Below are 46,079 nucleotides of genomic sequence, written 5' to 3' on the forward strand. Positions count from 1 at the left end.
AGCGGCAGTTGCGGTTGCAGGTGGCGAGCGCGCCGGTGACCGACGCGATCGCCGACGAATTCGCCGCGCGGCTGACCGGGATCGCGCTCGTCCATCGGCCTGAATTCTCCATCGTCGTGACGCTGACCGGTACGGCGGCGGAGCCCGAACGGATCATCGACCTGAACGGCACGCCGGTGCGGATCAGCTTCAGCACCGGCGCGGCGGCGACGCACACCGGGCTGGTCCAGGCAATCGGTGCCTATCAGGCAGCGATCCGCGCCAGCCTGCTGTCGCCGCCCGGCCTCGGCATCGACCAGCGCAGCGGCGAGCTGGTCGCGGTGGTTTCGACGCGCGACGTCGCGCGGGAGGGCGCCGAGCCGCTTGCCGCGCGGCTCGCGGCCTTGACGCAGGTGCCGGTGCGGCTGCGCGTCGTCGACCAGCCGGCGCTCGACATGGGCGGCATCCAGGGCGGGACGCGTGTCGTCGGGCAGGTGCCGGGGGACAGTCATCGCTATCTGTGCACCGCCGGCTTCGTCGTCACCGACGGCACGCGTACCGGCATCGCCACCGCGGCGCATTGCCCCGACGCGCTGCGCGCCCGCGATGCCGCCGGGATCGAACAGGACCTGCCCTTCGTCGGGCAATGGGGCTGGGGCCATCAGGACGTGCAGATCAACGCGAGCGCGGTGCCGCTCGCGCCTTTATTCTATGCCGACAGCGCGCGCACCGTCAGCCGGCCGGTCGGCGATGCGCGCAGCCGTGCCGGTACGCGCGCCGGCGACATCGTCTGCCACCGCGGCGAGCGCACCGGCTATAGCTGTTCGGAGGTCGAACTGACCGACTTCGCGCCGGCGGGCGATCTGTGCGGCGGCGCCTGCCTGCCGACCTGGACGACGGTGGCGGGGCCGGTGTGCAGGAGCGGCGACAGCGGCAGCCCGGTGTTCCTCGGCGATACCGCTTATGGAATTCTGAAGGGCGGCAGCTATCGCGCCGACGGCAGCTGCGCCTTCTATTTCTATATGTCGACCGACTTTCTGCCGACCGGATGGCGGCTGCTCACCGCTCCGATCGCCAGCCCCTGATCGCGCCTGTCCGGAACGCGCTCAGTGCGTGACGCGGTCGAGGCGCTCCAGCAACGTCTTGAGATCGTCGGGCATTGGCGTTTCACCGAAGACGCCGCGCAGAGCATGGCCGAGCGGATCGGCCGGGCGTGGCAAACGGACGACATAATCGCCGTTGCGCGCGCGTCCTGTTGTTTGCGTAGCCATGTGCATAGACCGGAGAACGATCCTGTGGCGGAAACGTTGCCGACTGCAATAAAGGATATCCGCGATGCCGACGCCCGTCTCCGCCGCGATCGATCGCGCCCGCGCGCATGCGCCGTTCCTCGCATTGCTGCTGGATCGCGAGCCGGTGCTCGCCGAGCGGCTCGCCGCCGGCATGTTCGACCTCGCCTACACCGCCGCGACTCCGGATATGCCGATCGCCCGCCAGTTGCGGCTCGACCGGCGCGCGCTGGCGCTGGCGATCGCGATCGGCGATCTCGCCGGCGTCTATGATCTGACCGCGGTGACGCAGGGCCTCAGCGACTTCGCCGATCGCGCGCTCGACCGGGCGATCACCGCGGCGATCGCCGAGCGCACGCCGGGGGAGGCACCGCGCGGCTTTGCGGCGATCGCGCTCGGCAAGCAGGGCAGCCGCGAGCTCAATTATTCGTCGGACATCGATCCCATCCTGATCTTCGACCCGCGCACGTTGCCGCGCCGCGCGCGCGAGGAGCCGGAGGAAGCGGCGGTGCGGATCGCCAAGCGCGTCGTCGAACTGCTCCAGGCACGCGACGGCGACGGCTATGTGCTGCGCGTCGACCTGCGGCTGCGCCCCTCGCCCGAGGCGACGCCGATCGCGCTGCCGGTCGACGGCGCGATCGGCTATTACGAATCGCAGGCGCTGACCTGGGAGCGGGCGGCGTTCATCCGCGCCCGCGCCGCGGCCGGCGATCGCGCCCTCGGCGGCTATTTCCTCGATGCGATCCGGCCGTTCGTGTGGCGGCGCGGGCTCGATTTCGGCGCGATCGGCGAGATCCGCGACCTCTCCCGCCGCATCCGCGATCATTATGCGAGCGGCCAGGCGTTCGGCGCGGGCTATGACCTCAAGCGCGGCCGCGGCGGCATCCGCGAGGCGGAATTCTTCGCGCAGATCCATCAGCTGATCCACGGCGGGCGCGATCCGGCCCTGCGCGCACCCGCGACGCGCGACGCGCTGGCGCGGCTGGCGGAGGCGGGGTGGATCGGTACGGACGAGGCGGCGGCGCTGAGCCGATCCTATACGCTGCTGCGGACGATCGAGCATCGTGTCCAGATGATCGACGATCGCCAGACGCATGTGCTGCCGGGCGGCGCGGCGCTCGACGGGGTGGCGCGCTTGCACGGCCTTGCGGACGGGGCGGCGCTGATCGCGCTGTTGCGGGAGCCGGTCGCGCGCGCCGGCCAGATCTACGACGCGCTCGACGACGGCCGCGGCGGCGACTTCCCGCACGAGCCGCAGGCGCTCGCCGCGCGGCTGGAGCAGGCGGGGTTTCCCGATGGCGCCGGTGCGGCGACGCTGATCGCGCGCTGGCGTGCCGGCCGCTATCCGGCGCTGCGCAGCCCGGCGGCGCGCGACGCGCTGGAGGCGGTGCTGCCGGCGCTGATGCCCGCCTTCGCCGACGCGCCCGATCCGAGTGCGGCGTTGCGGCGGCTCGACGGGCTGCTCGAACGCCTGACCAGCGCGATCAACATCCTGCGGCTGCTCGAGGCGCGTCCCGGGCTGGCGGTGCTGCTCGCGACGATCCTCAGCCATGCCGCGCCGCTCGCCGATGCCTTGGGCGTGCGCCCCGAGCTGATCGACTGGCTGATCGATCCCGGCGCCTTTGAGCCGCTCGGCCCGGTCGAGGCGCTGGCGGCGGAGATGCGGCGCGGCGAGGGCGGCGACTATCAGGCGCTGCTCGACCACGTCCGCCGCAGCGTCGGGGAGAAACGGTTCGCGCTCGGTGCGCAGGTGGTGGCAGGCGCAGCCGATCCGCTCGATGCGGCGGCGGGCTATGCGCGGCTCGCCGAGGCGGCGATCGCGGTCCTCGCCGAGGCGACGATCGCAGAATTCGCGCGCAGCCATGGCCGGGTGCCGGGCAGCGAGCTGCTGATCCTCGCCTTCGGACGGCTCGGCGGCGCGGCGCTGACCCACGCCAGCGACCTTGACCTCGTCTATCTGTTTACCGGGGACTTCCGTGCGGAATCGGACGGCGCCAAGCCGCTCGGCGCGACGCTCTATTACAATCGCCTCGCGCAGCGGATCACCGCGGCGCTGTCGGTGGCGACCGCGGCGGGGCCGCTCTACCCGGTCGACACGCGGCTGCGCCCGTCGGGGACGCAGGGGCCGCTGGTCGTCTCGCTCGAGTCCTTCGCCCGCTATCAGCGCGAGGATGCCTGGACCTGGGAGCATATGGCGCTGACGCGGGCGCGGCCGGTGTTCGGCTCGGCCGAGGCGCGGGCGGCCGCCGCCGCGGTGATCGACGCGGTGCTGGCGGGCGAGCGGCCGGCGCGGAACCTGACCGGCGAGGCGGTGGCGATGCGCGCCGAGATGGCCCGGCACAAGCCGCCGACCGGGCCGCTCGACGCCAAATTGCTGCCCGGCGGACTGGTCGATCTCGAATTCACCGTTCACCTGACGCAGTTGCGCCATCGTATAGGCTTCGATCCGCACCTCGGGCGGGCGATCGGCGCGCTGGTCGCATCGGGCCTGCTGCCCGCGGCGCTGGCGGTGGCGAACGATCAGCTGACGCGGCTGCTCGTGGTGCTGCGGCTGGTCGCGCCCGATGCCGCCGAGCCGTCGCCGGCGACGCAGGCGCTGATTGCGCGCGCCTTGCGACTCGCCGATTGGCCGGCGGTGCTTGAAGCGCTGGCGATGACGCGGCAGGACGTGGCGGCGGCCTGGACGCAGGCGACGGGAGGCTCGGATGGATGATGGCGCAACGATACCTGCGGTGACGGTGACCGCCGCCGACGGCAGCGCGATGCCGCTCGCCGCGATATCCGGCCCGGCGGTGTTCTATTTCTACCCCAAGGACGATACCAGCGGCTGTACCCGCGAGGCGCAGGATTTCTCCGCGCTTGCGGCGGATTTCGCCGCGGCGGGGGTGACGGTGATCGGGATCAGCAAGGACCCGCCCGCCAAACATGCCGCCTTTACCGCCAAGCACGGCCTCACCGTCACGCTGGCGAGCGACGAGGACGGCAGCGCCTGCGACGCCTTCGGCGTGTGGGGCGAGAAGCAGCTTTATGGCCGCACCTATATGGGGATCGAGCGCGCCACCTTCCTGTTCGGGCATGACGGTCGGCTGGTGCGGGCGTGGCGCAAGGTGCGCGTGCCCGGCCATGCGGCGGCGGTGCTCGCCGCCGCGCGCGAGGTCGCGGCGGGATAGGCGGGCGCGCGGAGCCTTATCCGCCGACGGTGATCGTGCCCTTGGCGTTGCTGCCGTCACCGGCGAGGTCGAGGTGGAAGGGCTGCTTTTCTTCGGTGGTGCCGGTCAGGCCCTGGCCGTCCGGATGGACGGTGAAGCCCGCCTTGGCGAGCCGCTCGGTGAACCAGCCGCGCACCTGATCGGGGCTGGCGGGGCTGGTGAAGCGGACGCGCAGGCCGCCATCGTCGTTCCTGCCGCCGGCGACGTCGACCGCGTCGATCGTGGAGCCCGGATAGAGGTGGACGCCGTTGAGATCGAAATTGTCGGCCTTGAGTTGCACCTTGGGCAGCTTGAGCTGGCCCGAGAAGCCCGGCACCGCGATCTTGACCTGCCCGGTCGCGCCATCGACCGCGCCGAGCACATTGCCGCCATCGGCGTTGATCGTCACCGACGTGCCCGGACCGCGATCGCAGGCGGCGAGCGACAAGGCGGACAGGGCACAGAGCGACAGGCGGATCATGGCAACCTCGTGTATTGCGTCGGCAATACGCTAGGCCGGTCGGCGCATGCGATCAAGGGTTCCGGAGCCGATCGCTTCCCGGTAGGAGGGCGCCCCGTGACCCGCTCCTCGCACACTCCCGCGCCGGCGACCGCCGGTGCCCCCGCCGCGGCGGTGGAGCCCGCCGGCGCGCCGATCGGTTTCGCCGAATTCGTCGCGCTGGTCGCGGCGCTGATGTCGCTCGCCGCGCTCGGCATCGATTCGATGCTGCCCGCGCTGCCGGCGATCGGCGTCACGCTCGACATCGCGACCGAGAACCAGCGCCAGTTCATCGTCACCGCCTTCGTCTTCGGTTTCGGCATCGCGCAGATCGCACATGGGCCGCTCGCCGACCGTTACGGGCGGCGGACGGTGCTGCTCGCCGCGATCGGCGGTTATGTCCTCGCCAATATCGCCTGCGCGATGGCGGCGAGCTTCCCGCTGCTGCTCGCCGCGCGCGTGTTCGGCGGCGCGATGGTCGCGGCGACGCGCGTCGCGACGGTGGCGATGGTGCGCGACTGCTATCACGGCCGGCCGATGGCGCGGGTGATGTCGATCGCGTTCATGGTCTTCATGATCGTTCCCGTGCTCGCCCCCGCCTTCGGCCAGACGGTGCTGCTGTTCGCCAATTGGCGCGGCATCTTCTGGACGGTGGCGGGGCTCAGCGCCCTGATCTGGACCTGGTTCTTCCTGCGCATGCCCGAGACGCTGCGGGTCGAGGCACAACTGCCGCTGTCGCTGGGCCGCGTCGCCGCGGGATGGCGGCAGACGCTCGGCGACCGGATGTCGCTCGGCTATGCGCTCGCCTCGACCGCGCTGCTCGGCGCGCTCTACGGCTATCTCAATTCCGTCCAGCAGATCATGTTCGACACCTTCCGGCAGCCGCGGCTGCTCGCGGTGATGTTCGCGGTGACGGCGACGCTGATGGCGGCGGCGAACCTGACCAACGCGCGGCTGGTGATGCGGCTCGGCACGCGGCTGATCAGCCACAGCGCGCTGGCGCTGCTGGTGGTGCTGAGCGCGATCCACCTCGCCCTCGCCGTGCTGGGCTATGAGACGCTGGTCGGTTTCGTCATCCTCCAGGCGCTGACGATGGGCTGTTTCGGCCTCGCCACCTCCAATTTCTCGTCGATGGCGATGGAGAATATGGGTGCGATCGCCGGCACCGCGTCCAGCGTGCAGGGCTTTGCCAGCATCACCCTCGGCGCGGTGATCGGCGTGGTGATCGGCCAGGCGTTCGACGGCACCACCGCGCCGCTCGCCGGGGGCTTCCTGATCTGCGGTCTCGTCTCGCTCGGCATCGTCGCGGCGACCGAGCGCGGGCGATTGTTCCGCCCCGTCTGATCCGCGCGTCCGGCGGTGTGGACGGAACCGGGCGCGCGCCCCGCCGTTCGCACCCGGTAACACGAGGAGGTTGTGATGGGCGGACATCAGGTCACGAGCCACGGGTCGGGCGACGACGGCTATGACGAGGAAGGCTATGACGAGAGCCAGCGCGCCGAGATCCTCGAGGCGACGCGCAACGGCCCCAGCGACGGGCTGGTGCTGACCGACCTCAACCCCGACATCGGCGACGACGACGAGGAAGAGGAATCGATCGACGAGCTCGACATGGATTCGCAGGAGGTCGGCGAGAGCGACCCGACTGTGACGATGGACGAGGCGGACATCGACGAGGACGACGCCCAGGACGATTTCGACAGCGATACGACGTCCGAGGACGTCAGCGACGCCGACGACGTCGCGCTGCGGCCCTGAGCCTGAGATGATCCACCCGGCCTTGCGCCGCCGCGGGTAGGCGGCGGTGCGGGGCCGGGCGGCAGACCATCGGACGAGTGATGCGTATCCTGCTCTTCCTTCCGGCGTGCGCGCTGCTCGCCGCCTGTTCCGACCGTGCCGCCCAGCGATCGACGCGTACGGTCGATGTCGCCGCCGCCGCCTCCCGCGGCCAGTCGGACATCGACAATTATGCCGCCGCGTCAGGCCATAGACCGCGCCTGCCCACCGCCGCCGGAGCGCCCTCCCGACCCGAGGTTCGTGCCGCGCAACGCTAGTGCAGCATCCTTGCCCTTTCCCCGGTGCGTCCCTGAGGCACGCCGCTGTGGCCGCTCGGCCGCAGTGTTTTGCCACGGTCACGCCACGATTTGGGCGGATTTCGTTCATCGCTTGGCAAGGAAGTGTGATCGGAAAGCCACATCGCGGAACGTTCCCGGTAAAAGCGACTTCGCATTGCAACAAAGGTCCGAAAGCGCGGTTTGAACGGACCTGGGCTGATCGACGCTGCGGTGTCGTCGCCCGAGTTGAGGCAATAAAGGTAATCACATATGCGTAAGCTCGCCCTCGCGGCCGCCGTTGCGGCAGCGTCCTTCGCCGTCCCCGCCTTCGCGCAGGACATGTCGACCACCGGCACGACCGACACCACCGTCGCCACCGACGCGCAGGTCGACACCGCGCCCAAGGCTCCGGACGGCACGCGCGCCTTCGGCATCGAGCCGTATGTCGCCGTGATGGGCGGCTGGGAGCAGTTCGACCGCCAGACCGTCGCCGGCATCCCCGCGCAGCCCAAGGGCTATAACCTCGACGGCGCGCTGATCGAAGGCATCGTCGGCTTCAACGTGCCGCTCGGCCCGGTGTTCGTCGGCGCCGAAGGTGCGGTCGCCAAGGGCGTGTCGGGTGACATCGACTGGCAGTATGGCGCCTATGGCCGCGCGGGCTTCCGCGCCGGTGACAGCGGCCTGTTCTACGGCAAGGTCGGCTATCGCTGGAACAACTTCCACAATTTCGCGCCGGGCGTCGTCGGCGACCTGAACCGCGACTATCACGCGACCGTCTATGGCATCGGCGCCGAGGTCGGCCCGAAGGACATCGGTCTCGGTGGCCTGACCGGCAATTCGGGCCTGCGCCTGCGTATGGAGGTTTCGACCTTCGACGACGCGCACAGCTTCCGCCCGATGGCGGGTGTCGTCGCGCACTTCTAAGCGCAACGCACACGAGTGAGACGGGGGCGGGTCTGCTACGGCAGGCCCGCCCTTTTCGTATCCGCCGCCTCGTCGTCGACGGTTCGGACCCTATATCAAGGCCATGGTCGGACGGGTGAAGCGCAAGGCGGGGCTGGCGGAGGCCGCGGCACGCGCCGCGCGCGAGACGCCGCCGGCGCCGTGCCCGATCTGCGGCCGGCCGCTCGGGGCCAAGGTGGAATGGCACCATCTCGTCCCCAAGTCCGAAGGCGGCCGCGTCACCGCCGCGGTCCATCCGATCTGCCACCGCACCGTGCATGCGCTGATCCCCAATGCCGAGCTGGCGCGGACCTATGCCGATCCCGCCGCGCTCGCCGCGCATCCGGGGATCGCGCGCTTCGCCCGCTGGATCGCCGACAAGCCCGCCGACTTCCACGCCCCGACGCGGCGCGGGCGCTGAGCGGGCCGAAATAGGCCTGTCGTGGCATGTCAGGCGGTTGGACGCCGAACATGGACAAGATGGACACCTTACCGGAAACGATCACCTGCCATCGTTTCGAATCCTGACCGATTGAGAAAGAGCCGCCGCCGGCAAGGGAGCCGGTGTGCGCAGGCTAGCGTAGGTTCGGGCGTGTAGGACAGAGGTTGTTGCTAGTGGTCGGAAGAGGGTGCCCGCTCCGTGACTTGGCGGCAGGGTCGGCGAGGCCGGCGCGACCGGGCGGGCGCGACTCACTCGCCGATCAGATTGGCGACCGCCTGGAGGTCGGCGGCATTGGCGGGATCGCCCGCCGCGTCGGTGACGGCGCTGTCGTTGCCCTGATGGTCCGGCGCCGAGCCGGCATAGTCAACCGCCGCCCAGATGATCCCGCCCGCCCAGAGCAGCGCCGCCCAGCGGCTGCGGAAGATGCGGGGGGAGGGGAGCATGAGCATCGCAATAGCGGCGCGGCCTTGCCGCCGGGTTGCGCAACAGGGTTAAGCGCGACGGGCTTGACGACCCTCCGCAATCGTGATGACATGATGTCACATCACCAGGAGACCATCGATGCCACGCAAGCGTGCCTTTGCTCCCGCCGCACCGGCTTTCGACCAGCCGTTGTCCGACCTCAACATCACGCCGCTGATCGACGTCATGCTGGTGCTGCTGGTGATGATGATCCTGACGCTGCCGACCGTGCTGCACAAAGTGCCGATCGACCTGCCGCAGGGCTATGCGCCGCCGAGCGAGACGGTGACGCATCCGCTGGTGCTGGCGCGCGACGGTACGGTGACGCTGGATGGTGCCGCGCTGAGCGATGCGGCGATGCCCGCGCGGTTCAAGGCGCTCGACGCGGATCGGGCGGCGCTGCTGGTGATGAGGACCGATCCGGACGCGCGCTACGACCGCTTCGATCAGGTGCTGGCCGAGGTGAAGCGGGCGGGGATCACGCGGCTGGGGTTTGCGGGGAATGAGGCGTTGGTGGAGTGAGGCGCGGTCTGTCGCGTGCCCATTCTCTTGTCGTGGAGGATGGGTAGGCACGGCCGGTCGACATCCGCCGCTCGCCAGTACGGATTGCCGGTTTCCCTTTGTCGGAAGGGTGCTGCTCTTGCCTGATCGACGCGCCGGCGTATCTTCCCACCCATGGCGACTCACCCGAACCATGACGACGCCGTGAGCGAGACATCGGCCGAGCCGGGCTATGCGGCATGGAAGCGGGCGAAGATCGAACGTGGTCTCGATCAGTCTCGTGACCGCGGGGCGATGATCCCGGTCGACCAGATATGGCGTGATCTGACGCTTGAACGTTAGGTTCACGCCGCAGGCGCGGGACGATCTGATCGCCATCCGCGACTGGATCAGCGAGCATAACGAGTCCGCGGCCGACCGCACGATCAGCCGCGTTATCCAGACAGCGATGATGTTCGGGTCGTTTCCGTTGCTCGGGCGGGTCGGCCAAGTGGCCGGGACGCGGGAGTTCTCGGTCGTCGGATTGCCGTATCTGATCGTCTATGCGCTGGCATCTGAGAGCGAGGTCGACGTGCTGACGATCCTGCACACGTGGCGGCGCTATCCTTTGGCACCGTAGCACGGCCGCGCCGGCATGGTTGATGTGGTGGACCAGTGTCCGATCCACCACATCGTGACGGCCTTACTCCGCCGCGACGCCAGCCTGCGCGAACATATCGCCGCTCGCCTCGCCCGCATCCTCGTTCGCCGGGCGGCCGATCTTCGCCTTCTGGCGCTTGTCGAACGAATCCCAGACGTCGTTCCACTGGCCCTTGGTCGCGGCCTTGGAATATTCGGTCGCGCGCTGTTCGAAGAAATTGGCGTGCTCGACGCCGTTGAGCATCGGCGCGAGCCACGGCAGCGGGTGTTCGTCGATCATGTAGATCGGCTTGAGGCCGAGCTGCCCCATCCGCCAGTCGGCGATGTAGCGGATATACTTCTTGATCTCCTTGGGCGTCATGCCGTTGACCGGGCCCATCTCGAACGCGAGATCGATGAAATTGTCCTCGAGCCGGATCGTCGTCTGGCAGACGTCGGCGATGTCGTCCTTCACCGCCTTGGTCAGGCACTGACGCTCGGCGCAGAAGGTGTGGAACATCTTGATGATGCCCTCGCAATGCAGCGATTCGTCGCGGATCGACCAGGTGACGATCTGCCCCATGCCCTTCATCTTGTTGAAGCGCGGGAAGTTCATCAGCATCGCGAAGCTGGCGAACAGCTGCACGCCTTCGGTGAAGCCGCCGAACATGGCGAGCGTGCGGGCGATGTCCTCGTCGCTGTCGACGCCGAAGTTCTGCATGTAATCATGCTTCTCCTTCATCTCGGCATATTCGAGGAAGGCGCCGTACTCGCTCTCGGGCATGCCGATCGTGTCGAGCAGATGGCTGTAGGCGGCGATATGCACCGTCTCCATATTGCTGAACGCGGTCAGCATCATCTTGACCTCGGTCGGCTTGAACACGCGGCCGTATTTCTCGTGATAGCAATCCTGCACCTCGACGTCCGCCTGGGTGAAGAAGCGGAAGATCTGGGTGAGCAGGTTGCGCTCGTGATCGGTCAGCTTCTGCGCCCAGTCGCGGCAATCCTCGCCGAGCGGCACCTCTTCGGGCAGCCAGTGGAGCTGCTGCTGACGCTTCCAGAATTCGAACGCCCAGGGGTATTCGAACGGCTTGTACTGCTTGCGGGCTTCGAGAAGGGACATGGGGTTACTCCGGAAAATGGGGGAAAGGGGGGCTCATGGCGTGGCCCATTGCCACATCGCATGCGCCGAAAAGGCGAGGACGACGGCGAGGCTGACCGCCATGATCCCCGCCATCCGGTAGACATAGACCCGCGCCGGCCCCTGCGGGCGGCGCAGTTCGAACAGCATCCACGCGCCGGCGAGGCCGAACACCGCGGCGACCGCGAACATGATGAGGCTTTCGAGCGGCATCAGGGCAGGCTCCGGCCCGTGCGGTGCGATGCATCCAAATCGGCATCGGCTCGTTGGACCGCCGAACCCCTTGCAGGAGCAATGTCATGCACGATCACAGCAACATCAAGGAGCATATGACGGTCATCGGCGCCGACGGCGTCCATGTCGGCACCGTCGATCACGTCGAGGGCGAGCGGATCAAGCTCACCAAGAACGATTCGCCGAGCACCGAGGACGGGCAGGGCGGCAAGCACCACTACCTGCCGGCCGGCCTCGTCGCCGAGATCGAAGGCGATACGGTGCGCCTGTCGGCGACCGCCGCCAACGCCGTCGACATGTTCGAAGAGGCGGAGTGATCCGTCCGTCCCTCTCCCCTTGTGGGAGCATCGGGTAGACCGCGCGCCGCGCTGTCTAGGCCACGCTGGGAGCGTGGCCGACCCGATGCCGGAGGGACCCGCGGCCGCAGGCCGTGGGAGGGCGAGGGGGCCGTCCATTACGGGCGGCCCTTTTTCATGTCCGCGACGATCGCCGCGATCGTCTGCACGACGCCCTCGATGGCTTCCATCACATCGGCATTGGTGAAGCGGATCACGTGGTAGCCTTCGGTCTGGAGGAAGCGGGTACGGGCGGCGTCTTGCTTGATCTTGGTGGCGTGGTCGTCGCCGTCGACTTCGACGATCAGGCGCACGGCGTGGGTCGTGAAGTCCGCGTGATAGGGGCCGAAAGGGACTTGGCGGCGGAAGCGCAGGTTCGGGAAGGTTTCGCGCAGGGCCTGCCATAGCCGCAACTCCGGTTCGCCCATCTCCTTGCGGAGCTTGCGTGATCGGGTGACGGTGAGGGCAGGGAGTTGCTGGCGTTTGGTCAGGCCTTGTGCATTCCCCCTCACCCTTCCCACGGCCTGCGGCCGTAGGCCCCTTCCCTCTCCCACAAGGGGAAAGGAAGCTTGAGCCTCCGTTCCCTCTCCCCTTGTGGGAGAGGGAGGGAGCGCCGAAGGCGCGGAAGGGTGAGGGGGAAGCGTCATGCGATATACCCGCCTGTGGTCGCGCTAGTCGAAGAGCGCCAACCCCGTCACCTCACTGGCACGCCAGACATTCATCATAATCGGTCGTCTCGCCGATCTCGAAGGTCGGTGCGGCGATGGTATTGTCCGCCTCGACGCCGCCGCTGCCGGCGAAGCCAGCCCGCTGCACCGACTTGGAGCGCAGATAGTAGAGCGACTTGATGCCCAGTTCCCAGGCGCGGAAGTGGAGCATCAGCAGATCCCACTTCTCGACGTCCGCCGGGATGAACAGGTTGAGCGACTGCGCCTGGTCGATATACGGCGTGCGATCGCCGGCGAGCTCGAGCAGCCAACGCTGGTCGATCTCGAAGCTGGTCTTGTAGCAGTCCTTCTCCTCCTGGCTGAGGAAGTCGAGATGCTGGACCGAGCCGCCGTGTTCGAGGATCGAGTTCCACACCGCCTCGCTGTTCTTCGACTTCTCGATGAGCAGCTTTTCGAGATAGGGGTTCTTGACCGAGAAGCTGCCCGACAGCGTCTTGTGCGTGTAGATATTGGCGGGGATCGGCTCGATGCAGGCCGAGGTGCCGCCGCAGATGATGCTGATCGACGCGGTCGGCGCGATCGCCATCTTGCAGCTGAACCGCTCCATCACGCCGACGTCGGCGGCGTCGGGGCAGGGGCCGCGCTCGATCGCGAGCTGCATCGACGCTTCGTTCACCTGCGCGTTGATGTGCTTGAAGATGCGCAGGTTCCAGCTCTTCGCCATCGCCCCTTCGAACGGCAGGCCGCGCGCCTGGAGGAAGGAGTGGAAGCCCATCACGCCGAGCCCGACCGACCGTTCGCGGCCGGCCGAATAGGCGGCGCGCTCCATGCCCGGCTCGTGGCGGTCGATGTAATCCTGCAGCACGTTGTCGAGGAAGCGCATCACGTCCTCGATGAAGACCTTGTCGTCCTTCCACTGGTCCCACGTCTCGAGGTTGAGCGACGACAGGCAGCAGACCGCGGTCCGGTCGTTGCCGAGATGGTCCTTGCCGGTCGGCAGCGTGATCTCGGAGCAGAGGTTGGAGGTCGACACCTTGAGGCCGAGCTCGCGGTGATGCTTGGGCATCGTGCGGTTCACGTGATCGGCGAAGACGATGTACGGCTCGCCGGTCTGCAGGCGGGTCTCGACCAGCTTCTGGAACAGCGAGCGCGCGTCGACGGTGGCGCGGACGGTCTGGTCCTTGGGGCTGAGCAGGTTCCATTCGGCGCCGTCGCGCACCGCCTCCATGAAGGCATCGGTGAGCAGCACGCCGTGGTGGAGGTTAAGCGCCTTGCGGTTGAAGTCGCCGCTCGGCTTGCGGATCTCGAGGAACTCCTCGATCTCCGGGTGGCTGATGTCGAGATAGCAGGCGGCCGAGCCGCGGCGCAGCGAGCCCTGGCTGATCGCGAGGGTCAGCGAATCCATCACGCGGACGAAGGGGATGATGCCGCTGGTCTTGCCGTTGAGGCCGACCGGTTCGCCGATGCCGCGGACGTTGCCCCAATAGGTGCCGATGCCGCCGCCACGGCTGGCGAGCCAGACATTCTCGTTCCAGGTGTCGACGATGCCGTTGAGGCTGTCGGGCACCGAGTTGAGATAGCAGCTGATCGGCAGGCCGCGACCGGTGCCGCCGTTCGACAGCACCGGCGTCGCCGGCATGAACCACAGTTTCGAGATGTAGTCGTACAGCCGCTGCGCATGGCCGGCGTCGTCGGCATAGGCCGAGGCGACGCGGACGAACAGGTCCTGATAGCCCTCACCCGGCAGCAGATAGCGGTCGTTGAGCGTCTCCTTGCCGAAATCGGTCAGCAGCGCGTCGCGGCTATGGTCGACTTCGACCGGATAGGGACGCGCGCGCACCGTCCGGCTGCCGGTGCCGGTCTCGGCCGCGGGGGCGGCGGTGGTGGTCGTGTCACTGGCGTCCGCATCGCGGACGGGCGCTTCGATCGTGTCGCTGGTCATGGCCTCACCCTGCGTATCCCTGAAATCCATCGCACCCGGTCCTTCGTTCTCTAAGTGTTCGAATCGGCGGCGCAATTGGATGCTACCACCAAGACGCCCCAAGAGGAGAACAAAAAGAGCACATCGCGCTGACGCGACCAGTCCCTTGGCGCTACCCGATATGGGTGTCGCCAGTGTTCTCTACCAGTAGTTGGGTCGTCCCCCGAACTTGACCGCTACACGTTGTGGCAAACCGCAACGGCAAGCAAGAGGGTAATGCGGTGGGAGGCCGGCGGTTCCGCCGCCGCGCCGGATCGCCCTAGCAGCGAACGCGCCGCGACGCGCGGACTTTTGCGGGTTACGGAAATCGCAAGGGAAAGATCGCCTCGTGAAAATTTTTAACCGGGCGAATCTGGTTGGAGTCATGTCGGTTTTGGCGGCGACGCGGGGCGCCGAGCCGCGGCGCTCACACCGCGCGGCGGTGGTGGCGGGGCGGGGTGGCTTGCAGGCGGTCGAGGTTGATCCCCTCGGCGAATTGCAGCCCGGCCTTGCCGTCCTGCGCCCAGGCGATGCGGCCGGCGACGATCAGTTCCTCGGCGAGCTCGATCAGCACGTCGAGCCCGACCGCATTCTCCATCGCGACGCCGTCGATCATCGCGCCGCTCGCCGAGATGTTGCGGATCCGCACGTCGCCCTCGCGCCCGCCGAGCGCGAGCCGGGCCGAGCGCAGCATCTTGGTGCGCGGTGCGCGGCTGACCTTGTGGCCGACCGGCGCGGCCTGCGCGCTGCCGCCGAGCTGGACGACGACATCGGCATCGGCGATGCCGCGGCCGTAGACATAGCCCTGGATATGGCTGCAGCCGAGCGAGCGGATCAGCTCGATCTCGTCCTGGATCTCGACGCCTTCCGCGGTCGTCTCCATGCCGAGCGTGTCGGCGAGCGTGACGATCGCGCGGATGATCGCGGCATTGCGGTTGCCGGGCTGCGCCGCGCCGCGGACGAAGCTCTGGTCGATCTTGATCTTGTCGAACGGCGCGGTGCGCAGATAGCCGAGGCTGGAATAGCCGGTGCCGAAATCGTCGAGCGCGAGGCGCACGCCGATGCCCTTGAGCGCCTTGAACATTGCATCGGTCGACCCCGATTCGTCGAGGAACACGCCTTCGGTAATCTCCAGCTCGAGCCGGTGCGCGGGCAGGCCGCTGCGCGCCAGCGCCGAGGTGACGATCACCGGGAAGGCGGGATTGGCGAACTGGATCGGCGAGACGTTGACCGCGACGCGCACGTCGCGCGGCCACTGCGCCGCCGCGTTGCAGGCGGTGCGCAACACCCATTCGCCGAGCGCCTCGATCAGCCCGCATTCCTCCGCCACCGGGATGAAATCGGCGGGCGAGATATTGCCGCGCACCGGATGCTGCCAGCGCAGCAGCGCCTCATATCCGGTGATCTGCTCGGCGGCGGTCGACACCACCGGCTGATAATGAAGTTGGAAGCCGCCGTCGGCGAGCGCGGCGCGCATATCGTCCTCGAGCGCCTTGCGGCTGCGCGCGCCCGACAGCATCTCTTCCGAATAGAAACGGTGGACGCCGCGCCCGTCCGCCTTGGCGGCATAGAGCGCGAGATCGGCGTTGCGGACGAGCGCCTCGGCATCGTCGCCATGCTGCGGCGCGATCGCGATGCCGATCGAACAGCCGATCGTCACCGTCGCGCCGGCGATGAAATAGGGCTGCGACAGCGAGGCGATCAGCTCCTTGGCGAGCGTCGCCAGCGCATCGCGGCGGTCGACGCCGGGCAGGATCACCTGGAATTCGTCGCCGCCCAATCGTCCGACCAGCCCGACCGCGCCGACGCCGCGTTGCAGCCGCTGCGCGACCTGCTTGAGCAGCGCGTCGCCCGCCTGATGGCCGAGCGTGTCGTTGACCGCCTTGAACCGGTCGAGGTCCATCAGGAACAGCGCGGCGGGGCGCAGCACGCCGCCCTGCGGTTGCAGCGTCTTGTCGAGGCTCTGGCGCATGCGCTGGCGGTTGGCGAGGCCGGTGAGGCCGTCGAACAGCGCGAGGCGCTGGATCTCCGCATCCGACTTGCGCTTCTCGGTCAGGTCGCTGCCCGAGCCGATGAAGCCCTGGAAGCGGCCGAGATCGTCGATCACCGGGCGGCCGGAGATCGACCACCACCGGTCCGGCTCCTGCGCATCGTCGCCCGCGGCGCAGACGGTGTAATCGGCGAAGGAGGTGCGCGAGGAGAGATGGAAGGCGAGCGTGCGCTCGGTGCCCGGCGCGGCGCTGTCCATGCGGAAGACGTCGCTGAGCAGGCAGCCGACCGGATCGCGATAGCGCGGCGCGAGCAGTGCCGCGACCTTGGCGGACAGATAGGTGATGCGGCCCTGGCGATCGGCTTCCCAGAACCAGCCGGTGCCATGGCCCTCGAATTCGGCGATCATCTTGACCGCATGGCTGCCTTCGCGGGCGGCGGAGACATGGCGCTCGACCGCGGCGCCGTCGAGCCGGGCGAGACGCTGCGCCGCGACGAGCAGCGCGGCGAGCGCGGCGAGCGCGACCAGCGCCGGCAGTACCGTGGCGGTGGCGATCGGCAGCAGCGCGACCATGCCGGCGGCGAGGGCCGGCGCGGCGATGCGCACCGGATAGAGCGCGGTCACCGTCAGCCCGATCGCGCCGCTGATCGCGACCGCGCAGCCGATCGCGACGGCGCCCGCCGGCAGCTGCGCCGCGCCCCACAGCAGCCACAGCGATGCGCCGCCGACCGGCACCGCGGCGGCGACGATCGTGCCGGTGCGGACGTGCGGCGGCCAGCCCCGCGGCACCCGCGCGGCGAGCGTCGCCTGCACGACGCCGCCGGCGAGCAACAGCACCGCCGCCGCGACGATGATCCCGACCGGCGCCGCGCCGCCGCCGCTGCCGGCGAGCGTCGCGCCGACCAGCATCGCCGCGGCGACCGCCTGCGCGGCGAGCGCCAGCGGCCAGATCGCGCGGACATGGCCGAGATGCGCGGCATGCATCAGCGCCTCGTCATCGGACGGCATGCCGCCGAGCCCGAACAGGCGCAGCATCGGCACGGGAACGCTATCGGAAGGGTCCATGCCCGCGATGCTAGTGGCTGATGGTTGAGAAAGCTTTGCCTTCTAAGGGTCTTCGCGGTCTTGCCCGGCCTCGCGCTCCTTCAGCCAAAGGCCGAAAGCGCGCATCGCGTCCACTACGGGAACGAGGCGGTCGCCGTCCGCGGCGAGCGCATATTCGACTGTCGCGGGGACGGTGGGAAAGATCGTCCGCGTCACAAGCCCCGCCTCTTCCAGCGCTCGCAGGTCTAGCGTCAACATCCGCTGCGAGATCGCCGGTATGCAACGTCGCAGCGCGCTGAACCGCTTGGGTCCGTTGGTCAGATAGGAGACGATCAGCAATCGCCATCGACCGCCGAGCAGCCGCATCGCCTCTTCTACCGAACATCCGGTTGCGCTGCGTTTCATTTGCGGCCGTCCCTGTTCCGGCGGACGGTATTAATTTTGTGACTTTCGCACACAATAGTGCCTTCTTCCCAAAGCTCGGCCGTGTCGGCACCCATGTCGCCTCGAAGGCCGGTCCGGCCTCTTCCGTTCGCAAGGGACTGTGTCGTGAAGCTCTATTATATGCCTGCCGCCTGTTCGCTCGCCCCGCATATCGTCTTGCGCGAGCTACGCATCGACGCCGTGCTGGTACGGGTGGACAATAAGACGCACAGAACCGAAGACGGGAGCGACTTTACCGTCTTGAATCCGTTCGGTTATGTGCCTTTGCTCGATCTCGGCGACGGGACTCTTCTCCGCGAAGGACCGGCAATCTTGCAATATCTAGCCGATCTTCGACCCGAGTCGGCGTTTGCTCCCGCCGCCGGCTCGATGGCGCGCTACCGATTGCAGGAGTGGCTGAACTTTCTCTCTTCAGAAATCCACAAGGGTTTCATCCCGTTGCTCTATGCGCAGCTGGCCGGGCGCTATGCCATTGATACTGCCAGGCCGAAACTGGAGGAGCGGCTCGCGTGGGTCGATGCAGAGCTGGCGGGGCGCGACTATCTCATGGGCACTTGCACGGTTGCCGACGCCTATCTCTACGCGCTGGTGCAATGGGGGCGAGCAGAGTGGCTGGTGCCGACGTATCGGGCAAATATAAATTACGACGGGCTGCACCACCTTAGGGATTGGTATTTAAAGATGAGGGCGAGGCCTGCCGTTCGAGAAGCGTTGAGCGCGGAAGGACTACGGTAGAAGCCATTTGGACGTGAACTTGCGGCGCACGGCCGTCACCTGACTTGAACCTCCCTCGCGGTCTCTTTACTGATGCGAAGGCGATGATCTATGATCGCGGCGGACCCACCACCCCGCGCTTGGCGCATCGGTCGCGCGGCTTTAAAGGCGGGCGCGAAGGAGCCCGCCCGTGACCACCATCATCCGCGCCACCGACCTGATCGACAGCGTCGCCGATGCGCTGCAATTCATCAGTTACTATCATCCGATGGATTACATCCGCGCGCTCGGCGAGGCCTATCAGGCGGAGCAGAGCCCGGCGGCGAAGGATGCGATCGCGCAGATCCTGACCAACAGCCGGATGTGTGCCGAGGGCCACCGCCCGATCTGCCAGGATACCGGCATCGTCACGGTGTTCGTCAAATGGGGGCAGGATTGCCGGCTCGACGGCGACCTCAGTCTGCAGGAGGTGGTCGATGGAGGGGTGCGGCGCGCCTATCTCCACCCCGAGAACAAGCTGCGGGCCTCGATCCTCGCCGATCCGGCGTTCACCCGGCGCAACACGCGCGACAATACGCCCTCGGTGCTGCATGTCGAAATGGTGCCGGGGTCGAAAGTCTCAGTCGATGTCGCCGCCAAGGGCGGCGGGTCGGAGAACAAGTCCAAGTTCAAGATGATGAACCCGAGCGACAGTATTGTCGACTGGGTGCTGGAGATGATTCCGCAGATGGGCGCGGGCTGGTGCCCGCCGGGGATGCTCGGCATCGGCATCGGCGGCACCGCGGAAAAGGCGATGCTGCTCGCCAAGCAATCGCTGATGGGCGCGATCGACATGGGGCAGCTGCGCGCGCGCGGGCCGAAGAACGACATCGAGGCGCTGCGCATCGAGCTGATGGACAAGGTCAATGCGCTCGGCATCGGCGCGCAGGGGCTGGGCGGGCTGTCGACGATCCTCGACGTCAAGATCCTCGACTGGCCGACGCACGCCGCCTCCAAGCCGGTGGCGATGATCCCCAATTGCGCCGCGACGCGCCACGCGCATTTCACGCTCGACGGCAGCGGTCCGTCGTATCTCGAGGCGCCCAAGCTCAGCGACTGGCCGCAGGTCGACTGGCAGCCGGACAGCGCGGCGATCCGCGTCGACCTCGACACGCTGACGCCCGAGGTGGTGGCGCAGTGGAAGCATGGCGACCGGCTGCTGCTCAACGGCAAGATGCTGACCGGGCGCGACGCCGCACACAAGCGGATCGCCGACATGCTGGCGAAGGGCGAGCCGCTGCCGGTCGATTTCCGCGGGCGGGTGATCTATTACGTCGGGCCGGTCGATCCGGTCGGCGAGGAAGTGGTCGGGCCGGCGGGGCCGACGACGGCGACGCGGATGGACAAGTTCACGCGGATGATGCTCGACCAGGGGCTGCTGGCGATGGTCGGCAAGGCCGAGCGTGGGCCGGCGGCGACGCAGGCGATCGCCGACGCCCGGAGCGCCTATCTGATGGCGGTCGGCGGCGCGGCCTATCTGGTCGCGCGCGCGATCAAGGGATCGAAGGTTGTCGGCTTCGCGGACCTCGGCATGGAAGCGATCTACGAATTCGAGGTGCAGGATTTCCCGGTCACCGTCGCCGTCGACAGCGAGGGGCAGAACGTCCACCAGCTCGCGCCGCTCGTGTGGCGCGAGAAGATCGCGCGCGAGCGGTTGCTCTCGCCGGTGTGACGGACACGGGTGTTGCGATGATGGTACCGGGGGACCGAGTGATGAAGACGATCCTTGCCGCCGCGCTGATCCTCACGCCGACGCTGGCGGAGGCGCAGAGCGCCGATCGGGCGGGTACCGCCGCGCAGGAGCGTGATCCGGTCGGGCAGGCGTCGCCGCTCGCCGGGCTGCTCGGCCAGGGGGATATGCAGCAGTCGCCGCTCGCCGGATTGCTCGGGCAGGCGGGCGGGCTGCTCGGCGGCGGCGGCCTGCCGCAGATCGGGTCGATGGGCGCGGGCAATGCGGCGGGTCTGCTCGGCTATTGCCTCAAGAACCGGCTGCTCGGCAGCGGGGCGACCGGCGCGGGCGGTGCGGCGAGCGTGCTCGGCCGGCTCACCGGGCAGCGCGACGTGCAGCGTACGCCGGGCTATGCCGCCGGTCAGGCGGGGCAGCTCGAGACTCCCAACGGTGATGCGCTTTCGCTCGACGGGCTGCGCGGTCAGCTCAAGACCCAGCTCTGCAACCTCGTCCTCAAGCGCGCCAAGGCGTTCCTCTAGGAGGCTGCGCTCTATTTGCGCGTGTAGATGAGCAGGAAGGTCGGGCGGCCGTTCGACGAGCCGAAACTCGTCATGCGCCCGTCGAGGCCGAGCGTCGCGGCGCGGCGTGACAGGGCATCGCCCTGCAACGCCTGCATCGTGCGATTGCCGTCGGCCTCGGGCAGGCCGGGGGTCATGGTGCCGCTCACCTCGCACAGGCTGGTCGCGCAGCGGACCGCCAGCGCATTGCCGCCGCCGATCTGCGGCACGTCGGCGAGCGCGTTGCGCAGCCCGGCCTCGTTGCGCGCGGCCCAGGCGGGATCGCGCGGCTCGGCGCGGAAGCGGGCGTGGAGCTGCGCGGGATCGGACCCGGCGGGCGGGATCAGCTGCGCGACCGGATCGTCGCCCGCGCCGGGATTGGGTGGGACGGCGAGCGGCGCCGGCGCGGCATGCGGCATGCGGGTGGGCAACGGCTGCGGCTGTGACGGCTGGGGCGGCGGCCCGACGCGGACGACCCGAACGCCGGTGTCCGCCGGCGGCGGCGTGACGGGGATCGCCTGACGCCGGCCGACCCACCAGACGATCATCGCCACTGCGACGACCCCGAACAGAACAGCCCAGATCCGCTTCGCCATCATCATCCCTCCGCGTGCGGCGGAGACTAGGCCGCCGCGGCGGCGACCGGAAGAGGGCGGCGTCAAAATGAGAAGAGGGTGCCGTGCGCCTCCCGGCAACACGACACCCCCCAAACATGGTCAGCGGCCGGAGAGCTCCAGCCCGGGAAACCATGAAACTCCCGTCATCCTCGTCGTGCCGTTGATTGGGGGAGGATACCCCCCGGACACGATTCAAACGGATGTCAGAAGCCAGTCCCCCGAACGAACCGAACCGAACTCACTGCTGAACCATGAGACATCGGATCACCTCCTTTCGCTTGTTGATAGCCATGTGACCGGTACCGGCCACGACGCCTATGTGCGCACAACCGGGGGCGCAAACAAGTCTTGTAATGCAGGACGAATTCCGCGAGGCTTCGCCGCTCTGCCGCCGGCTCAGCCGCGGCAATCCTCCGTCACCCGCTCGATCTCCGCCCAGGCCGGCACGACCAACGTCGCGCCGCCGCGATGCTCGATGACGAAACGGCCGCGGCTGAAGCCCATCGCATCGAGCAGGCCGTCGTCGGCGGCGAGCGCCGCCTGTAGCGCGGGCGGATTGCCGCCGGCGGGTTGCACCGGCACGGCGCGGGTGACGCTGGTGGTGCGGATGGTGAGCGTCGTCGCCGTCGCGCCCTCGACCGACAGCAGGATGCGGCGCTGCGCGGCGTCGCAGCGCAGGGCGAGGCGGATCGCACCGCCCGGCACGCCGAATCGCGCGATGCTGCCGCGCGCGTCGCGCGCCCAGGTCCAGTCGCCGGGGGTGAGCGGCCAGTCGCGCCAGTCGTTGCCACGCGGCGGCGGCGCGCTGACCGGCGGCGCGGGAAGCGCGGCGACCGGCGACGGCGCGGGGGCGGGCGGCGGCACCGGCTGCGGGACGCAGGCGGCGGCGGCGAGCGCCAGGGCGGCGGCAAGGACAATACGCATCGCCAAGGCTTATGCGGGAAGGGCGCCGCGGCCTCAACCCGCGCGTGCGTGGAACCGCCGCGCCCGAACGTCGGTTCACCTGCGGCAAGCAAGGAGCATCCGATGTCGACCGACGCCACCACCACCGCCACCCAGTTGCTCGTCCAGGCGAACGTCGCCCATTCGCTGAAGGTGGAAAGCCGCGACGGCGATCAGGTCGGGTCGGTCTATGCGCTGATGGTGCACAAGGGGTCGGGGCGTTCCACGCACGCGGTGCTCAGCCTCGGCGGCTTCCTCGGCATGGGCAAGAGCTTCTACCCGCTGCCGTTCGAGCTGCTCCAGTTCGATCCGGTCCGCGACCTCTATGTCGTGACGATCGACCGGCGGATGCTGGAGGGCGGGCCGAGCTGGGCGAACAACGCACCGGTGTTCGACCAGGCCTATGCTGATCGCGTGGCGAGCTATTACGGGGTGAACAGCGCCAATCTCAGCGCCGGTTAGGCAGCCCGGGGAACGATATGATCGAGATCGGCCCGGTAGACCGACCGGGCCTCCTCGAGATCAAAATCGTTCTGCAAGCCGAGAAAGAAGGTTTCGCTCATACCGAAGTAACGTGCCAAGCGAAGTGCCGACTCAGCATCGATCGGGACACGTTCGTTCAACAGCGCCTCAAGCTTGTCAGGGGCGATGCCCGAGCCCGCGGCGACCTCGGCGGCCGATATGTCATTGCCGATCAAGAAATCCTCACGGAGGATTTCGCCTGGATGGATGTTCGGCAGTCGCTCGCTATCATCGATGATAATCTTCGATGCGGACATCACTGGGGCTCCGTCTTCCCAGCGGAAGGTGACCCTCCACTGTGCATTGATGCGGATACTATATGTTCCCTCACGGTCGCCCTTCAACTCCTCGAATCGATTGCCCGGTGGGATGAGCCGGTCGTACGGGCTGACGATGCGGTTGAGTTGACGCAGCTTGCGAAGCGCGGGACGCTGGATGTCCTGTGGCAACCGGCGGCTGCGATCGCCATTCCAAATGCGTGCGGTTTCGGCGTCGGCAAAGCTGCTGATCACATCGGTTCTCCCTCGCCGCCACCCTAGTTGGAAATACGCCGCTGTTTACCGCCGTCATCTTGTAGAGAGGGTTTCTACAGGTTCACCGCCCGCGCCGTCCCCCCATCCGCATCTTCTGCTCCTTGCCGTAGCGCGTCTTGCGGGTGCCGGGCTTGCCCTCGTTCGAGCGGCCCATGATCGGCGCCTTCTGCTCGGCGGCGGGGAGGCCGAGCTCCTCGTTCTCGAGCTGGCGGATCTCGTCGCGGAGGCGACCGGCCTCCTCGAATTCGAGGTCGCTCGCCGCCTTGCGCATCCGCTTCTCGAGATCCTCGATATAGGCGCGCAGATTGTGGCCGACCATGTGCGGGCGGTCCTCGTCGATCGGCACGGTAACCTGATCGCCCTGGCTGACGTGCGCGATGATGTCGCCGATGTTGCGGCGGATCGTCGTCGGCGTGATGCCATGTTCGAGGTTGTACGCCTCCTGCTTCTCGCGGCGGCGCGCGGTCTCGTTCATCGCGCGCTCCATGCTGCCGGTGATCCGGTCGGCGTAGAGGATGACGCGGCCGTCGACGTTGCGCGCGGCGCGGCCGATCGTCTGGATCAGCGACGTCTCGGAGCGCAGGAAGCCTTCCTTGTCGGCGTCGAGGATCGCGACCAGCCCGCATTCGGGAATGTCCAGCCCCTCGCGCAGCAGGTTGATGCCGATCAGCACGTCATAGACGCCGAGCCGCAGGTCGCGGATCAGCTCGATACGCTCCAGCGTCTCGACGTCGGAATGCATGTAGCGGACCTTGATCCCCGCCTCGTGCATATATTCGGTCAGATCCTCGGACATGCGCTTGGTCAGCGTCGTCACCAGGGTGCGATAGCCGGCGGCGGTCGTCTTGTGGCATTCCTGGATCAGGTCCTGCACCTGTTCCTCGACCGGCTTGATCTCGACCGGCGGATCGATCAGCCCGGTCGGGCGGATGACCTGTTCGGCGAAGACGCCGCCGGTCTGCTCCATCTCCCAATTGCCCGGCGTCGCCGAGACGCTGACCGTCTGCGGGCGCATCGCATCCCATTCGTTGAAGCGCAGCGGCCGGTTGTCGATGCACGAGGGCAGGCGAAAGCCATATTCGGCGAGCGTGATCTTGCGACGATGGTCGCCGCGCGCCATCGCGCCGATCTGCGGCACGGTCTGGTGGCTCTCGTCGACGAAGAGGACGGCATTCTCGGGCAGATATTCGAACAAGGTGGGGGGCGGCTCACCCGGCAGGCGGCCGGTGAGGAAGCGGCTGTAATTCTCGATCCCCGCGCAGCTGCCGGTGGCGGCGATCATCTCGAGGTCGAAATTGGTGCGCTGTTCGAGCCGCTGCGCCTCGAGCAGCTTGCCTTCCGCGACCAGCTCCTTGAGCCGTTCGGCCAGCTCGTGCTTGATCGCGTCGCCCGCCTGTTTGAGCGTCGGTCCCGGCGTGACGTAATGGCTGTTGGCATAGACGCGGACGCTGTTGAGGCTCGCCACCTTCTTGCCGGTGAGCGGGTCGAATTCGATGATGTCCTCGATATCGTCGCCGAAGAAGCTGATCCGCCAGGCGCTGTCCTCGTAATGCGAGGGGAAGATTTCCAGCGTGTCGCCCTTCACGCGGAAATTGCCGCGCGCGAAGGCGGCGTCGTTGCGCTTGTACTGGAGCGCGACGAGCTTGCGGACGATCTCGCGCTGGTCGACCGTCGTGCCCTTCTTGAGATCGAAGATCATCGCCGAATAGGTTTCGACCGAACCGATGCCGTAGAGGCACGACACCGAGGCGACGATGATGACGTCGTCGCGTTCGAGCAGCGACCGCGTCGCCGAATGGCGCATCCGGTCGATCGACTCGTTGGTCGACGATTCCTTTTCGATATAGGTGTCCGAGCGCGGCACATAGGCCTCGGGCTGATAGTAATCGTAGTAACTGACGAAATACTCGACCGCATTCTCCGGGAAGAAGCTCTTGAACTCGCCATAGAGCTGCGCGGCGAGGATCTTGTTGGGGGCAAGGATCAGCGCGGGGCGCTGCAATTCCTCGATGACCTTGGCCATGGTGAAGGTCTTGCCCGAGCCGGTGACGCCGAGCAGCACCTGATCCTTCTCGCCGGCGCGCGCGGTGGCGGTGAGCTCGGCGATCGCCGTCGGCTGGTCGCCCGACGGCGAATAGTCGCTGACCAGCTTGAACGGGCGGCTGCCTTCGGCCTTTTCTGGGCGCGACGGACGATGCGGGACGAAGCTTTCGCCGGTCTCCGGCTCGGCGAGGCTGGTGCGGATCTGGATGGCCATATCGGGAACATATATGGGGAAGCGGTCGCGCGGCGGCAATGACCAGCCGGGGCAAGCCCAAGCTTTGCTTTGGTTGACCCGGGCGGCGCGGGTTCATAATGCGATCCCTTCGCAAACTGCCCGAAGCCCGATCCGCATGACCGATGTCCGCTCGCCCGTTACCCTGCCCGAGACCAAGGCGTTCGCCAACGTCAAGGTGCTGTGGGTGCGCCATTGGAACGACCGGCTGTTCAGCTTCGCGGTCGAGCGGCCGGCGAGCTTCCGCTTCCGCTCGGGCGAGTTCGTGATGATCGGCCTGCCCGGCGCTTGGCCGGAGGAGGGGGGCGAGGGCGCGAAGCCGATCATGCGCGCCTATTCGATCGCCAGCCCGCATTATGCCGAGGAGCTGGAATTCCTGTCGATCAAGGTCGAGGACGGGCCGCTCACCTCCAAGCTCCAGCTGATCCAGCCGGGCGACGAGGTCTATATGGGCAAGAAGCCGACGGGCACGCTCGTCACCGACGCGCTGATCGGCGGCAAGCGCCTGTTCTTCTTCTCGACCGGCACCGGTCTTGCGCCGTTCCTCAGCCTGGCGCGCGATCCCGACGTCTACAGCATGTTCGATCAGGTGATCCTGGTCCATTCGGTGCGGCAGGTCAGCGACCTTGCCTATCACGACGAACTGCAGGCGCGGCTGGCCGACGATCCGCTGGTGTCGGACGAGGCGGCGACGCAATTCCACTATGTGCCGACGGTGACGCGCGAACCGTTCCGCACCACCGGGCGGATCGGCGACCTGATCGAAAGCGCGGCGCTGTTCGGCGATCCGGTACAGGGGGCCAAGAAGCTTGATCCCGAGACCGACCGGATCATGCTGTGCGGCTCGATGGCGATGATCCGCGAGACGGCGGCGATGCTCGACGGGCTGGGGTTCGAGGAGGGCTCGAACGCCAAGGCCGGGACCTATGTGATCGAGCGGGCGTTCGTCGATTGAGGTGATTCGCCCCTTCCAGGGGAGGGCGCGGGTGAGGGTGCCAGGGCACTGACGCCTCTCTTTCTCGTCATCCCGGCGAAAGCCGGGATCCATGGACGCGGCACGTCCGGGCGATGCGCGCCCTCTCCGAAGGTTCCGTATCCATGGATCCCGGCTTTCGCCGGGATGACGAAGGAGGGGCCGCGCTGCCCCAAGACCCTTCTTACCGTAACGCCCTCACCGCGGGCGTGTCGAGGCAGCGCATCATCTCGGGCGCGGTCATCGGCGTGCCGCGCGCCGGCGGCGCATAGACCGGCACCTCGAACGGCACGCCGATCGGCTGGGCGGCGAAGCCGTCGCCGCCCGAGCAGCGCATCGCCGCCGCCAGCATCCGCGGCGGCGTGTCATAGCCTTCGTAGGACAGGCGGAACGTCCCCCAGTGGATCGGCAGCGAGCGCGCCGCGCCGAGCCGCTGGTGGATCAGCGCCGCCTCGGCGGGGCCGATGTGGCTGCCCGAGGCCATCTGGCCGGGCTGGAAGCGGAAGGCGCCGATCGGGATCATCGCGAAGCGGATCGGGCCATAGGCCGCCGCCTCGGCCGGCCACAGGCCGTCGCCGAAGCCGGTGTCGCCCGCGAAGAACAGATTGCCGCCGCGCGGCAGGCGGACGACGAAGCTCGACCAGAGCGCGCGGTTGCGGTCGCTGAACCAGCGGCTGCCCCAATGATGGTTGCGCGTGACGAAGACGCGGGCGCGGTCGCCCGGGCACCAGCCGTCGGGGTCGCAGCGCGGATCGCGGCTGGTGTCGTGCAGGCCGGTGGCGTCGATCGTCGCGCTGCCGCCCCAGTCGAGCCCGAGCGCACGCGCCCCCGCCTGACCGATGACGCTGTCGTTGCCGAGGCTGGTGACGATCGCCGGATGGTCGCGCCGCCACAATGCGCCGAGCGCGGCGAGGTCGAGATGGTCGTAATGATCGTGGCTGACGAGGATCAGGTCGATCCGCGGCAGGTCGGCGAGCCGCACCCCCGGCGCGGCGACGCGGCGCGGACCGAAGCCGAGCGGCCCGGCGCGGTCGGCGTAGATCGGGTCGGTGAGGATGTTGAGCCCCTGCGTCTGGATCAGCACGGTGGCATGGCCGATCCAGGTCACCACCATCCGGTCGCCGTCGACGCGCGCGGCGGGGCGCGCCGGCGTCACCGCGACCTGCGCCGGCCAGCGGGGGCGGCCATCGCTGCCGGTCAGCTGCCGCCAGAAGAAGCCGGCACGGCCGCCGGGCAGCGTCGGCGCGGGGCTGTCGCGATCCGGGTTGACGAAGCGCGCGCCGTCGAAATGGTCGGTCGGCGGCCCACGATAATAGAGGCGATCGAGGAAGCGTGGCACGATCGTCGCGCCGAGCCCGACGACCACGACGATCAGCACCAGCAGCCCGGCGAGGGGGCGGATCAGTCGTGCCACGGCAAATCGGTCATCGTCATCCTCTTATAGCGGCACGCCGCACGCGGGCGCTTGCGCCGCACCGTCTTCGCCCTAGCATCGCGCAAAACGGCAGGGGGGTTCCATGCGATTGATGTTTCTAGCGGTTTTACTGTCCGCGACGGCGGCACCGGCGCTCGCCAAGGGGCCGCGGGTGGAGGAAGTGCCGCTCGAACAGGTGCAGGCGATGATGACCGCCGGCAAGACGACCAGCGTCGCGATGACGCGCGCCTATCTCGACCGGATCGCCGCGCTCGATCGCAAGGGGCCGCGGCTCAATGCGGTGATCGCGCTCAATCCCGACGCGCTGGCGCAGGCCAAGCGTCTCGACGAGGAACGCCGCGCCGGGCGCATCCGTGGCCCGCTGCACGGCGTGCCGGTGCTGATCAAGGACAATATCGAGACCGCCGATCCGATCCCGACCACCGCGGGCAGCCTCGCGCTCAAGGACAATGTCACCCGCCGCGACGCGCCGGTGGTGGCGCGGCTGCGCGCGGCGGGGGCGGTGATCCTCGGCAAGACCAACCTCAGCGAGTGGGCGAACATCCGTTCGAGCCATGCGATGAGCGGATGGAGCGCGGTCGGCGGGCTGGTGCGCAATCCCTATGCGCTCGATCGCACGGCCTGCGGATCGTCGTCGGGATCGGGCGCGGCGGTGGCGGCGAGCTTCGCCGCGGCGGCGGTCGGTACGGAGACCGACGGATCGGTGGTCTGTCTCTCGTCGATCAACGGGCTGGTCGGGCTGAAGCCGTCGATCGGCCTGGTCAGCCGCACGCACGTCGTGCCGATCAGCCATTCGCAGGATACGCCGGGGCCGATGGCGCGCAGCGTCCGCGACGCGGCGATCCTACTCTCGGCGATGGTCGGCGCCGATCCGGCCGATCCGGCGACGGCGGGCGCGGTGGCGCGCGATTATGCCGCCGGCCTGTCGGTGAGCGCGCTGTCGGGGATGCGCGTCGCGGTGCTGCGCCCGGAGGGGCTGTCGACCGAGGTGGCGGCGTCGTTCGACCGCGCGCTCGCCGTGCTCAAGGCGGCCGGCGCGGTGCTGGTGCCGGTCGAGGCACCCAAGACCGAGGCGCTCGGCGAGGCCGAGTTCACCGTGCTCAAGACCGAGCTCAAGGCGGATCTCGACGCCTATCTGGCGACCACTCCGCCGGCGGTGTCCGCGCGCACGCTCGACCAGCTGATCGCCTTCAACCGCGCGCAGGCGGCGCAGGAGATGCCGTTCTTCGCGCAGGAGACGTTCGAGGCGGCGGCGCAGACCAAGGGGCTGGGCGATCCGGCGTACAAGGCGGCGCGCGCGACCTCGCTGCGACTGGCGAGCGAGGCGATCGACGGCATGCTGCGCCGCGCCGGCGCGCGCGTGCTGGTCGAGCCGACCTATGCCGAGGCATGGCTGAGCGATCCGGTGCACGGCGACCAATATAACGGGCCGTCCTCGTCGGAGCTGCCGGCGGTGGCGGGCTATCCCAACCTCACCGTGCCGATGGGCCTTGCCAAGGGGCTGCCGGTCGGACTGTCGTTCATCGCCACCAAGGGGGACGATGCGACGGTGCTGGGGGCGGGCTATGCCTATGAGCAGCGGGCGCGGGCGCGGGTGGCGCCGCGCTATCTCGCGCAGGCGGATGTCGGGGCGGGGCTGGAGGGGGCGCGGTAACCGGCGTCCCGCTCCTGTCCTCACCCTCTCGCCGCCTTCGGCGTCTTTCCTCTCCCGGAGGGCGCATCGGGTGAACAGTACCCCGTGCTGTTCAGGCCATGCCGGGGGCATGGCCGACCCGATGCGGGAGGGAGGCGCGCAGCGCCGGAAGGGTGAGGGCAGGGCGAAACGGCGGTTCCCGCCACGACAGCTACGACACGCCCCGTCCCACCCACAGCACCTTCACCGCGCGACCATCCGCGGCTAAAGGCGCGCGGATGACCGACTCGATCGCCACCGCCGCGCTGCTCGCCAAGGCCGAAACGCTCACCGACGCGCTGCCCTATCTGCAGCGCTATGCGGGCAAGACCTTCGTGGTGAAATATGGCGGCCATGCGATGGGCGATCCGGAGCTGGCGCGCGACTTCGCCGAGGATGTCGTGCTGCTCAAGGCGGTCGGCATCAACCCGGTGGTGGTGCATGGCGGCGGGCCGCAGATCGGTGCGATGCTCAAGCGGCTCGGCGTCGAATCGCGCTTCGTCGACGGGCTGCGCGTCACCGACGCGGAAACCGCACGGATCGCGGAGATGGTCCTCGCCGGTTCGATCAACAAGGAGATCGTCAACTGGATCGGCCAGGCGGGCGGCCGCGCGGTCGGCATCTCGGGCAAGGACGCCAATCTCGTCACCGCGCGCAAGGTCGGGCGCGATACGCCCGACACGTTGCAGGGGATCGAGCGGCACGTCGATCTCGGCTTCGTCGGCGAGCCGGTCGCGGTCGACCGGACGATCATCGACACGCTGTCGGCGAGCGGCATCATCCCGGTGATCGCGCCGATCGCCAGCGGCCGCGACGGCCAGACCTATAACATCAACGCCGACACGATGGCTGGCGCGATCGCCGGGGCGCTGGGCGCGGCGCGGTTCTTCCTGCTGACCGACGTCGCCGGGGTGCTCGACAAGGACAAAACATTGCTCACCGACCTCGACCCGGCGAAGATCGCGGCGTTGCAGGCGGACGGGACGATCTCCGGCGGGATGATCCCCAAGGTCGAGACCTGCGTCGCCGCGGTCGGGGCCGGGGTCGACGCGGCGGTGATCCTCGACGGTCGCGTACCGCATGCGATGCTGCTGGAGATCTTCACCTCCGAGGGCGCGGGGACGATGGTGCACGCCTGAGCCATCGATCCGCGCAGGGGCGCGGAGGACGCGGGGGCGCGCAGCGTCGGCGCCTGATCGTACGGCCGGTCGGCGCAAGCTGAGGCTGCCCGCTACCTCTCCGCGTCTCCGCGCCTCCGCGTGAACGCTCGTCCACGGTCCCCTGCGAGCCACGCCGGAACCGAATGCGACCCACATCCCGTTCGTGCTGAGCCTGTCGAAGCACACGCTTCCTCAAGAGCGCGGTGGGCGAGGAAGCCCGCCCTTCGACGAGCTCAGGACTAACGGACAGGGGAAAGGCGGGAAGCCAAGCTGCGGGCGAAATCCCGTCCGTCGGCACTGCGACAAACCGCGCGTGCGGAACCGTCAAGCCGAAGGCTTCGGTTCACGCGGAGGCGCGGAGGCGCGGAGGCGCGGAGGCGCGGAGAGGTGGCTCTCCGTGCACGACGAGACATCGCAGGGCCAGCAGGTGACGAATGCGGCCGCCGCACCCGCAACTCCTCTGCGTCCTCCGCGCCTCCGAGTGACCCGGATCCGCGCCTTCACCGAGGCGCGCCCGGCCGCGGACAAAAGCAGCCGTTTACCCGTGGCGAGCGCGTCGATCCGGCACAGTGCTTTCCGCAGGGGTTCCGCCCGCTGCCGCGGCGGAGTAGGAGGGCGACGATGCTGACCTTGCCCAACCTCCTGACGTTGTCGCGGATCGTCGCGGTGCCGCTGCTCGTCGCGTTGCTCTGGTGGCCGCGCTGGGAGGCGGGGTTCGGCATCGCCTTCGCGCTCTACTGCCTGATGGGCATCACCGATTATTTTGACGGCTATCTGGCGCGCGCGCAGGGCGCGGTGTCGAAGCTCGGCGTCTTCCTCGATCCGATCGCCGACAAGATCATGGTCGCCGCGGTGATCCTGATGCTGGTCGGCACGCGGCACGACGATCGCGCGCTGATCACCGGCGTGCATCTGATCGCCGCGCTGATCATCCTGCTGCGCGAGATCGCGGTGTCGGGGCTGCGCGAATTCCTCGCCGGACTGCAGGTGTCGCTGCCGGTGTCGAAGCTCGCCAAATGGAAGACGACGCTGCAGCTCGTCGCCTTCGGCGCGCTGATCCTCGCCGGCGCGCTGCCGGCGCAGGGCTGGATCAAGGCGACCGGACTCGGCTGCCTGTGGGCGGCGGCGGCGCTGACGCTGGTGACGGGCTGGGATTACCTGCGCGTCGGCCTCAAGCATATGGACTGAGCGATGCGCCTCGATCTCCTCTATTTCGCCTGGGTGCGCGAGCGGATGGGCCGCGCGCACGAGACGGTCGAGCTGCCCGCCGGGGTCACCGACGTCGCCGGCCTGATCGACTGGCTGGCGGCGCGCGACGAGGCCGGCGCGGCTGCGCTGGCGGATCGCGGCCGGCTGCGTGCCGCGGTCGATCAGGCGTTCGTCGCCATCGACGCCTCGATCGTCGGCGCACGCGAGGTCGCGCTGTTCCCGCCGGTGACCGGCGGATGATCCGCATCCGCGTCACCCCCGAAGCGATCGACATCGCGGCCGAAATGGCGCTCGCCGAAGCGACGGCGGGCGCCGGCGCGGTGGCGACTTTCACCGGGCTGGTCCGTGCCGACGACGGTGTCGGCACGCTCGAACTCGAACATTATCCGGGGGCGACCGAGGCGGCGCTCGAACGCGTCGCGGCGCAGGCGGTGGCGCGCTGGTCGCTCGGCGCGGCGACGATCGTCCACCGCGTCGGGCCGATGGCGCCGGGCGCGCGCATCGTCTTCGTCGCCGCCGCCGCCCCGCATCGCGCCGCCGCGCTCGACGCCTGCGCCTATCTCATCGACCGGCTCAAGACCGACGCCCCCTTCTGGAAACGCGAAACCCGCGACGGCGAGGCACGCTGGGTCGAGGCGCGGGAGACGGATGACGCGGCAGCCTCGCGCTGGGAGTGAGTGGCGGTCGCCTTCGCGCGCGGCGGTGGTGGCTCTGGGGAGAGAATTTCGCGCAGTGGCGCAGTGGCGCGGCAAGGTGACGCGCGGGTCAGCCTCATACCTCTCAAGATAGCCACCATACCGCCTCGCTGACCCGGCACCCTCCGCGCCTCCGCGCCTCCGCGCGAACGAAAGCCGCCGGCGCGACAAGTCGACTCGCATCATTCTCTCAGCGCCTGGGACGATGGCGCCGGCTGATCGGCCCCTAGCCCCTCCTCCGTCAGCCCCGAGCGTGTCGAGGCACGTACGGCACATCAGCCGTAGGCGCGCCAGAAGAAGACCGCGGTCGTCGCGACCGTCACCAGCAGCGTCCAGCCGCGGATCACGCCCGGCGGCAGGCGGCGGCCGACGAGGGCGCCGAGATAGCCGCCGGCGATCGAGCCGATCATCATCGGCAGGCAGAGGGTCCATGCGACCATGCCGCTGGCGATGAAGACGATCGTCGCCGCGCTGTTGGCGACCGCGAGCATCAGCGTGCGCGGCGCGGCGAGCGCGGCGGGGCTGTCGCCGGTGAGCAATCCCCACATGGCGGTGAGCATCATGCCGACGCCGCCGCCGAAATAGCCGCCATAGATGCCGAGCAGCGCCTGCCCGGCGACGAGGCTGCGCGGCCCCGCGGCGAAGCGGGTGCTCAGCCAGTCGGAGGCATGGCGGCCGAGCGCGATCGCGATCGTCGCGGCGAGCAGCAGCCACGGCACGATGACGTCGAAGGCGCGCGCCGGCGTCCAGGCGAGCAGCAGGCTGCCGGCGAGGCCGCCGGCGAAGGTAATCGCGGACAGCGTGCGGATGCCGACCCCGCCGAGCGGCGCGAGCCCGCCGCGATAGGCCCAGGCGCTCGCCATCGCGCCGGGCTGGACGGCGACGTTGCTGGTCGCATTGGCAATCGTCGAGGGCAGGCCGAGCGCGATCAGCGTCGGCATCGTCGCGAACGAGCCGCCCCCGGCGAGCGCGTTCATCGCGCCGCCGACCATTCCTGCGCCCGCCGCGAAGGCGAGCGTCGCCGGATCAGCCAAGCGCGGCCATCTTCTCGTCGGCCTCGCGGTCGAGCTGCGCGCGGCTCTTCTTCTCGGCCGCGGTCTTGAGCTGGCCGCAGGCGGCGTCGATATCGCGGCCGCGCGGGGTGCGCACCGGCGCGGAGATGCCGCCCTGGAAGACGATGTCGCTGAACCGCCGCACCCGCTCCGGCGTCGACGTGTCATAGGGCGCGCCGGGCCAGGGGTTGAACGGGATCAGATTGACCTTGGCGGGCAGGTCGTATTTGCGCAGCAGCCGGACGAGCTCGTGCGCCTCGGCATCCGAATCGTTCTTGTCCTTGAGCATGACATATTCGAACGTGATGCGGCGGGCGTTGTTGGCGCCGGGATAATCGGCGCAGGCCTGCAACAGCTCCTCGATGCCGTATTTCTTGTTGAGCGGCACGATCTCGTCGCGCACCTCCTTGGTCACCGCGTGCAGCGACACGGCGAGGTTGACGCCGATCTCCTCGCCGGCGCGCGCCATCATCGGCACGACGCCGCTGGTGCTGAGCGTGATGCGGCGCTTGGAGAGGGCGAGGCCGTCGCCGTCCATCACCAGCTTGAGCGCATCGCGCACCGCGTCGAAATTGTAGAGCGGCTCGCCCATGCCCATCATCACGATATTGGTGAGCATCCGCCCTTCGGGCTGGCTCGGCCATTCGCCGAGCGCGTCGCGCGCGAGCATCACCTGGCCGACGATCTCGCCCGCGGTGAGGTTGCGGACGAGGCGCATCGTGCCGGTGTGGCAGAAGCGGCAGTTGAGCGTGCAGCCGACCTGGCTCGACACGCAGAGCGTGCCGCGATCGGCGTCGGGGATGAACACCGCCTCGTAATCCTGCCCGTCGGGCGAGCGCAGCAGCCATTTGCGCGTCCCGTCGGTCGACACCTGCGCCTCGACCACCTCCGGCCGGCCGATGACGAAGCGCTGCTCCAGCCACGGATGCATCGTCTTGGAAATGTCGGTCATCGCCAAAAATTCGGTGGCGCCGCGATTGTAGAGCCAGTGCCAGATCTGCTTGCCGCGCAGCTTCGCCTGTCGCGGCTCCATGCCGGCATCGAGCAGCGTCTGGCGCAATGCGTCCTTGCCGAGGCCGATCAGGTCGATCCGCCCGTCCTCGCGGAAGGTCGGCGCGCGCGGCACGGGCACGGGATCGATATGGCCCGGAATGGGCATCGGAGGAGCAACGCTGTCGAGCATCGCCGGCATATAGGCGAAAACGGTGCGATTTGCCATGGTGTCGGATAAGCGCGCGTGATCCTGCGCCAGTCGAAGCGGAGGGCCCGGCGGAGCACCGTCGGACGGCGTGTGGAACCCTGCGCTCCTGCCGGCGCAGGAACGCCTCACCGCCCCGCGCAGGCCAGCGCCGCCGCGTCGATCGCGGTGGCGGCGCCGGCGAGGCGGTAGACGTCGGCGAAGGGGCGGCCGCCGGTGGCGACGGCTTCGATGCTCATGCTGCGGCCGGAACGCAGCGCGGCGAGGATGGCGCGGTCGCTGGGGCCGTCCGTCGCCCAGGCGTCGCGGTCGGTGGCGGCGAGGTCGAAGCGGCGCTCGCCGACGCTCAGCGTCACCCGCGCCGCGCGTTCGCGCGGGCGCGACAGGCGGATGTGCAGCGAGTTGCGCAGGCCGCGGCCCGGCCAGGTGGCGATGCTCGCCCAGCCGCCGGTGCGGCCTCCCGCCGCGACCGGGCGCGCGATCGCATAGCAGCGCGCCGGCGTGGCGTCGCGGAACGCGCCCCAGCCCTGATAGACGCCGATCGTCTCGCGCCCGGCGGGGGTGGCGGCAACCAAGACGGCGAGCAGCAGGCTCATGCGGGGGCGTGGCCGGTGCCGCGATGCGCGATCGTCTCGACCCCGGCGGCGATGCAGGCGAGCGATCCCTGCGGCAGGCCGGCGGCGATCGGCGCGCCCCAGTCGGGATGCGGCGGCAGCCCGGTCATCACCCCGCGCAGCACGCGGCTGCTGATGCCGTGCGAGATTACCAGCCGGTCGCCCGGATCGCCCGCGGTGTCGACGAGCCAGCCGGTGACGCGCGCGGCGATCTGCCGGTAATCCTCGCCGCCGGGGGCGGGGCGGAGCAGGCCGTCGGCGGTGACGATCGGGCCGACCGCGCCGGCCAGCTCCGCATAGCCGCGCCCGCCCCAGCTGCCCATGCCGATCTCGCCGAGCCGCGCATCGAGGCGGGCGCCATGCCAGTCGAGGTCGAGCAGCTCGGCGATCACCGCCAGCGTCTGCAAGGCGCGGCCGGTCGGCGAGGCCCACAGGGTCAGCGCCGGCCGCACGCCGAGCCGCTCGCGCAAGGCGCACCCGATCGCCTCGGCCTGCGCGAAGCCGGCGCGGGTGAGCGGCGTGTGCGCCGCGTCGCCCTGCAACCGCGCGGCGGCGTTGAACACGGTTTCGCCGTGGCGGGCGATGAAATCACGGCCGCGGCGCACGGTCGGGGCGGGGAGGGTCATGCCGCGGGTGTCGGAGGGCGACCGGGCAAAAGCAACGGCTTTCGCATTTTCCCGCGCTCCACCCGCGCTAACGCCACGTTAACTGGAATCGCCCGAGGGGTCGGCACGCTTGCTCCTACCCCTTTTTCATGGGTAGGACGGAGTGGAACACGCCCCGGACTCGGGGAATACCCGTTAGCGGGGGCAGGGGTTAGGATTCATGAAGGCGACGATCGAACGCGCAACGCTGCTCAAGGGGCTGAGCCATGTCCAGTCGGTGGTGGAGCGGCGCAATACCATTCCGATCCTGTCGAACGTGCTGCTCGAGGCGACCGCCGAGGGCCAGCTGCGGATGATGGCGACCGACCTCGACCTCCAGATCAACGAATCGGTGATGGCCGCGGTCGACCAGCCGGGATCGACGACGGTGTCGGCGCACACGCTGTTCGACATCGCGCGCAAGCTGCCCGACGGCAGCCAGGTGCAGCTTGCCGCGTCGGAAGGGCGGATGTCGATCGTCGCGGGGCGCGCGCGCTTCAGCCTCGGCACGCTGCCGCGCGACGACTTTCCGGTGATCGCCGAGGGCGAGCTGCCGACGCAGTTCGAGATTCCGGCGGAGACGCTCAAGCAGATCATCGACAAGACGCGCTTCGCCATCTCGACCGAAGAGACGCGCTATTATCTCAACGGCATCTTCCTGCACGTCCAGGACGATGCGGCCGAGCCGACGCTCAAGGCGGCGGCGACCGACGGCCATCGCCTCGCCCGCGTGACGCTGCCGCGGCCCGAGGGCGCGGCGGGGATGCCCGACGTGATCGTGCCGCGCAAATGCGTTGCCGAGCTGCGCAAGCTGCTCGACGAGGTCGACGGCTCGGTCGGCGTGTCGCTATCGGGGACCAAGATCCGCTTCGACCTGGGGCAGGCGATCCTCACCTCAAAGCTGATCGACGGCACCTTCCCCGATTATTCGCGCGTCATCCCGACCGCGAACGACAAGATCCTCAAGCTCGATCCGCGCAGCTTCGAAGAAGGCGTCGATCGCGTCTCGACGATCGCCACCGAAAAGACCCGCGCGGTCAAGATGGCGCTCGACCGCGACAAGATCACGCTGTCGGTGACCAGCCCGGAAAACGGCACCGCGGCGGAGGAAGTGCCCGGCGAATATGTCTCGCTGCCGTTCGAGATCGGCTTCAACAGCCGTTATCTGCTCGACATCCTGGGCCAGATCGACGGCGACGTGGTCGAGGTGCACCTCAACGACGCGGCGGCGCCGACGCTGATCCGCGAGAATGACAAGGCACCGGCGCTGTACGTGCTGATGCCGATGCGCGTCTGAATGACGCTCGACCGGCGCGCCCTGCTCGCCGGCATCGGTGCGAGCGTCGCCTTGCCCGCCGCCGCCGCGCCGCCGCGTGAGGGCGTCGCGGCGTCGTCGGACGGCGGCGCCTTCGCGCTCGGCGCGGCGGGCGGGGTGCGGCGGCTGGCGCTGCCGGACGGGCTCGAATGGACGGTGCCGGACGGCACGGGGCGGCTCGCGGTCTTTTCCGGCAAGGCGGGCGGGCGGCTGATCGGCTTCGACGCCGGCTGGCGGTCGCGCGGCGCGGCGGCGACCGGCGGCCACGAGCCCGTCCATCTCGCGATCGCGCCCGATCGCTCGGTTGCCGCGGTGGCGGATTACAGCGGCGGGACGGTGTCGGTGCATCGGCTGCGCGACGGCGTGCCGGGAGCGGCGCAGATCGTCCGGCATCACGGCCGCGGACCCAATGCCGCGCGACAGGCGGAGCCGCATCCGCATTGGGTCGGCTTCGGCGGCGGCGGGCGCTGGCTCTATGCGGTCGACCTCGGCGCGGATGCGGTGTTCGCGCATCGCATCGTCGGCGGGCGGGTGGTCGATACGATGGTCGCATGGCAGGCGCCGCCGGGATCGGGGCCGCGGCATATCGCCTGGCACCCCGACGGGCCGCTCGCCTATCTGGTCAGCGAACTCGACAGCCGGCTGACGACGCTGCGGATCGAGGCGGACGGCCGGTTCACCACGATCGGCGCGCAGCCGACGCTGCCGGCGGGGCGGGAGGGCTATGTCGGCCATGTCGCGGTCGATGCGGCGGGCAAGCGGCTCTATGCCTCCAACCGCGGGCCGAATACGATCGCGGTGTTCGCGCTCGACGATCCGCTGCGACCGCGGCTGATCGAACAGGCGCCGTGCGGCGGCGACTGGCCGCGCTTCTTCCTGCTGCGGCCCGAGGCGGGTGAGATGCTCGTCGCCAACGAGCGCAGCCCGGCGATGGCGGTGCTGCCGCTGCTGCGCGACGGGCGGCTCGGCGCGGCGCGGGCGGGACCGGCGGTGCCGAAAGCGCGGTTCGCGGCCTGGTAGCTGGGCGAGGCGGTTTGTGCGCGCAGAGGCGCGGAGGGCGCGCAGGTGCTCCCGATCCTCGCCGGTATGCCTCGATCGATTTCCTGCGAGGACGCGAAGACGCCAAGGGCGCGCGGTGGAGAGCACGGACCGCACCGGCGGCGAGGCAGGACGTCTTCGCGTCGTCGCGTGAACCCGTTCAGGCTTCCGGATCATCGGACCGACGGCCGCATACGTCGCTGCTCCGCGCCTCCGCGCCTCCGCGCCTCCGCGTGAACAAGCAGCATCGCGTGGTTAGGAATGGGCCGACGCGCATCGCGGCGTCGCTCGAGTCGGCCGCGCCGGCGAAGCAGGTTGTTGCACGCGGAGGCGCGGAGGCGCGGAGGCGCGGAGGGGCTCCGATCCGCGCCGGCGCGCCTCGATGGAGATTTCACGCAAAGACGCGAAGACGCGAAGACGCGAAGAGGGTGCGGCTGGGGCTGGCGTGTTCCTCTTATCTTGCCGGTAGAAAGCGTGGGCCGCGCCGGCGGCGGGGCGGGACATCTTCGCGTCTTCGCGTGAACTCACCTAGGCTCCGCCGGGAGATAAGCACGGAGCAGCGGCATAGCCGCCTCTCTGCGTCCTCCGCGCCTCTGCGCGAATACCCGAGATGACCTCAGCCGCGTTCGAGTTGCTCGCGGGCGACGAGTTGCAGCGAGGCGGCGAGGTCGGGGGAGAGGCCGAGTTCGTCGGCGGCGCGCTCGGTACGGCCGAGGGTGCGCGGATCGACGCCGGTGACGCGCCCGAAGACGAGCAGGGCTTCGAGATAATAGCCCGCGGCGCTGGCGTGGTATTGATCGTAGGTCCAGAAATTGGCCTGGCCGTAGCTGACCCCGTCATAGGGATTGGGATCGGCGATGCCGGCGGCGAAGGCGCGCAGCCACGCCTGGCCGACCGGGATGATGCCGCTCACCGCGGGATGCGTGCGGCGGGCGCGGTCGGCGGCGGCGCGCAGATCGTCGGCCATGGCGGCGATGCCGCGGCCGTACCAGTGGCCGCCGGGCAGATAGGTCTGATCGGCGCGGCTCCACGTCGCCATCAGATTGACCCGCACCGCCGGATTGCGCCCGCGGAACAGATCGGTGAGCGCGCCGACGCTGCGGATGTAGCGCGCCGGATCGCCCGGCCGCTCGCGATCGAGCGTGCTATATTCCTGCAAGACGACGACGTCCCAGGCGCGGTCGAACAGATGCCGGCGCTGGTCGTAATGGAAGGCGAGGCTCTGCCCGCCCTGCGTCTCGAGGCTGACTGCGTAGCGCAGCCCGGCCTCCTCGGTGAATTCCTTGAACAGCGCCGGCACGCCGCCATAGCCCGCGCCGTTGAGATCGGTGACGGTGCCGGCATGCCAGTTGCGCACCGGGGAATGTTCGCCCTGGGTGAAGCTGTTGCCGATGAACAGGATGGTGCGCGGCAGCGTGACCGGCTGGGCCGCCGCCACGGTCGGCACGAACAGCGCCATCGCCCCTGCCACGATCATCGCCCGTATCGTCATCATCCCCCCGCCTTCGCCGCGTAGCGCGTCGTCTCTACCGGAGGCGGCGGGGCGATGACCAGCGCGGGATGATGGCGTGTCGCGTTCCATCGGCTAAAGGGCGGGGATGCTGCAATTCTACCGCGACGATCTGGCTAGGCTGGCGGGCGCCGACCGGCTGCGGCGGCTGGTGCCGCGCGCCGGCGCCGATTTCACCTCGAACGATTATCTCGGCCTCGGCGACTCGGCGCGGCTGCGTGCGGCGGTGGCGGCGGCGCTGGATCGCGGCGTCGGGATCGGTTCGGGCGGGTCGCGCCTGCTGCGCGGTAACGATCCCGAACATGAGGCGCTGGAGGCGGAGGCGGCGGCCTATTTCGGTAGCGAGGCGGCGCTGTTCCTCGCCAATGGCTATGCCGCCAATGTCGCGGCGCTGGCGACGCTGCCGCAGCCGGGCGATCTGGTGATCCACGACACGCTGATCCACGCGAGCGCGCACGACGGCATGCGCCTCGGCCGCGCGCCGCGGGTGGCGGCGGCGCATAACGATGTCGCGGCGTTCGAGGCGGCGATCCGCGACTGGCGGCGCGGCGGCGGGACGGGCACGCCGTGGATCGTCGTCGAGAGCCTCTACGGCATGGATGGCGACCGCGCGCCGCTCGCCGATCTCGTCGCGCTCGCCGACCGCCATCAGGCTATGCTGATGATCGACGAGGCGCATGCGACGGGCGTGTTCGGCGACGGCGGGCGCGGGCTGGCGGCGGCGCTGCACGGGCGCGAGAACGTCGTCACGCTGCACACCTGCGGCAAGGCGCTCGGCGCGGAGGGCGGGCTGTTGTGCGTGCCGCGGCTGCTGCGCGACCATCTGGTCAACCGCGCGCGCGGCTTCATCTTCTCGACCGCGCCGTCGCCGCTGATCGCGGTGGCGGTGCGCGAGGCGCTGCGCATCCTCGCCGACGAGCCCGAGCGGCAGGCGCGGCTCTGGGCGCGGATCGGCGTGGCGGAGGCGGCGCTGGACCGGGCGACGGGATCGCAGATCCTCCCCGTCTTCGTCGGGGCGGACGGCGCGGCGGTGGCGCTCGCCGCGCGCTGTCAGGCGGCGGGCTATGACGTGCGCGCGATCCGGCCGCCGACGGTGCCGGCGGGGACGGCGCGGCTGCGCATCTCGATCACCTGCCACGTCGATGACGCGGCGATTCACGGACTGGCGGAGCTGTTGCGATGACGCGGACGATCGTAGTGACGGGCACCGATACCGACATCGGCAAGACGGTGTTCGCCGCCGGCCTCGCCGCGGCGCTCGGGGCGACCTATTGGAAGCCGGTGCAGGCGGGGTTCGATCCCGCCGGCGACGGCGATGGCGACGTGGTGCGGCGGCTCGGCGTGACGCGGGTGCTGCCCGAGGCCTATCGGCTGGCGACGCCCTGTTCGCCCCATCGCGCCGCGGCGATCGACGGGGTGACGATCGATCCGGCGCGGCTCGCGCTGCCCTCGGTCGACGGTACGCTGGTGGTCGAGGGCGCGGGCGGCGTGCTGGTGCCGCTCGCCGGTGACCGGCTCTACGCCGACCAATTCGCGGCGTGGCAGGCGCCGGTGGTGCTGGTCGCGCGGACCGCGCTCGGCACGATCAACCACAGCCTGCTCAGCATCGAGGCGTTGCGCCACCGCGGCGTGCCGATCCTCGGCATCGCCTTCGTCGGCGAGCCGGAGGAGGACAGCGAGGCGACGATCGCGGCGATCGGCCGGGTCAGGCGGCTCGGCCGGCTCGGTCGGGTCGCGCCGCTCGACGCCGCCACGCTGGCGCAGGCCTTCGCGGCCGGGTTCAGACCCGAGGATTTCGCATGACTTCGCCGATCTGGCATCCCTTCACCCAGCATGGGCTCGGCGAGCCGATCCCGACCGTGGTGCGCAGCGAGGGCGCGGCGCTGTTCACCCGCGACGGGCGGCGGATCGTCGATGCGATCTCGAGCTGGTGGGTGACGACGCACGGCCATCGCGAGCCGCGGATCATGGCGGCGATCGCCGCGCAGGCGGAGCGGCTCGACCAGATCATCTTCGCCGGCTGGAGCCACGAGCCGGCCGAGGCGGTGGCGGCGGGGCTGCTGCGGCTGATGCCGCCGGCGCTGACGCGGGTGTTCTTCTCCGATTCGGGATCGACCGCGGTCGAGGTCGCGCTCAAGATGGCGCTCGGCTATTGGCTCAACCGGGGCGAGCCGCGGCACCGCATCCTGGTGCTCGAACACGGCTATCACGGCGATACGATCGGGACGATGTCGGTCGGCGCGCGCGGCGCGTTCAACCGGGCGTACGAACCGTTGCTGTTCGACGTCGCGACCATTCCCTTTCCCGCAGCGGGGGCGGAGCAGGCGACGCTCGATGCGCTGGAGGCGGCGTGCCGCGCAGCGCCGGCGGCGCTGATCGTCGAGCCGCTGATCGTCGGCGCCGGGGGGATGCTGACCTATCCGTCGCATGTCCTCGCCGAGATGGCGGCGATCTGCGCGCGTCATGCCGTGCTGTTCATCGCCGACGAGGTGATGACCGGCTGGGGGCGGACGGGGACGCTGCTGGCGTGCGAGCAGGCGGGCGTGGTGCCCGACATCCTCTGCCTGTCGAAGGGGCTGACCGGCGGCGCGGTGCCTCTGGCGGTGACGATGGCGCGCGAGCCGATCTATCAGGCGCATTACAGCGACGATCGCGCGCGGATGTTCTTCCACTCGTCGAGCTACACCGCCAATCCGATCGCCTGCGCGGCGGCGGCGGCGAACATCGCGATCTGGGAGGAGGAGCCGGTGCTGGCGCAGGTCGCCGATCTGGCGACGCGGCAGGCGGCGCGGCTGGCGGCCTTGCCGGGCGTGCGTCATCCGCGGGCGCTGGGGACGATCGCCGCGGTCGACCTGGGTCGCGACGGGGCGGACTATCTGTCGGCGCTGGGGCCGAAGCTGCTCGCCTTCTTCCGCGACCGCGACCTGCTGCTGCGGCCGCTCGGCAATACGATCTACGTCATGCCGCCCTATTGCATCGACGATGCCGAGCTCGACGCGATCTATGCTGCGATCGGCGAGGCTGCCGAACGCTTCGCCTGACCGGCCGCGATGGCCGCCTCATCATTGCGATGGGGATCGAGTGCTCGCTCCGGAGCGCGACACCTCCGCGCCTCCGCGTGAACCCACGTCTGCTTCGTTTTCTGGGAAGAAGAGAGGGTTTACGCGAAGACGCGACGACGCGAAGGGTTTTGGCTCACGCGGAGGCGCGGAGTAGAGAAGGGATCGGGCCGCGCTTGTGGCTTACCCCCTGCGCTCTGACAGGAACGCAGCACCTGCGCGTCTTCGCGTGAACCCTGATGCTCGTTATTCGATGAACGGCTCCACCGTCAGGCGTTCGCCGCGCAGGAAGGCGTCGGCGACATGGCGCAGCGGGGCGATGTCGACGTCGCTGGTGCGGGCGTGGACGATCTCGGCGAAGCGCCGGTAGAGGCCGGAATATTCGCCGTGCAGTGCGGCGCTGTGCGACGGTTCGCTGCCGTCGGGCAGGACCAGCCGCGCGCCGCCGTCGTGCAGCGTCAGCGTGCCGCGGTCGGTCTCGACGACGATGTCCCAGCTTTGCGGGCCTTCCTGCCGGAAGTCGAAATCGGCGCTGATCGCCAGCCCCAGATCGTCGGCGAAGCGCAGCCGCGCGGCGATCGGTGCGGCGCAGTTCGACGGGAAATCGAGTTCGGCGTCGGTGATGAAGAACGGCCGCGGCAGGATGCGGGTGACGATCGACAGCGCGTTGATGCCGGGATCGAACACGCCGAAGCCGCCCGCTTCGAGGATCCAGCCCTGTCCCGGATGCCAGACGCGGATGTCCTCGCGCCAGGTCACCGTGACGCTGCGGATCTCGGCATCGGCGAGAAAGGCGCGCGCCGGCTCGACGCCGGGGGCGTAGCGCGAATGCCAGCTGGCGAACAGGCTGATCCCGGCGGCGTCGGCCGCAGCGCTGAGCTGCGCCACCTCGGCGAGCGTCGCGCCGGGCGGTTTTTCGAGGAAGACGTGCCAGCCCTGTGCGATCGCGCGCGCGGCGATCGTACGGCGCACCTGCGGCGGCGTGCACAGCGCGACCGCGTCGATCGCCAGGCCGCTGGCGATGAGATCGTCGATGTCGCGGAAATGCGCGACGCCGGCGACGCCTTCCCCGTTGCGGCTGACCGTCGCGGTGAGGACGATGTCGGCATCAGCGGCGATCGCGGGAACGTGCTGGTCGTGCGCGATCTTGCCCATGCCGATGAGCGCGAGGCGGATCGGCCCGCTCACAGCGTGCGCACCGTGACCGGGGTGGCGCCGGCGTCCGCGAGGGCGAGCGGGTTGCGCAGCGGCAGCGTGAACGGCGCCGCCTCGATCGCGAAGACGTCGCCCGCCTGCGTCTGCACGCCGTCGGCGCAGGACAAGGTCGCGGTGCCGAAGAAGTGGACGTGGATGTCGCCGGGGCGGCGGAAGGCGGCGTATTTGAAATGATGATGTTCGAGGTTGGCGAGCGTGTGCGACATGTTCGCCTCGCCGGTGAGGAAGGGCTTCTCCCACAGGGTCTCGCCGTCGCGCTCGATGCGGCTGGTGCCGCGGATGTCGGCGGGCGGTTCGCCGAGCAGCAACTCGGCCCCGAGCGCGGCGACGCGCAGCTTGCTGTGCGCGAGCCACAAATAATTGTGCCGCTCGGTGACGTGATCGCTGAATTCGTTGGCGAGCGCGATGCCGAGACGGAAGGGCGTGCCGTCGTCGCCGATCAGATAGATGCCGGCAAGCTCGGGCTCCTCGCCGCCGTCCTGCGCGAAGGCGGGCGAGGTGAGCGGCGCGCCGGGGGCGATCAGCGACTGGCCGTCGCCCTTGTAGAACCACTCCGGCTGCGCGCCGACCGCGCCGGCGGCGGGGCGGCCGCCGTCCATGCCTTCGAGGAACAGCCGCATCGAATCGGTCTGCGTGCCGGCGGCGGCGGCCTTGTGCATCGCGTCGCGTCCGGCGGCGGAGCCGAGATGGGTGAGGCCGGTGCCGGCGAGCATCAGCCGCGCGTTGTCGTCATGGTCGATCGCGGGCAGCAGGCTGCCGTCGGCGAGCGCGGCGGCGAGATCGACCGTCTCGTCCGAGCGGCGCGCGCGTGCCGCCTCGGCGAGCGTCACGCCCTCGGCGATGGCGAGCGCGGCGAGCTCGCGGGTGGCTGCGACGCCGGTGACGACATGCGCGGCCGCCTCGGCGAAGAGGACACGGCGGCTGCCGTCGGGCAGGCGTTGCTGGAGCAGGCGGGCAAAGGTCATGCGAGTTCCTTGGCGGCGGTGACGAACGCCGCGGCATCGCGCGCGACGTCGGCGACGGACTTGCCGGCGCGATAGAGGTTGGAGCCGAGACCGAAGCCGTCGGCACCGGCGGCGCGCCACGGCGCCATGGTGTCGGGCGCAATACCGCCGACCGCGAGCACGCGCGTCGTCTTGGGCAGCACCGCGCGCTGCGCCTTGAGGAAGCCGGGACCGGCACCGTCGGCGGGGAAGAGCTTGAGCGCATGCGCCCCCGCGGCGAGCGCGGCGAACCCCTCGCTCGGCGTGTAATAGCCGGGCAGCGAGACGAGCCCGCGCGCGACCGAGGCGCGGATCACCTCGGTATCGGTATTGGGCGAGATGATCAGCTCGCCGCCCGCCTGCGCGACATCGGCGACCGCCTGCGGGGTCAGCACCGTGCCCGCGCCGACCATCGCCCGGCCGGCATAGCGTTTCGCCATGGCGGCGATGCTGACCAGCGGATCGGGCGAGTTGAGCGGCACTTCGAGCAGGGTGAAGCCGGCATCGACCAGGGCGTCACCGACGCCTTCGCATTCGGCCGGGGTGAGGCCGCGCAGGATCGCGACCAGCGGACAGGCGGCAAAGGCCGCGGCAAACCGCGCGGCGGGATCGGTCATCGACGATGCTCCTGATGGGGAAGGGGGGGCGG

49 protein-coding genes (1 of these 49 running past the window's edge) are annotated in these 46,079 nt (G+C 69.4%); 27 read left to right on the forward strand and 22 right to left on the reverse strand.

Annotated elements, in window-relative coordinates; translation table 11 throughout:
* Positions 1-1,064, forward strand: the 3' portion of a protein-coding gene (locus BW41_RS04860; RefSeq protein WP_235199518.1) for a S1 family peptidase. Its footprint begins 181 nt before the window's first position; only the last 1,064 of its 1,245 coding nucleotides appear in the window; the start codon falls outside the window, past its left edge; it ends in the stop codon at positions 1,062-1,064.
* Between the two features lie 21 nt (positions 1,065-1,085).
* Here BW41_RS04860 and BW41_RS21480 read toward each other — a convergent pair whose 3' ends face one another.
* Positions 1,086-1,256: a hypothetical protein gene (locus tag BW41_RS21480; protein ID WP_235199520.1), complete on the reverse strand. Its 171-nt coding sequence runs from the start codon at positions 1,254-1,256 to the stop codon at positions 1,086-1,088.
* A 58-nt stretch (positions 1,257-1,314) separates the two neighbouring features.
* On the opposite strand from BW41_RS21480, the gene BW41_RS04865 reads away from it, so the two are divergent.
* On the forward strand, positions 1,315-3,981 hold the full coding sequence (locus BW41_RS04865) for a bifunctional [glutamine synthetase] adenylyltransferase/[glutamine synthetase]-adenylyl-L-tyrosine phosphorylase (protein ID WP_037531961.1): 2,667 nt from the start codon (positions 1,315-1,317) through the stop codon (positions 3,979-3,981).
* On the forward strand, positions 3,974-4,438 hold the full coding sequence (locus BW41_RS04870; RefSeq protein WP_037531963.1) for a peroxiredoxin: 465 nt from the start codon (positions 3,974-3,976) through the stop codon (positions 4,436-4,438). The genes BW41_RS04865 and BW41_RS04870 overlap by 8 nt, the downstream gene beginning before the upstream one ends.
* Positions 4,439-4,454: 16 nt before the next feature.
* Here the strand turns inward: BW41_RS04870 and BW41_RS04875 are convergent, their stop codons facing one another.
* Positions 4,455-4,937: a hypothetical protein gene (locus BW41_RS04875; RefSeq protein ID WP_037531965.1), complete on the reverse strand. Its 483-nt coding sequence runs from the start codon at positions 4,935-4,937 to the stop codon at positions 4,455-4,457.
* A gap of 96 nt (positions 4,938-5,033) precedes the next feature.
* Between BW41_RS04875 and BW41_RS04880 the strand changes: the two genes are divergently transcribed.
* The 5 genes from BW41_RS04880 to BW41_RS04900 all read left to right on the forward strand — a co-directional run bounded on the left by BW41_RS04880 (position 5,034) and on the right by BW41_RS04900 (position 8,372).
* On the forward strand, positions 5,034-6,299 hold the full coding sequence (locus BW41_RS04880; protein ID WP_037531968.1) for a multidrug effflux MFS transporter: 1,266 nt from the start codon (positions 5,034-5,036) through the stop codon (positions 6,297-6,299).
* A 75-nt stretch (positions 6,300-6,374) separates the two neighbouring features.
* The gene (locus BW41_RS04885) at positions 6,375-6,713 is read left to right on the forward strand and encodes a hypothetical protein (protein WP_037531970.1); all 339 of its coding nucleotides are present in this window, start codon (positions 6,375-6,377) and stop codon (positions 6,711-6,713) included.
* Positions 6,714-6,793: 80 nt separating this feature from the next.
* Positions 6,794-7,009: a hypothetical protein gene (locus BW41_RS04890; RefSeq protein ID WP_037531972.1), complete on the forward strand. Its 216-nt coding sequence runs from the start codon at positions 6,794-6,796 to the stop codon at positions 7,007-7,009.
* A gap of 270 nt (positions 7,010-7,279) precedes the next feature.
* Positions 7,280-7,933, forward strand: a complete 654-nt coding sequence (locus BW41_RS04895) for an outer membrane protein (RefSeq protein ID WP_037531974.1) — start codon at positions 7,280-7,282, stop codon at positions 7,931-7,933.
* A gap of 115 nt (positions 7,934-8,048) precedes the next feature.
* Positions 8,049-8,372 (forward strand): HNH endonuclease, encoded by a 324-nt coding sequence (locus BW41_RS04900; protein ID WP_235199522.1) that lies wholly within the window; start codon positions 8,049-8,051, stop codon positions 8,370-8,372.
* A 269-nt stretch (positions 8,373-8,641) separates the two neighbouring features.
* Here BW41_RS04900 and BW41_RS04905 read toward each other — a convergent pair whose 3' ends face one another.
* Positions 8,642-8,836 carry a hypothetical protein gene (locus tag BW41_RS04905; RefSeq protein ID WP_037532045.1) on the reverse strand — a complete coding sequence of 65 codons (195 nt, stop codon included), beginning with the start codon at positions 8,834-8,836 and terminating at the stop codon, positions 8,642-8,644.
* 118 nt (positions 8,837-8,954) lie between these two features.
* On the opposite strand from BW41_RS04905, the gene BW41_RS04910 reads away from it, so the two are divergent.
* From BW41_RS04910 to BW41_RS04915, 3 genes are all read left to right on the forward strand, one after another.
* Positions 8,955-9,377 (forward strand): ExbD/TolR family protein, encoded by a 423-nt coding sequence (locus tag BW41_RS04910; RefSeq protein ID WP_037531978.1) that lies wholly within the window; start codon positions 8,955-8,957, stop codon positions 9,375-9,377.
* Positions 9,378-9,560: 183 nt separating this feature from the next.
* The gene (locus BW41_RS21195; protein ID WP_153810791.1) at positions 9,561-9,698 is read left to right on the forward strand and encodes a hypothetical protein; all 138 of its coding nucleotides are present in this window, start codon (positions 9,561-9,563) and stop codon (positions 9,696-9,698) included.
* Positions 9,688-9,975: a type II toxin-antitoxin system RelE/ParE family toxin gene (locus BW41_RS04915; RefSeq protein WP_037531980.1), complete on the forward strand. Its 288-nt coding sequence runs from the start codon at positions 9,688-9,690 to the stop codon at positions 9,973-9,975. The genes BW41_RS21195 and BW41_RS04915 overlap by 11 nt, the downstream gene beginning before the upstream one ends.
* Before the next feature lie 63 nt (positions 9,976-10,038).
* On the opposite strand, the gene BW41_RS04920 is transcribed toward BW41_RS04915, so the two are convergent.
* Positions 10,039-11,097, reverse strand: a complete 1,059-nt coding sequence (locus tag BW41_RS04920; RefSeq protein ID WP_037531982.1) for a ribonucleotide-diphosphate reductase subunit beta — start codon at positions 11,095-11,097, stop codon at positions 10,039-10,041.
* Between the two features lie 33 nt (positions 11,098-11,130).
* The gene (locus BW41_RS04925) at positions 11,131-11,328 is read right to left on the reverse strand and encodes a hypothetical protein (RefSeq protein ID WP_037531984.1); all 198 of its coding nucleotides are present in this window, start codon (positions 11,326-11,328) and stop codon (positions 11,131-11,133) included.
* Positions 11,329-11,414: 86 nt separating this feature from the next.
* On the opposite strand from BW41_RS04925, the gene BW41_RS04930 reads away from it, so the two are divergent.
* Positions 11,415-11,666 carry a DUF2171 domain-containing protein gene (locus tag BW41_RS04930; protein ID WP_037531986.1) on the forward strand — a complete coding sequence of 84 codons (252 nt, stop codon included), beginning with the start codon at positions 11,415-11,417 and terminating at the stop codon, positions 11,664-11,666.
* A gap of 137 nt (positions 11,667-11,803) precedes the next feature.
* Here BW41_RS04930 and BW41_RS04935 read toward each other — a convergent pair whose 3' ends face one another.
* From BW41_RS04935 to BW41_RS04950, 4 genes are all read right to left on the reverse strand, one after another.
* Entirely contained in the window at positions 11,804-12,196 is a 393-nt protein-coding gene (locus tag BW41_RS04935) for an endonuclease domain-containing protein (protein WP_037531988.1), read from the reverse strand.
* A gap of 187 nt (positions 12,197-12,383) precedes the next feature.
* Complete coding sequence (locus BW41_RS04940; RefSeq protein ID WP_037531990.1) at positions 12,384-14,324, reverse strand: ribonucleoside-diphosphate reductase subunit alpha; 1,941 nt, start codon at positions 14,322-14,324, stop codon at positions 12,384-12,386.
* A gap of 415 nt (positions 14,325-14,739) precedes the next feature.
* Positions 14,740-17,367, reverse strand: a complete 2,628-nt coding sequence (locus BW41_RS04945) for an EAL domain-containing protein (RefSeq protein ID WP_235199530.1) — start codon at positions 17,365-17,367, stop codon at positions 14,740-14,742.
* A 42-nt stretch (positions 17,368-17,409) separates the two neighbouring features.
* Entirely contained in the window at positions 17,410-17,712 is a 303-nt protein-coding gene (locus BW41_RS04950; protein WP_235199533.1) for a winged helix-turn-helix transcriptional regulator, read from the reverse strand.
* Positions 17,713-17,895: 183 nt separating this feature from the next.
* Here BW41_RS04950 and gstA point away from each other — a divergent pair, with 183 nt between their 5' ends.
* From gstA to BW41_RS04965, 3 genes are all read left to right on the forward strand, one after another.
* Positions 17,896-18,525 (forward strand): glutathione transferase GstA, encoded by a 630-nt coding sequence (gene gstA, locus BW41_RS04955; protein WP_037531993.1) that lies wholly within the window; start codon positions 17,896-17,898, stop codon positions 18,523-18,525.
* Positions 18,526-18,694: 169 nt separating this feature from the next.
* Positions 18,695-20,215 carry a fumarate hydratase gene (locus tag BW41_RS04960; protein WP_037531994.1) on the forward strand — a complete coding sequence of 507 codons (1,521 nt, stop codon included), beginning with the start codon at positions 18,695-18,697 and terminating at the stop codon, positions 20,213-20,215.
* A gap of 41 nt (positions 20,216-20,256) precedes the next feature.
* Positions 20,257-20,751 (forward strand): DUF2501 domain-containing protein, encoded by a 495-nt coding sequence (locus BW41_RS04965; RefSeq protein WP_051583255.1) that lies wholly within the window; start codon positions 20,257-20,259, stop codon positions 20,749-20,751.
* An 11-nt stretch (positions 20,752-20,762) separates the two neighbouring features.
* Here the strand turns inward: BW41_RS04965 and BW41_RS04970 are convergent, their stop codons facing one another.
* Both BW41_RS04970 and BW41_RS04975 read right to left on the reverse strand, forming a co-directional pair.
* A complete protein-coding gene (locus BW41_RS04970; RefSeq protein WP_037531995.1) occupies positions 20,763-21,365 on the reverse strand; it encodes a hypothetical protein in 603 nt (200 codons plus the stop codon).
* Positions 21,366-21,782: 417 nt separating this feature from the next.
* Complete coding sequence (locus BW41_RS04975; RefSeq protein WP_037531996.1) at positions 21,783-22,310, reverse strand: hypothetical protein; 528 nt, start codon at positions 22,308-22,310, stop codon at positions 21,783-21,785.
* A 102-nt stretch (positions 22,311-22,412) separates the two neighbouring features.
* On the opposite strand from BW41_RS04975, the gene BW41_RS04980 reads away from it, so the two are divergent.
* Positions 22,413-22,790, forward strand: coding sequence for a PRC-barrel domain-containing protein (locus BW41_RS04980; RefSeq protein WP_037531998.1), 378 nt, complete (start codon positions 22,413-22,415; stop codon positions 22,788-22,790).
* On the opposite strand, the gene BW41_RS21995 is transcribed toward BW41_RS04980, so the two are convergent.
* A complete protein-coding gene (locus BW41_RS21995; RefSeq protein ID WP_327195564.1) occupies positions 22,787-23,362 on the reverse strand; it encodes a HigA family addiction module antitoxin in 576 nt (191 codons plus the stop codon). The genes BW41_RS04980 and BW41_RS21995 overlap by 4 nt on opposite strands.
* Positions 23,363-23,444: 82 nt before the next feature.
* Complete coding sequence (uvrB, locus tag BW41_RS04990; protein WP_037532000.1) at positions 23,445-25,640, reverse strand: excinuclease ABC subunit UvrB; 2,196 nt, start codon at positions 25,638-25,640, stop codon at positions 23,445-23,447.
* 136 nt (positions 25,641-25,776) lie between these two features.
* Between uvrB and BW41_RS04995 the strand changes: the two genes are divergently transcribed.
* Positions 25,777-26,613 carry a ferredoxin--NADP reductase gene (locus BW41_RS04995; RefSeq protein ID WP_037532002.1) on the forward strand — a complete coding sequence of 279 codons (837 nt, stop codon included), beginning with the start codon at positions 25,777-25,779 and terminating at the stop codon, positions 26,611-26,613.
* Between the two features lie 202 nt (positions 26,614-26,815).
* On the opposite strand, the gene BW41_RS05000 is transcribed toward BW41_RS04995, so the two are convergent.
* Positions 26,816-28,036, reverse strand: coding sequence for an MBL fold metallo-hydrolase (locus BW41_RS05000; protein WP_037532056.1), 1,221 nt, complete (start codon positions 28,034-28,036; stop codon positions 26,816-26,818).
* A gap of 112 nt (positions 28,037-28,148) precedes the next feature.
* Between BW41_RS05000 and BW41_RS05005 the strand changes: the two genes are divergently transcribed.
* The 5 genes from BW41_RS05005 to BW41_RS05025 all read left to right on the forward strand — a co-directional run bounded on the left by BW41_RS05005 (position 28,149) and on the right by BW41_RS05025 (position 32,784).
* On the forward strand, positions 28,149-29,720 hold the full coding sequence (locus BW41_RS05005) for an amidase (protein WP_037532003.1): 1,572 nt from the start codon (positions 28,149-28,151) through the stop codon (positions 29,718-29,720).
* 257 nt (positions 29,721-29,977) lie between these two features.
* Positions 29,978-30,877 (forward strand): acetylglutamate kinase, encoded by a 900-nt coding sequence (gene argB, locus BW41_RS05010; protein WP_037532004.1) that lies wholly within the window; start codon positions 29,978-29,980, stop codon positions 30,875-30,877.
* A gap of 642 nt (positions 30,878-31,519) precedes the next feature.
* The gene (gene pgsA, locus BW41_RS05015; protein ID WP_037532006.1) at positions 31,520-32,086 is read left to right on the forward strand and encodes a CDP-diacylglycerol--glycerol-3-phosphate 3-phosphatidyltransferase; all 567 of its coding nucleotides are present in this window, start codon (positions 31,520-31,522) and stop codon (positions 32,084-32,086) included.
* A gap of 3 nt (positions 32,087-32,089) precedes the next feature.
* A complete protein-coding gene (moaD, locus tag BW41_RS05020; protein ID WP_037532008.1) occupies positions 32,090-32,347 on the forward strand; it encodes a molybdopterin converting factor subunit 1 in 258 nt (85 codons plus the stop codon).
* The gene (locus tag BW41_RS05025; protein WP_037532009.1) at positions 32,344-32,784 is read left to right on the forward strand and encodes a molybdenum cofactor biosynthesis protein MoaE; all 441 of its coding nucleotides are present in this window, start codon (positions 32,344-32,346) and stop codon (positions 32,782-32,784) included. Before moaD ends, BW41_RS05025 begins: the two co-directional genes overlap by 4 nt.
* Positions 32,785-33,077: 293 nt before the next feature.
* Here BW41_RS05025 and BW41_RS05030 read toward each other — a convergent pair whose 3' ends face one another.
* The 4 genes from BW41_RS05030 to BW41_RS05045 all read right to left on the reverse strand — a co-directional run bounded on the left by BW41_RS05030 (position 33,078) and on the right by BW41_RS05045 (position 36,292).
* Positions 33,078-33,836: a sulfite exporter TauE/SafE family protein gene (locus BW41_RS05030; RefSeq protein WP_037532011.1), complete on the reverse strand. Its 759-nt coding sequence runs from the start codon at positions 33,834-33,836 to the stop codon at positions 33,078-33,080.
* A complete protein-coding gene (gene rlmN / locus BW41_RS05035; protein WP_051583258.1) occupies positions 33,829-35,073 on the reverse strand; it encodes a 23S rRNA (adenine(2503)-C(2))-methyltransferase RlmN in 1,245 nt (414 codons plus the stop codon). Before rlmN ends, BW41_RS05030 begins: the two co-directional genes overlap by 8 nt.
* Positions 35,074-35,180: 107 nt before the next feature.
* Entirely contained in the window at positions 35,181-35,648 is a 468-nt protein-coding gene (locus BW41_RS05040; protein ID WP_037532012.1) for an invasion associated locus B family protein, read from the reverse strand.
* Positions 35,645-36,292: a histidine phosphatase family protein gene (locus BW41_RS05045; protein WP_037532013.1), complete on the reverse strand. Its 648-nt coding sequence runs from the start codon at positions 36,290-36,292 to the stop codon at positions 35,645-35,647. The genes BW41_RS05040 and BW41_RS05045 overlap by 4 nt, the downstream gene beginning before the upstream one ends.
* A gap of 199 nt (positions 36,293-36,491) precedes the next feature.
* On the opposite strand from BW41_RS05045, the gene dnaN reads away from it, so the two are divergent.
* Positions 36,492-37,607 (forward strand): DNA polymerase III subunit beta, encoded by a 1,116-nt coding sequence (gene dnaN / locus BW41_RS05050; RefSeq protein WP_037532014.1) that lies wholly within the window; start codon positions 36,492-36,494, stop codon positions 37,605-37,607.
* On the forward strand, positions 37,608-38,645 hold the full coding sequence (locus BW41_RS05055) for a lactonase family protein (protein ID WP_051583259.1): 1,038 nt from the start codon (positions 37,608-37,610) through the stop codon (positions 38,643-38,645).
* A 634-nt stretch (positions 38,646-39,279) separates the two neighbouring features.
* Here the strand turns inward: BW41_RS05055 and BW41_RS05060 are convergent.
* Positions 39,280-40,155 carry a DUF4886 domain-containing protein gene (locus BW41_RS05060; RefSeq protein WP_443027638.1) on the reverse strand — a complete coding sequence of 292 codons (876 nt, stop codon included), beginning with the start codon at positions 40,153-40,155 and terminating at the stop codon, positions 39,280-39,282.
* Positions 40,156-40,261: 106 nt separating this feature from the next.
* Between BW41_RS05060 and BW41_RS05065 the strand changes: the two genes are divergently transcribed.
* The 3 genes from BW41_RS05065 to BW41_RS05075 are packed head-to-tail and all read left to right on the forward strand — an operon-like array spanning position 40,262 to position 43,214.
* Complete coding sequence (locus tag BW41_RS05065; protein ID WP_037532017.1) at positions 40,262-41,356, forward strand: 8-amino-7-oxononanoate synthase; 1,095 nt, start codon at positions 40,262-40,264, stop codon at positions 41,354-41,356.
* The gene (gene bioD, locus BW41_RS05070) at positions 41,353-41,976 is read left to right on the forward strand and encodes a dethiobiotin synthase (RefSeq protein ID WP_037532019.1); all 624 of its coding nucleotides are present in this window, start codon (positions 41,353-41,355) and stop codon (positions 41,974-41,976) included. The genes BW41_RS05065 and bioD overlap by 4 nt, the downstream gene beginning before the upstream one ends.
* Positions 41,973-43,214 (forward strand): adenosylmethionine--8-amino-7-oxononanoate transaminase, encoded by a 1,242-nt coding sequence (locus BW41_RS05075; RefSeq protein ID WP_037532020.1) that lies wholly within the window; start codon positions 41,973-41,975, stop codon positions 43,212-43,214. The genes bioD and BW41_RS05075 overlap by 4 nt, the downstream gene beginning before the upstream one ends.
* A 264-nt stretch (positions 43,215-43,478) precedes the next feature.
* Here the strand turns inward: BW41_RS05075 and BW41_RS05080 are convergent, their stop codons facing one another.
* The 3 genes from BW41_RS05080 to BW41_RS05090 are packed head-to-tail and all read right to left on the reverse strand — an operon-like array spanning position 43,479 to position 46,047.
* Positions 43,479-44,420 carry a Gfo/Idh/MocA family protein gene (locus BW41_RS05080; RefSeq protein WP_081792908.1) on the reverse strand — a complete coding sequence of 314 codons (942 nt, stop codon included), beginning with the start codon at positions 44,418-44,420 and terminating at the stop codon, positions 43,479-43,481.
* The gene (gene araD1, locus BW41_RS05085) at positions 44,417-45,412 is read right to left on the reverse strand and encodes an AraD1 family protein (protein ID WP_037532021.1); all 996 of its coding nucleotides are present in this window, start codon (positions 45,410-45,412) and stop codon (positions 44,417-44,419) included. The genes BW41_RS05080 and araD1 overlap by 4 nt, the downstream gene beginning before the upstream one ends.
* The gene (locus BW41_RS05090; RefSeq protein ID WP_037532022.1) at positions 45,409-46,047 is read right to left on the reverse strand and encodes a 2-dehydro-3-deoxy-6-phosphogalactonate aldolase; all 639 of its coding nucleotides are present in this window, start codon (positions 46,045-46,047) and stop codon (positions 45,409-45,411) included. Before BW41_RS05090 ends, araD1 begins: the two co-directional genes overlap by 4 nt.
* Between the last annotated feature and the right edge of the window lie 32 nt (positions 46,048-46,079).

Source organism: Sphingomonas sp. RIT328, assembly GCF_000632225.1.
Classification (GTDB): Bacteria; Pseudomonadota; Alphaproteobacteria; order Sphingomonadales; family Sphingomonadaceae; genus Sphingomonas; species Sphingomonas kyungheensis.

What these genes read in the sequence shown, in the direction of transcription:
- BW41_RS21480 (WP_235199520.1), bottom strand. Translation starts at nt 1,256, where the DNA reads ATGCACATGGCTACGCAAACAACAGGACGCGCGCGCAACGGCGATTAT.
- BW41_RS04865 (WP_037531961.1), top strand. Translation starts at nt 1,315, where the DNA reads ATGCCGACGCCCGTCTCCGCCGCGATCGATCGCGCCCGCGCGCATGCG.
- BW41_RS04870 (WP_037531963.1), top strand. Translation starts at nt 3,974, where the DNA reads ATGGATGATGGCGCAACGATACCTGCGGTGACGGTGACCGCCGCCGAC.
- BW41_RS04875 (WP_037531965.1), bottom strand. Translation starts at nt 4,937, where the DNA reads ATGATCCGCCTGTCGCTCTGTGCCCTGTCCGCCTTGTCGCTCGCCGCC.
- BW41_RS04885 (WP_037531970.1), top strand. Translation starts at nt 6,375, where the DNA reads ATGGGCGGACATCAGGTCACGAGCCACGGGTCGGGCGACGACGGCTAT.
- BW41_RS04890 (WP_037531972.1), top strand. Translation starts at nt 6,794, where the DNA reads ATGCGTATCCTGCTCTTCCTTCCGGCGTGCGCGCTGCTCGCCGCCTGT.
- BW41_RS04895 (WP_037531974.1), top strand. Translation starts at nt 7,280, where the DNA reads ATGCGTAAGCTCGCCCTCGCGGCCGCCGTTGCGGCAGCGTCCTTCGCC.
- BW41_RS04905 (WP_037532045.1), bottom strand. Translation starts at nt 8,836, where the DNA reads ATGCTCCCCTCCCCCCGCATCTTCCGCAGCCGCTGGGCGGCGCTGCTC.
- BW41_RS04910 (WP_037531978.1), top strand. Translation starts at nt 8,955, where the DNA reads ATGCCACGCAAGCGTGCCTTTGCTCCCGCCGCACCGGCTTTCGACCAG.
- BW41_RS04920 (WP_037531982.1), bottom strand. Translation starts at nt 11,097, where the DNA reads ATGTCCCTTCTCGAAGCCCGCAAGCAGTACAAGCCGTTCGAATACCCC.
- BW41_RS04925 (WP_037531984.1), bottom strand. Translation starts at nt 11,328, where the DNA reads ATGCCGCTCGAAAGCCTCATCATGTTCGCGGTCGCCGCGGTGTTCGGC.
- BW41_RS04930 (WP_037531986.1), top strand. Translation starts at nt 11,415, where the DNA reads ATGCACGATCACAGCAACATCAAGGAGCATATGACGGTCATCGGCGCC.
- BW41_RS04940 (WP_037531990.1), bottom strand. Translation starts at nt 14,324, where the DNA reads ATGGATTTCAGGGATACGCAGGGTGAGGCCATGACCAGCGACACGATC.
- BW41_RS04945 (WP_235199530.1), bottom strand. Translation starts at nt 17,367, where the DNA reads ATGGACCCTTCCGATAGCGTTCCCGTGCCGATGCTGCGCCTGTTCGGG.
- BW41_RS04950 (WP_235199533.1), bottom strand. Translation starts at nt 17,712, where the DNA reads ATGCGGCTGCTCGGCGGTCGATGGCGATTGCTGATCGTCTCCTATCTG.
- BW41_RS04965 (WP_051583255.1), top strand. Translation starts at nt 20,257, where the DNA reads ATGAAGACGATCCTTGCCGCCGCGCTGATCCTCACGCCGACGCTGGCG.
- BW41_RS04970 (WP_037531995.1), bottom strand. Translation starts at nt 21,365, where the DNA reads ATGGCGAAGCGGATCTGGGCTGTTCTGTTCGGGGTCGTCGCAGTGGCG.
- BW41_RS04975 (WP_037531996.1), bottom strand. Translation starts at nt 22,310, where the DNA reads ATGCGTATTGTCCTTGCCGCCGCCCTGGCGCTCGCCGCCGCCGCCTGC.
- BW41_RS04980 (WP_037531998.1), top strand. Translation starts at nt 22,413, where the DNA reads ATGTCGACCGACGCCACCACCACCGCCACCCAGTTGCTCGTCCAGGCG.
- uvrB (WP_037532000.1), bottom strand. Translation starts at nt 25,640, where the DNA reads ATGGCCATCCAGATCCGCACCAGCCTCGCCGAGCCGGAGACCGGCGAA.
- BW41_RS04995 (WP_037532002.1), top strand. Translation starts at nt 25,777, where the DNA reads ATGACCGATGTCCGCTCGCCCGTTACCCTGCCCGAGACCAAGGCGTTC.
- BW41_RS05005 (WP_037532003.1), top strand. Translation starts at nt 28,149, where the DNA reads ATGCGATTGATGTTTCTAGCGGTTTTACTGTCCGCGACGGCGGCACCG.
- argB (WP_037532004.1), top strand. Translation starts at nt 29,978, where the DNA reads ATGACCGACTCGATCGCCACCGCCGCGCTGCTCGCCAAGGCCGAAACG.
- pgsA (WP_037532006.1), top strand. Translation starts at nt 31,520, where the DNA reads ATGCTGACCTTGCCCAACCTCCTGACGTTGTCGCGGATCGTCGCGGTG.
- moaD (WP_037532008.1), top strand. Translation starts at nt 32,090, where the DNA reads ATGCGCCTCGATCTCCTCTATTTCGCCTGGGTGCGCGAGCGGATGGGC.
- BW41_RS05025 (WP_037532009.1), top strand. Translation starts at nt 32,344, where the DNA reads ATGATCCGCATCCGCGTCACCCCCGAAGCGATCGACATCGCGGCCGAA.
- rlmN (WP_051583258.1), bottom strand. Translation starts at nt 35,073, where the DNA reads ATGGCAAATCGCACCGTTTTCGCCTATATGCCGGCGATGCTCGACAGC.
- BW41_RS05040 (WP_037532012.1), bottom strand. Translation starts at nt 35,648, where the DNA reads ATGAGCCTGCTGCTCGCCGTCTTGGTTGCCGCCACCCCCGCCGGGCGC.
- BW41_RS05045 (WP_037532013.1), bottom strand. Translation starts at nt 36,292, where the DNA reads ATGACCCTCCCCGCCCCGACCGTGCGCCGCGGCCGTGATTTCATCGCC.
- dnaN (WP_037532014.1), top strand. Translation starts at nt 36,492, where the DNA reads ATGAAGGCGACGATCGAACGCGCAACGCTGCTCAAGGGGCTGAGCCAT.
- BW41_RS05055 (WP_051583259.1), top strand. Translation starts at nt 37,608, where the DNA reads ATGACGCTCGACCGGCGCGCCCTGCTCGCCGGCATCGGTGCGAGCGTC.
- BW41_RS05060 (WP_443027638.1), bottom strand. Translation starts at nt 40,155, where the DNA reads ATGACGATACGGGCGATGATCGTGGCAGGGGCGATGGCGCTGTTCGTG.
- BW41_RS05065 (WP_037532017.1), top strand. Translation starts at nt 40,262, where the DNA reads ATGCTGCAATTCTACCGCGACGATCTGGCTAGGCTGGCGGGCGCCGAC.
- bioD (WP_037532019.1), top strand. Translation starts at nt 41,353, where the DNA reads ATGACGCGGACGATCGTAGTGACGGGCACCGATACCGACATCGGCAAG.
- BW41_RS05075 (WP_037532020.1), top strand. Translation starts at nt 41,973, where the DNA reads ATGACTTCGCCGATCTGGCATCCCTTCACCCAGCATGGGCTCGGCGAG.
- araD1 (WP_037532021.1), bottom strand. Translation starts at nt 45,412, where the DNA reads ATGACCTTTGCCCGCCTGCTCCAGCAACGCCTGCCCGACGGCAGCCGC.
- BW41_RS05090 (WP_037532022.1), bottom strand. Translation starts at nt 46,047, where the DNA reads ATGACCGATCCCGCCGCGCGGTTTGCCGCGGCCTTTGCCGCCTGTCCG.